Genomic DNA, 57671 nt, shown 5'->3' with positions numbered 1-57671 from the left:
CTTTTTCGTTGCATAGATGCAACAACATGTCTTTTAAATGCGTATTTATCCTGAATTTTGAAAAAACTAAGATGTATTTGTCTTCAAGAATGAATCAAAAATATAGGTGATCTGATGTTTAATCCAAATGTTGTGGTAAAAAGTGTGGTCGAACACGCAGGTGTGCAGGCTGTTGTGAGTTTATTTGCACGTGCTTTTTTAGCGTACTTATTCATTGTATCTGGCTGGGGCAAAATCGCAGGCTATGAGGCAACTGTGGGTTATATGCAGGAGATGGGTGTTTCAGGTTCATTATTGCCGTTCGTTATTTTGCTGGAATTGGGCGGTGGTTTGGCACTTTTATTGGGCTTTCAGGCACGAGTGGTCGGCTTGGGCTTAGGTGTTTTTAGTCTCGTGACTGCATTTTTGTTCCATGGCGCGCCAGAAGATGCCTTGAACTTAATGAAAAATATTGGTTTAGCAGGTGGTTTCTTCTACATCATGCTTTACGGTGCAGGCAAAATAAGTCTAGACCATCTTTTGGAAGCAAAAAAGTAAGTCATTGATTTCCACATCAGCTCAACAATTTAAGCAATCTTCAAGAAGGTTGCTTTTTTTATGCCATAGAAAATGCATAGTCTTTTAAAACTTAGAGTATGTGGTCACTGCAATATCACGAAGAAAAATAGCCATTTTTAGGATTGTCTGAATAGTGTGCGCAAGGCGTGGAAAAATGCTAGAATAGCGCGCTTAATTCGTTTGCCTTTCTATAGTTGTTTGTCATGACTACCAATACTCAAATTACTGAAGATCGTATCCTGATTCTGGATTTCGGTTCGCAATATAGCCAGCTGATCGCACGTCGTGTTCGTGAAGCGGGCGTATATTCTGAAATGTATGCCTACGATATGTCGGAAGAAGACATTCTTGCATTTAATCCAAACGGTATTATCTTATCGGGTGGACCTGAAAGTGTTCACCAAGCGGGTAGTCCACGCGCACCTGAAATTGTATTTAACTTAGGCGTACCTGTACTGGGTATCTGCTATGGTTTACAAACCATGTCAGAACAACTGGGCGGTAAAGTTGAAGCGGGTTCAGTACATGAATTCGGTTATGCCGAAGTCGATATTTTGGTACGTGACAAACTGATTGGTAACTTGCAAGACCGTGAAAACCAATTGCACGTTTGGATGAGCCATGGCGATAAAGTGGCACGCATTCCAGAAGGCTTCCAAATTACGGCTAGCACACCAAGCTGCCCTGTGGCGATGATTTCTGATGAAACACGCCGTTTCTATGGTATTCAATTCCACCCAGAAGTAACGCACACGGCTAAAGGTGCAGAATTACTGTCTAACTTCGTACATCAAATTTGTGGATGTCGTGGTTTGTGGACACCAGAACACATTATCGACTTGCGTGTAGAGCAATTACGTCAGCAAATTGGCGATGAAAAAGTATTGCTTGGTTTGTCGGGCGGTGTCGATTCATCTGTGGTTGCGGCATTGTTGCATAAAGCCATTGGCGATCAATTAACGTGTGTATTTGTAGACAATGGTTTGTTGCGCTTGAACGAAGGCGATCAAGTGATGCAAATGTTTGCAGAAAACATGGGGATTCGCGTGATTCGTGCCGATGCAGAACAACGCTTCTTGAGCGCGTTGGCAGGTGAAGTTGATCCTGAGAAAAAACGTAAAATCATTGGTCGTGAATTTATTGAAGTCTTTGCCGAAGAAGCGCGTAAATTAGATGGCGTGAAATTCTTGGCACAAGGTACGATTTACCCAGACGTGATTGAATCTGCAGCCAGCAAACAAGGCAAAGCGCATGTGATTAAATCACACCACAACGTGGGCGGTTTACCAGAAGATTTAGCTTTTGAATTGGTTGAACCATTACGTGACTTGTTTAAAGATGAAGTTCGTAAGCTTGGCACCACTTTAGGCTTGCCACACAGCATGATTTACCGCCATCCATTCCCAGGTCCAGGTTTGGGCGTGCGTATTTTGGGTGAAGTGAAAAAAGAATATGCAGACATTTTACGTCTAGCTGATGATATTTTCATGCAGGAATTACGTGCAAGTGGCTGGTATGACAAAACAGCTCAAGCATTTGCAGTATTCCAACCTGTAAAATCAGTTGGTGTCGTAGGTGATGGCCGTCGTTATGCATGGGTAATCGCACTACGTGCCGTAGAAACAGTGGACTTTATGACTGCACGTTTCGCACACTTGCCGTATGATTTGGTTGACCGTATTTCAACGCGCATCATGAATGAAATTGCAGAGGTTTCACGTGTGGTTTATGACGTATCATCTAAACCACCTGCAACCATTGAATGGGAGTAATTCAGGGATTTCACGAAGCACTGCTTCGTGCCTGAATTACGCCAAGCGCTATGCGCGCGGCAGCTAGGGGTTTCAAGCAGCACTGCTGCTTGCCAGTTTTACGACATGAGCCCATTTTAAAGCACGGCTTTTAAAATGGGTGCAAGATGCTTGCGGCAGCTAGGGTTTTTTAAACATACTCTAGCCCCAAAAACCCAAAAAATGAGCACGTAATGTGCTCATTTTTTATATCTTTAGATCATCCAAGATTTAACTTCTTTTTTTAAAATCGGTTCGGGTGGCTCAGACATTCCCACATCATAACTGATCACGCAGTTACGTCCGCTTTGTTTGGCTTGGTAAAGTGCGAGGTCGGCTTCTTTAATCAACAGCTGTAAGTCAGTTTGTTGCGGTTTTAAACTGGATACTCCAATGGAGACAGTGAAATTAAAACATTTTTTATCAATGCACATTTCATGCTGAGCAATTTTTTGTCTTAAGCGTTCTGAAATCATCAGTGCTTCATCTAAGCTGGTTTCACTAAGCAGAGCGATAAACTCTTCACCGCCAAAGCGTGCCAAAATATCCTTGCGGCGCATTTCTTTACGAGCAATGTCTGCAATATTTTGTAAGACCCGATCTCCAATATCGTGCCCATAGGTATCGTTAATTTGTTTAAAAAAGTCGACATCAAACATTAGTAAGCAGACCGATTCAGATTTAGGCCAGGCATGAATTTTGTGTTCTGCCATGTGTACAAACTGACGTCGGTTATTGAGTTGGGTCAGTTCATCGGTGTGTGCCAAGGCTTGCAAGGTATGAAAATTCCAGTCATCCAGCAAACTGCGTAAAAAGTGATGGCGGGCATTTAGAGTGTTGATCCAACTGATATACAAACTCAACAAACATACAGGGATATACACCACCATAAAAACTAAGGCATCCTGCAAATTGGTGAGGGAAATCACCCCCAAAAACATGAGTACGCTCATGACCAATGAATTGTAGACCGCAGGGCGGAAACGCACTTGAATACATAGGTTCGCCATGAGCACAAAAATGACCGAGGCATACACATAAGTGGAAATCCAAGGGCTTTGTGATTGCGACAGGATATAAAACCAAATACCGCAGCACAGTGTGGCGCTGACTGGTAAAATTAAATCCAGCAGGCGAATATCTTTGATCAATTTAAAGCAGAAATAATTGCCAATCAGCGCCAAGACAACAGCACTGAGACGGAGTGTCGCCGAGAGTGTAGTGACATCTGGAATGATGAAATAATCGATAAAGAAATACAGCAGGAACGTCATTTGCCCAATGTAATTGACTTGGCGTAAAGAACGACGCTGATGTAAATTCTGGTGTTGATAAAAATGTGTTTCAAATTGTGGTGGAAGTTGCGCAGCAGGGTGCTGCAATGCTTTTTCAATTGCTTGTCGGTTTTCAAGATCACACTCAGTTGTTTTTAAAAGTTTTTCTGAGGCTTCCTGATTGCTTAAAATCTTCGAACGGGTCTGTTCCCCCATTCGAGCTTTTACAGACATAGCGATATTTACTCAAATTGACAACTTATAGTGAGGATTATGCGCAAAATGCAGAAAAAATAACCTCCCTAAATTTGGGTATTTTCTCTATTTTTTTAAATTTTGGTCAAAATTATGCCATATATTTTAAGGTGTAGTTCAAGTTTGAACCATAAAAATCAGAACAACAAATTTCATCTTGCTCTTCGTTAGTGATTTACTATATTTAATAGTCAAGGAATTTACAGAAATATAAGAGGTATAGGATGAGCAACAGCAATTATACCGAGCTTTCCAATTCAGACGATTGTGATAAGTACGTCAAGCAATTTATACAGGAATTTCCACTGCTTAGTGCTGAAATTGGGCAGGGAACTTTAATTAAACGTGCTTTACCGAGTCGGCATAAACGCATGATTGGGGCATGGTGTTTTCTAGATCACGCAGGTCCTGTTAATTTTCCACAAGGTGAAGGCTTAGATGTCGGGCCGCATCCACATATTGGTTTGCAAACATTCACCTGGATGATTGAAGGCAGCATTATGCATACCGACAGTTTGGGTACTAAGCAATTGATTCGTCCCAAACAGGTTAATTTAATGACCGCGGGTTATGGTATTTCACATACCGAAGTTGCTCCCGACACCGAAACACACATGCATACAGCGCAACTGTGGATTGCTTTACCTGATGATCAGCGCAATATGGCGCCACGTTTTGATCATTACCCTGACTTGCCTGTGGTTTTGCTAGATGGAGTGGAATTTACCATCTTAGTTGGTGAATTTTTAAATACCACTTCACCAGTATTAGTACATAGTGAGTTGCTAGGGGTAGATATTTATAGTGAAACCAGCACGACAACCCGTTTGCCGCTGAATCCTAAATTTGAATATGGTTTGATGATGCTGGAAGGCACAGCCACTGTGCATGGGCATGAATTAAACGATGAAAATATGCTGGTGCTTGAACCAGGCTTAACCGAAATTCAGCTAGATTTACATGCGGGTGCGCGTCTGTTGCTATTGGGCGGTTTACCTTTTGAGTCGCCAATTTTGTTGTGGTGGAATCTCGTCGGTCGTACCCAAGAGGAACTCAGCATTGCACGTGAGCAATGGGTCAATCATGATCCTCGTTTTGGCACAATACCAGACTACGATGGACCACGTTTAGAAGCGCCGACTTTCCCCGCAAAAATGCGTGCATCAAAATAAATGATGGAATATCAATCTATAGGGAGCATCTTATGGCCAAGATTGGCACAGCACAGGTACGCAGTTTAGACACGGCATGGCAAGGTCAGATCCAAAGTGGTCAGCACCAATTGAAGGTAGATGAGCCTGAAAAGTTAGGTGGTCAAGATGCAGGTCCTGCACCTTATGATCTGTTATGTAGCAGTTTGGTCGCTTGCACCATGATTACCTTGCGTATGTATGCACAGCATAAGGGTTTGGATTTTGGCAAAATTCAGGTCGAGGCGGACTTCTTTACCAATCAGGAAGGGCAGGAGTGGATTGAACGCCGTGTGCAAACTGAAGCAGCGTTAGATGCAGAATTACAGCAAAAAGTACTGAATATCTGTCAAAAAACACCTGTGACGAAAACCTTGTTACGCAGTGTGGAAATTCGTACTGAATTGGGTTAAACCTAGAGTTGAATCCGTCTCTTATAAAAAGGCATGCAGGACATGCCTTTTTATAATGTTGCGTGAAACAGAAGATATAACAATCACTTAAAACAGATGTAATAAAAACAAAATAGGACGTTTATGATTACTTTACACCACCTTGATCAATCCCGCTCTTTCCGCATTTTGTGGGCGCTCGAAGAGCTGGGTTTGGACTATGAAATCAAGTTTTACCACCGTCAGCCCAATTTAAGTGCGCCCAATGAATTGAAGCTGATTCACCCATTGGGTAAAGCACCAATTTTGACGGATGCAGAGCAGACCATTGCAGAATCTGCAGTCATTTTGGAGTACTTGCAGCAGCATTATGATACGCAAAGGCAGTTTAAACCGCAGCAGGCTTCAGCACAGCAAGCATATCAATACTGGATGCATTATGCCGAAGGCTCGCTAATGCCATTGTTAGTGATGCAATTGGTGATGACCAATGTGCCGCAGCATGTGCCATGGTTAGTTCGACCAATGGCGCAAAAAATTACTGCAGGTGTTAAAGCAGGGTTTATTCAGCCTCGTTTAAAAGATCATATTGCTTATTTAGAAGATTATTTGGGCAAACATGATTATTTTGCAGGGGATTTTTCTTTTGCCGATATTCAAATGGGTTTCCCGCTCCAAGCATTGCAAAGCCGTACCGGGCATCATTATCCACAGATTGCGGCTTATTTGGCACGCGTGGAACAGCGTCCTGCATTTCAGCGTGCACGCGAACGTGAGCAGCAGTTAATGCAAATCTAGCGATGATTTTTGTGAGTACATCGTTCTATAGACCTAAAAAAAGATGCCGAGGCATCTTTTTTTAATTGATTTTGGTCGATTGATAACAATGAGGCTTAGCGTTTCACGACAATTGAATCAATTCCACTATGCTGCAAAGTTTGCTGAGCAATCACTGCAGCATCGGCTGAATCATAAGGGCCTGAAATCACCCGATACCAAGTTTCACCACCTTCTACACTTTTCACTACATCTGCCGATAAACCATTCAAAATAATTTCGGCACGACGTGCATCTGCAGCATCTGGGTCGGTATAGCTACGCACTTGTAGAATATAGCTGGCTTGTACCACAGGGGCAGGCATTTCTGTCAGACCAACATTGGCTTCGCTGGCCGCTGGCGCCTCTACAGCAGCAGGCGCTTCAACAATGACTACGGTATTCTGTTGCTGTGTTTCAGGCACCGCTTGCTCAGGAATTGGGGTAACCTGTTGCTGTGGCAGCAAATCATAAAAACGATAGTCTTTGTTGGTATCTTCCTGATAATGCTCAGAATTGATTTGCCCTTTAGGCTGTACAGGTGCCCACGGTTTCCATAGCATTAAGGCTACAGCAAAACACAACACGATTAAAATCACCACGAGTGTGCCTAACCACGTTGGAATTAGTGGTTTTTTGGGCTTATTCGGTCGTTCAGATACACCGCGTTGCGTTTTTCCAAACACGTGGACTTCCTCTTGTTATGCTTTTATTTGGCTTTTACATTGTTTCTGGTGCAGAGACACCTAATAATTCTAAACCATTACGCAAGACTTGTTGTACGTTTACTGAAAGCAATAAGCGTGCTTGAGTCAAGGCTGCATCATCATTCAGAACTTTATGCTCATTGTACCAACCGTGGAACAATGCTGCTAATTCTTTCAAATAGTTACCTACCTGATGCGGTTCGTGGCTGTTGGCAGCACGTACTAAAATTTCAGGATACGCAGCCAGTTTGGCTAAAATTTCAGTTTCAGCATCTAGCTCAAGTTTAGCGGCAAACTGACGTGCAGTTGTCGCATTAAAATTCAATTGCGTAGCAGCAGCTTTTTCGAGCATACGACAAATACGTGCATGAGCATATTGAATATAGTAGACCGCATTGTCTTTACTTTGTGAAACGGCCAAATCTAGGTCAAAGTCAATGTGCTGTTCAGATTTGCGCATGACGTAATAGAAACGTGCAGCATCGTTGCCGACTTCTTTACGCAAATCACGCAAGGTCACGTACTGACCTGAACGGGATGACATTTGTACCATTTCACCACCACGCCATAAGCTCACGAACTGCACTAACAGTACCGTTAATTTTTTCGAGTCGTAGCCTAGTGCATCAATGGCCGCTTTCACACGTGAAATATAACCGTGGTGATCTGAACCCCAAATATCAATTAGGTCTGTGTAGCCACGTTGTAATTTATTCAGGTGATAAGCAATGTCTGAAGCAAAGTAAGTGGTTTGACCATTGCGGCGTTTCACCACACGGTCTTTTTCATCGCCAAATGCGGTCGATTTAAACCAGATATTGCCGTCTTGTTCGTATAGATAACCACGTTGATCTAGTGTTTGCAGAGCTTCATCAATTTTTTCAGTCAATGACGCTTCGCTAAACCATTGGTTAAAGGTGACACCAAACTCGCCCAAGTCATCTTTAATGTCGGCCAAAATAGCATTCAGCGCAGCCTGATGGAACACGCGATAATCATCACCCAAGAGCGTTTGTGAATTGAAAATCAAACCATCAATGTGTTTTTCTTTGTCGCCCGACAAGACCACTTTGTTGCCATCGGCATCGAGTTCTGCCGCATATTGCACATCTTCAGGCACATTGTTATATACATCTGCAACAGGGCGTACATGGCGTTCACCATCCTGTTTTAAAATGCTTTGTGCGATGTCTTTAACGTAGTCACCCTGATACGCATTTTTGGGGAACACCAGCGTTTGACCTGCCAGTTCCAAATAACGCAAGTAAGTTGAAGTCGCCAAAATATCCATTTGACGGCCAGCATCATTGACATAGTATTCACGGTCAACTTTAGCACCTGTGGCTTCAAGTAAATTGGCAACTGTCATACCATAAGCAGCACCACGACCATGACCCACGTGTAGGCTTGAGGTTGGGTTAGCAGAAACGAACTCGACCTGAATGCGTTTTTCTGCATTGATTTGGCTGCGTCCAAATTGTTGTTTTTGTGCTTGAATTTGATCTAAAACACTAAAACGCTGGTCGGCATTTAAAAAGAAGTTAATAAAACCAGGGCCTGCAATCTCTGCTTTGCTGATGTCTGCAACTTCAGGCAGAGCAGCAAGAATTTTTTCGGCTAAATCGCGTGGCTTCATGCCTGCGGCTTTAGAGGCAATCATGGCAATATTTGATGCGAAATCACCGTGGCTGCGGTCTTTGGTACGGGTTAAATTACTCGTATTGTTCCAGTCAGATGGGAGTACACCTTCAGCTTGAAGGGATTGCACTGCATGATCGAGCGCTGCTTGTATTGCCGTATTCATATTTAGTCGAAAAATAGATGTGCAGAAAAACGCTAAATATAGCAAATTTCAGGGGCTTTAGGGGAGTGCAATTGTATGCTTTATCGAATTTCAGAGATTGTAGCTAAGCATGAACAAATTGCCTGAAAAATCATCCTTTAAGCAAGCAATTCATGGCATAGTATGCGGCATTCAGTGAGGCGAAAAGGCTGGAGCATGAAACAACGTGCAATGATTTTTGGCAATGTACCCAAATTACCCATGAAATGGGCCACGGTGGTAATGCCTTTCTTTTTATCATGTTTGATGAGTGGCATCATTTCGTTGATTAATATGATCCGAAATTTGGGCTGGATTGAGGGATTTTTTACCCTGTGGTTGCATAACTGGATGATTTCTTGGGCGTTTGCTTTTCCAGTCGTATTATGTGTGCTGCCTTTGGTGCGTAAGTTCACTGGCTTAATTGTAGATATGACGCCACTGCAACCACCCAAATAAATTAGGTTCGATGCCTATATAACATGGGCTATCAGAAATAAAAATCATTCAGATTTGGTTATCAAACTTCTAAATGCCCTATTTGCTGCAATTCGGGCTAAGCTAGTCAGATGTCAGATGGTGCATCTCAATCCATGCGCCATCAGCAACCGATTAGAATGAGATGAACAATGACAACCGCAAATTTGCAGCAGAAACGTCCTTTATATATTCCCTATGCGGGCAACGGCCTTTTAGAATTGCCTTTATTAAATAAAGGTTCTGCATTTTCAGAAGAAGAACGCACCCGTTTTAACTTGCATGGCTTAATTCCACATGCAATTGAAAATATTGAAGAACAAAGCCAGCGTTCGTATCAGCAATATTCTGCTTTTAGCGATGCCATCAACAAGCATATTTATTTGCGCAACATTCAGGACACCAATGAAACCCTGTTTTATCACCTGATTGAACAGCATTTGAGTGAAATGATGCCTATTATTTACACCCCAACTGTAGGCGAGGCATGTCAGCGTTTTTCCGATATTTACCGCCGTCATCGGGGTATTTTTATTTCCTATCCAGACCGTGCCCATATTGATGATATTGTACAAAACATCAATAAAAAGAATGTCAAAGTGATTGTGATTACCGATGGTGAGCGTATTTTAGGCTTGGGTGATCAGGGCATTGGCGGCATGGGTATTCCAATTGGAAAACTGTCTTTATATACAGCATGTGGCGGTATTAGTCCTGCCTATACCTTACCCATTACCTTAGATGTAGGCACCAATAACCCACAATTACTGAATGATCCGATCTATATGGGCTGGAATCAGCCACGTATTAGTGGTGAGGAATACTATCAATTTGTCGATCAGGTGATTGATGCGGTGAAACGCCGTTGGCCAAAGGCATTGATTCAGTTTGAAGATTTTGCTCAGAAAAATGCCATGCCGTTATTAAACAAATATCGTGATCAAATTTGTTGTTTTAATGATGATATTCAAGGCACGGCAGCCGTTTCTGTGGGCAGCTTAATTGCAGCATCACGGGCTGCAGGCAAACAACTGAAAGATCAAACCATTGCCTTCTTGGGCGCAGGTTCGGCAGGTTGTGGTATTGCCGAGCAAATTGTGGCGCAAATGGTGGTGGAAGGCTTAAGCGATGCTGAAGCACGTGCTCGTGTGTATATGGTGGATCGTTTTGGCTTGTTTACCGATAATCAGCCGAACTTGCTCGACTTCCAAAGCAAACTGGCACAAAGTCCTGACCGTGTTGCACATTGGGGCAATCCTGAAGGTGTGATTTCTCTGTTGGACGTCATTCAAAACGCCAAGCCAACGGTATTGATTGGGGTTTCGGGGCAACCGGGTTTATTTACTGAAGAGGTGATTAAAACCTTGGCTGCCAATTGCGAGCGTCCAATTGTGTTGCCATTGTCAAACCCAACCTCACAAGTTGAAGCATTTCCTGCCGATATTTTGGAGTGGACTGAAGGCAAGGCCTTAATTGCAACAGGTAGCCCATTTGAGCCAGTGAACTATCAGGGCAAACTTTATAATATTTCCCAATGCAATAACTCGTATATTTTCCCAGGTATTGGCTTAGGGGTAATCGCTGCAGGGGCAACACGTGTGACAGACAGTATGTTAATTGCATCCAGTAATGCGCTGGCGGACTGCTCACCATTGTTGCAGGATCCAAATGCAGATTTATTGCCTGATTTAAATGAAATTCAGCAGGTGTCTAAATTTATTGCATTTAGAGTCGCAAAAGCAGCAATGGATGCAGGGGTTGCACCTCTCATGAGTGATGAGGCATTACGAGAGGCAATTGAGGCTAATTTCTGGAAGCCTGAATATCGTGATTATAAACGTGTGACGTTTTAAGCAAAATTCATTCGTGTATTGTTAATGAAATAAGCCACAAGGCGTGCTATTGCACGCCTTGTTTTTGTTTGGAATAGGATGGGGTTTGTGATGTGATTACTTGGAATTTAAGTCTTCAACTCACACTAAGCAATATAGTTCTGTTTTGGATTTAAATCGGCACAATTCAAAGGATTTAAGGCACATTGCAATTCATCAATTTGCTGCTCACTGACATAGCCTTGTCCAATCAGGTATTTTGCAACGTGGTCATCTCTCAGGCTTATAAACGCAGCATCGTACACGCCTAAATCGACAAATAAGGCTGCCGTTTCAAGACTGTTAAAACGGTCTAAATACACGTCATTGCCATACAGTAGAAAAATATGTTCAGTGGGTGCATGCGCATCGACTTTTAAGCGTTCTGCCAGCTCAAAAGGTGAGGTTTTAATGAACAGCAAATCGGACAATTCATCAAATTGAGCTGTATCGAGTTGTGCCTCATCTGTTTTGACTTTGCCTAACCATGCTTTAAAGACCAGTACGGCACCACCGCGCAATAATATACTCCAAATATGTTGGCGGGTGCTTTGATCTAAGCCTTGCGCTTCTTGTTCCAAAACATCCAGTAATTGCTCCTCCTGTGCTGAAAGTTTGTTGAACAGACCTAAACCTTGTGGTTGATACGCCGCAGGGCGAAACACATCAAAATTGAGTTCTTCAAAGACTTGTAGGGCTAAGGGTACTGCGGTTTGATACAGGGTATTCAGCGCTTGTAGATGAGGAGCTTTGAGTTTGCTGTTTTGAAACAGACGATCCCAGTGAATTTCGGGCAATAGCGCATTTACGCCATATTGACGCTGTAGCTGCTGTGTTTGTTCTGCGAGCTGCTGTTCATGGTTCACGGTATTCATGAGATTCTTCCTAAAACGTGAAAACAGGTCGATCAACGCTTAATAGGGCAGGAAATTTGTTTGGATGTGGCTTGAAGATGAATGCGCTGATCATTTCTTGTACTTAGTTATGCGCGCAGATAGTCAATAGATGTATAAGACTAAAGTCTAATGTATTGCAATGTGCTCAGAAAAGCCTTTACAAACTCGGCAATTAAAGAAATTGTAAGCAAGTTTGGGTGTATTTGCTTACGATCTTGTCAGACTTTGCCATAGCCAGTGAGGCGATGGTATTTAATGTGAAGGGCAGGCACTCAAAACGCGACATTTTTGAAAACTTTGGTCAATCGGTGTTGTACATCAGGCCAATGGCTGTGACGCTTTACGGGCAATCTGTTGTTTTTTGAGTTGTCTAGAGTTGCAGTAAGTAAAGTAGCTTTAAGTTGCCACAAGATAGATATTGAGTTACTTGCCTGCCTTGCACTTTAAACATGGCTTGAATCAAGCACGGTTTAAAGCGGGGCAGACAAAATTTTATGGGTATCAGCTGCCTGAAATTTTCAGTCCAGATAACCAAGAACGCAGCGATGCTGGTTTTAATGGTTTTTTCAGCAACACAATATTCAGCTCTTTTAAGCGCTGCGGCAATTCTGGGTCGGAGTCTGCTGTAATTAATGCCACAGGGACATCTTCCTGACGATGTTCCAGAATAAAATCTAAACCAATTTTATCGTCATTTAAGTGTTGATCGACCAACCAAACCTGAATGTGTTCACGCTGAATCAGGTCAATGGCTTGTTCAGGTTCAGTGGCTTTAAAGACGTGATAGCCCCATTTGCTGAGCAGGGTCGCCATGCCTTCCAAAATGGTTTCATCATTGTCTAAACACAAAATTTTATAGGCTTTGGTTTTCAACGGCACCACTTGCACAGGTGCAGCCACTACTTTTGGAGCTTCGACAATCGGCACTTCAATCATAAAGCACGAGCCTTTGCCCAATTCCGAATAGACATGCACAGGGTAGTTCAGCAAACTGGTCATACGCTGCACAATCGCTAACCCAAGACCTAGACCTTGCTCACCCCAAGGCGACGTATGTCCGCAACGCTCAAATTCCTGAAACAGTTTAATACGTTGTTCTTCGGCAATACCCGGACCTGTATCCCACACCCCAATTCTAATATGTTGTGGATGTTCTGCAGAACGTAACACGCCCACGACCACACGCCCTTTGGCGGTATAGCGCAGCGCATTGCTGACAAAGTTTTGAATAATACGACGAATCCATTGTGGGTCGGTATCAATCCAGAACTGTACGTCATGCACACGGAATTCAATGCCACGTTGTGCCGCAATGGATTTAAATTGCAGGCTTAAATCGCTGAGTAAGTCATGCAGTGGATAAGCCTGACGTTTCGGCTGAATCGTACCGCCTTCCAAACGGGCAATATCCAACAAGGCCGAGAGCATACTTTCTGCACCATGCAGGGCACGATCCAGTTGTTGCAGGGTTTTACGGTCTTCATCGGACTGAATACTTTGCTCTAAAGCCGTACTGAATAAGCGCGCTGCATGCATTGGCTGTAATAAGTCATGACTGGCAGCGGCAATAAAGCGGCTTTTGGACATATTGGCTTTGTCGGCTTGTTCACGTGCCAATTGCTGTTCTGCCAAAGCATCGGCCAATTGTTGTGTGCGATCTTGTACCCGTGCTTCAAGTACGGCTTCGTTTTCACGGAAAGCGGTAATATCGGCAAAGGTGGTCACGAAACCACCGCCTTCAATTGGATTACCACGCATTTGAATTACACGACCATCTTTACGGATGCGTTCAAACTCGTGTGCACTGCCCATTTTCATCCAGTGAATACGTTTACGCACGTGTTCTTCAATTGAGCCCGGACCACATTCACCACGTTCTGCGTTATAGCGAATCAAATCGGCAATTGGGCACCCGACATAGACAATATCTTTAGGATAATCAAATAGTTTGAGATATTGATTATTCCACGCCACCAAACACATATTTTCATCTACCACACTCACGCCTTGGGTCATGTGGTCAATCATGGTCATGATCAGGTTTTGGTTAAAGCGTTGCCATTGTGAGGCTTGGTCAAGAATATTCGCAACTTGCCCTAAAGCGAGTCCGTTATTGACCATGGCAGTGGTGAGCAAAGTACGCGCAGATGCCGCACCAATGGTGCCTGCCAAATATTGTTCGGTAAAACGCCACCACATGCCGTTGGCATTGGCGTTTTCATTCAGCACCACATTATTTTGCTGACTAAACTGTTCAAAGGCTTGTCGTGTTGGAGATTCACCCGTAATGCGTTTTGCCAATGTGATTAAATCGCCTACTTTTAAACGCGCTACATCCTGATGTGAATAGCTGACCTCATTGCTCATGTTCTGAGTTGGCAAAGGCTTGGTTTCATAATAAAAGAAACTTTCGGCCTGAATCTGTTCTGCCACACTTGGACGGAAAATACGTGACACCCAAACATATAACAAAATATTTAAACCGAGCGCCCAAACCACCCCATGTGTGAGCGGGGCAAAAGATTCAAAGCCCAGCAAGGCTTCAGGGCGTAACCAGTTGATGCCTAAAGGTCCCAGCAATAAAAATTCACGGGTAAACTCGCTGAACTGACTTGGCAGGCTGCGTAAAATAGTCGGAAGTAGCAGGGTATAGGCCCACATCGCAAATCCAACAATTAAGCCTGCATAAACGCCCTGTTTACTGCCACCACGCCAATATAACCCCCCAATCAGGGCAGGGGAGAACTGTGCCACTGCACTAAAGGCCAACAAGCCAAACACAGAAAGTTGATCAATATCGTTAAAGAAGTTGAAGAACAGGAAGCCGAGCAGCATCACCGCTAAAATACAAATGCGTCGGGTGAATTTCAGTACCAAAGGCAAGCGCTTGTCATGGCGTGAGAAAATGCCCATGCGCCACAAGGCAGGCATGATCAGGTCATTACTCAGCATGATCGACAGTGCTACTGAAGATACCAATAGCATGCCTGTTGAGGCGGAGAATCCTCCCAAGAACGCCAACAGCGTCAACCAGTCTTGGTTATAACTGAGTGGCAAAGACAAAACCGCTACATCTGGGATGGCTAAATATTGCGGAGCTGCGTGCAAGGCCCAACTGGCAATTGGAACAATCGCGATGGTGGTTAAAATCAGATAAACGGCAAACCAGCGACGCGCACCCCGAATATGTTTTTCATCGCGCAGTTCGACCACAGCAACGTGAAACTGACGCGGCAAACAAATAATCGCTAATGCCGCCAATAAGGTTTGCACCCAAAAGGTTTCAGGCACACCAAACAGCTGTACTTCATGGAAGGTAATTGAAACATCATTGGCAATTTGATGAATATTGTCAGGCGCTTCAAATACAAAGAAGAAGGCCACAGCCAGCAAGGCAAATAGTTTGACAAAGGACTCAAAGGCAACCGCAAGCATTAAGCCGCCGTGTTGTTCGGTATTGGCAATTTGTCGAGTACCAAACAGCATCGCCAAAATAGCCAATAAACCTGTCAGGAATAACACCGCATTGGTGGTACTTTCAACATTGGTGCTTTGATCTAAAACCACTGCGGCACTGAGCGCAATTGCGCGTAATTGCAAAGCCAAATAGGGAATAATTGCAATCACCGCCAAAATTGTGACCAGTGATGCCAATGGCCCGCTTTTACCGTAACGTGCAGCAACAAAGTCAGCAATCGATGAAATGGCGTGGTGTTGTCGCACTCGACCTAAACGTCGCCAAATATCATAACCAACAGCGACAAACAGCAATGGCCCTAAATAAATGGGTAAAAAAATGATCCCTTCACGAACGGCTGCGCCCGTTGCACCATAAAAAGTCCATGATGAACAGTACACCCCTAAAGTTAAGCTGAACATGAGCATGCGCCCACGCGTGCTTAAACGACTGGCGTGTTTTTCCCCATAGAAAGCACAGATAAAAAGTAATGCGATATAGAGGGCTAAAACCCCCATAATGAGCCAGCTGTTCATGATGCCTTAAAAGTATCGACAATAGGGCTATGATAGCCTATTCCATTGCCTTTGCGCTGAGGTTGATCATTTTTTTAGCGACCAAAGTCTAAATTGCAAATCGGCTTCAACATTGTTAATTTTAAGTTCGAAATAATTCGAATTAAAAATTTGCGCCTAAGGCAGGGCGCTTTAAGGAGCAGGTTATGGATGAGGTACAAGTAGATCGTATTCTACAAAACCCAAAATTCAAAGAAATGGTTCGCAGAAAAAGTAACCTAAGCTGGACATTAACAGCAATCATGTTGTTTGTGTACGTAGGTTTTATGCTTTTAGTGGGCTATAACAAAGAATTCTTATTGAGTTCAATTTCAGGTGGTGTGACGACTTGGGGTATTCCACTGGGTCTGGGCATTATCGTTTTATCTTTCATTTTATGTGCAGTTTACTCATCAATTGCGAATGGCAAACTTGACCAGTTGAATGAAGAAGCGATGCGTGAAGTTGAAGCAATTACACATGAGAAAGGACCGCACTAAGATGAAATGGAATTCATTGAAAGCACTGGCTGCGTCTACTGTATTAATGTCAGGTATGGCATTTGCAGGACCAGATTTAGGTGCAGCAGAACAGCAGCCAACCAACTGGCCAGCAATTATTATGTTCTTGATTTTCGTTGGCGCAACTTTGTTCATTACTAAATGGGCAGCGAAGCAAACCACGAGTACTAAGGACTTCTATACCGCAGGCGGTGGTATTTCTGGTTTCCAAAATGGTCTAGCGATTGCAGGTGACTATATGTCAGCAGCATCGTTCCTCGGTATTTCCGCAATGGTGTTTATGTCAGGCTTTGATGGCTTGCTATATTCACTAGGCTTCATGGTGGGCTGGCCAATTGTATTGTTCTTGATTGCTGAGCGTTTACGTAACTTAGGTAAATATAACCTTTCTGACGTGGTATCGTTCCGTCTAGCTGAAAAGCCAGTACGTACCCTTGCAGCATTCAGTTCACTTGTTGTAGTTGCGTTCTATCTGATTGCACAGATGGTAGGTGCGGGCCAGTTAATCAAACTACTCTTTGGTTTGAACTACAACCTTGCTGTAGTAATCGTGGGTCTACTCATGATGGCTTACGTAATGTTCGGTGGTATGTTGGCAACAACTTGGGTACAGATCATCAAAGCGGTGATGTTACTTTCAGGTGCAACTTTCATGGCCTTCATGGTAATGAAAGGTGTGGGCTTCAGCTTCACTAACATGTTCGAGCAATCAATCCAAGTATTCTCTAAAGTACATGACTTGAGCTTGGCAGATGCTGCAAACATTATGGGTCCTGGTAAGTTAGCCTCTAACCCAATTGATGCAATCTCGCTTGGTCTTGCATTAATGTTCGGTACTGCAGGTTTACCACATATCTTGATGCGTTTCTTCACTGTAAAAGATGCAAAAGAAGCGCGTAAATCAGTTGTAGTTGCTACAGGTTTCATTGGTTACTTCTACCTATTAACGTTCATCATTGGTTTTGGTGCGATCCTTTATGTATCAAACAACCCACAATTCCTTGATGTTGCGAAAATGGCAGTGACTGGCAAGTTAGAACTTGTTGGTGGTAACAACATGGCTGCGGTGCACTTGTCTGACGCAGTTGGCGGTGACTTGTTCATGGGCTTCATTTCAGCGGTAGCATTCGCAACAATTCTTGCGGTTGTAGCTGGTTTGACATTGTCTGGTGCTTCAGCAATCTCTCACGACTTGTATGCTAACGTATTCAAGAAAGGTCAAACGACTCCTGAATCTGAACTTCGCATGTCTAAAATTGCAACTTTAGGCTTAGCAATCTTCGCAATGATCTTGGGTATTCTTTTCGAGAAACAAAACGTTGCGTTCATGGTAGGTTTAGCATTCTCTGTAGCAGCATGTGCAAACTTCCCAGTACTTGTATTGTCTATGTTCTGGAGAGGCTTAACGACTCGCGGTGCAGTGATTGGTGGTGTAGCAGGCTTAGCTTCAGCAGTAACCTTGATTGTATTGTCTAAAGCAGTTTGGGTAGATACGCTTCAAATTTCTGACACACCAATCAACCCATTTAACGGTCCTGCGATCTTTGCAATGCCACTTTCATTCTTCTGCTGCTGGTTGTTCTCTATCACTGACAACTCTGCGCAAGCACAAGCTGAACGTAAAGCATTCGATGCACAGTTCGTACGCTCACAAACTGGTATTGGTATCTCTGGTGCATCTGACCACTAAGGTCTGAAACACCTCAAAAAAGTCCCAGCAATGGGACTTTTTTTATGCCTGTATGTTGGCTTGAGCAAGCATGCTGGTGAGCATTTATGGATACGGTTATTGTGATATGCAATTTTGATACAGAGTGATTGCATTGCATGCGTAAATAAGCTGCTATGTTGGATGCAATATAAAAAGAATAGGCAGTAGATGTATGTACATATTAGACAATGTTTGGAAAAGATTTCGGGTCTTGCCTTCGGCATGGCTGTTGTTTTTGCAGTTTTTGATTTTGCTGCTCTCACTCTTTGCACATCACAACATGCCCTATAAAGTCATCACGTGGATGGTGGGGGTATTGGTGTTGCTGCTCATTGCTAAAGTGATTCGACAAACGCCAATGTTGAGTGTTTTGGGTCTAAGTTTTGTTTATGCGGCTTTGTTCTTTTCATTCTTTATTTTACTAGGTGTGCGGCATCCTCTTATTTTGGTGATGAGTCATGCCTGTGAAGCTGCAGCCTATTTTAGCGCAGCCTATGGCTTATTGCGCTATATGTTCCATGACCGTTATTTAACCAAAGATGAACTGTTTGCTGCTGCAGCGGTATTTACTTTACTCGCTTGGGGTTTTGCCTTTTTATATAGCATCTGTCAAATTTTGATTCCGCAAAGTTTTCAGAACCCAAATGCTGCAGGTTTACAAAGCTGGTTGGATTTACTGTTTTTAAGTTTTAGTTTGCAGTCCGCGACAGGTTTATCCGACCTTATACCGATCAGCCCGGAAGCACGGGTGATTGCCATGTTGCAAATGTTCTGTGGGGTGATGTATTTGGCATTGATCGTGTCACGTTTAATCGCATTGCAGTACATTCGCCACTTACCGCATCATCACCATGATGATTCGGCTGAGTGAAATAGCAGTTCAAATTTTTCATGACATATTTCAGGCATAAAAAAGACGCTCAGATGAGCGTCTTTTTTAACTTCAGTGTCTAATGTGAAATTAGAAACGGAATTTAGCGTTTACACCAACAGTTTGAGTGTCAACAGCTACACCTTCTGCATTCGCATTTACATAGCTAGCACCAACTGCAACTGCAGGAGTGATGAAGTAGTTTACGTTCGCGCCCCAAGCAGAATCGACAACAGAGTCAGCACTTGTTTCTACATAAGAAGCACCTACGCTAAGCGCTGGTGTTAAGTAAAGATCTGTTTTTAAGTTGTACATAGTATCTTCACCATATACAAGACCTGCTTCAAAACCAACAGCCATATTGGTGCCGTCAATTGCGCCTACGTATTTTGTACGTGCAGTGATTGCATCTTGATCTTGATTGATTGTGCCCGACTCAAGTGCTGCTTTAGCAACACCATTAGCAAGGATGTTGAAAGCATCATAAGAAGTTTGGTCTGCAACGCTTGTATAACCTACAGCAACTAAGAAGTTCGGCGCTACTACTGCACCAAGTTCTAAGGCATAACGGTCGCCTTGGTCATCAAACTCAAGGTTATTTTTGCTGTCATTAATTGTATGGCTATATGCTGCACTTGCATAAACTGGAACCAATTGAGTTGGTACATACGCTTCAGCTTTAGCGCCATATGTGTGAGAAACGATATCTAAACCATCTTCGTCATATTCACCATAGTTGTATGCTAAAGAGAAGTTAGACGCTTGGTTTAAGAATGCAGCTTCAGCCAATGGACCTTTAGTCGCATCAACATTTTTGAAGTAGTAAGTACCTTGAACAGCACCAGTGAAATTCTTATCGTTTACTGTATTGTCGATGTATTCAGATTGACCTTGAACTTCGAATTGGTACGCTTGAGCACCGGTCATGGCTAATAATAATGCAGTGGCTAAACCGAGTTTTTTCATGATAGTTACCAGTTTTGTTAAAAATGGATGAAACATTGATCATTTTAGTGTAACAAATTATTAAGTCAATGAACTAAAAGGACTTTATTTAAGAATTAAGTCCAATTGACTTTGGTGTTTAAAAAATATTCAAATAAAATTTTTGCTGTCAACCTAAAAACTGTATGGATAACAAGTCGATATGTTCGTTTTTGCAACAAAAGTAGAAATAATAAGCAAAGCATTAATTGGATTAATCGATAAATTTAATTGAAATTATCTGTAATAATAATTCTTGGAGAGTGAAGAATAACGGAAAAACTCACCTGTTTTAGGGTGAAATCATGATTTTTGGATAAAAAACAAACTAAAAATAAGGTCTGTTCAGAATAAATTTGAGTGGAATAGTCGGCATAATGTGAATTTAATCACATTAATTTTGACTATTTGTATAAAAATAAATCAGACTGGTTGACTAGGCTTTACATAAACTGTGATTTATTTCATAATTCCACCATGAAGTCCTACTACTTAAGTCGGGTTTGTAAATTATGTGACTTATCTCATAATTTAACCATCAAATCCTAAGCTTGGTTCATCCAGTAGTGCGATCTGATTCTCCATAATTGTTTGCTTTTTATCTGCCCAACTTTCCCCAAGGTTGGGTTTTTTTTTGCATGTGAAAACGCAAATGGTTTTGCGAAAATTGCACTGATATGGTGCAGTTTGAGGGTGTGATATGATCAAAACCCATAAAAAAATCCCAGTTTTCTTTCAAAAACTGGGATTTTTCGCCAAAATTTGCGGGTAAATTTAGTTTACTGCTGAGGAAAAACTAAACTCGCCCTAATGAGGTGCATTATGCACCCAAATGTTGCATCTGTAAAATATTTTCTGCATGCTGAAACATTATTTTTTGTATTTGTTGTTTTAGGTAAGTCGGCGCAGGGCATGCTTTTAGAAATTTTCTTGAATGAGATGACTTAGTTAGACGGCTTTAAAATATAAGTGAATTAATTATCTTTTTTGTAAGTAATTTAAAGATTGCTCATGTAATATAGTCGCCGATTAAGTGATCAAGTCCACGATTTTGCACAGTTATAATGACGTAGGTGAAACTTAGCATGATGATGAAATTGCGCACAGAGCATATCAGTCAGCGACTGTTGATCTCGATGATCATTATTATCGTGTCATTGCTTTTTATTTGCGTTCCTCTGATGGTGAATAGTTATCAGAGTTATCAAAAAACAAAACGTGCTTTAATTGAAATTTCTGTATTAGGCAAAGTGGCTGAACTGACCAATAGTATTTCGCGTGAACGAGCGCCTGCGAACAAAGTCATGTCGAGTTCAGCAGCTGAATTTCAGCAAAATTTACAAGAACTGAAAGCGTACCGTGCTGGCGTGGATCAGCAAGTAGAACAGACCATCAATATTTTAAGAAAAGAAAGTTTTATTATCCATGCGCATCATTTATCGCATCAATTAAAGACCGCTTTAGAACAAGGGCGTCAGGCGGTCGATGAATATGCAGCAACTCCGCAACATTTGCGTAGCTCTCAACAGATGGATCATGCGATTCAAAAAATGTTTGCGGCATGGGATAGTTCTCAGCATGTGCTGAAACACGTCATGCTCGATTCAGTGGCAAAAGACTCATCGGTATCGAGCTATTATAGTGTGATTTTTGTTCTTTCAGATTTGCGTGATCAAGCGGGCAGGGTGGCATCCAATATTATTGCCGCGGTAACGTTTGCTGAAAAAATTCCTGAAGCCAATTTGGCGAGTTCTTTGCAAACCCAACGCCAAGCCTATTATTTGTGGGATTTAATCCATACCATTTTGCCTGAAGCTCATAAAATTCCTGAATATAATATTTTGCATGATCAATTAAAAAAGGAGTTTCTGGATGAGGGAATTCCTATCGTCAATCAATTGATTCAGCAAAGTATTCATGGACAACCCTATTCATTGACAGGCACTGAACTCACCCAAAAATTGGTGGATAAATTCAACACTGTGGTCAGTTTGCAGTCATTTATATTAGCGCACAGTTTGCAGGTTGCGCACAAAGATTATCATCAAGCTCAGCGTATTTTCATTTTAACCCTAGTAGCGTCAATTATTTCGTTATTGGCTGCTATTTTCACCATGGTCTATGCGCGCTCAAAGGTCTTTATTCCTTTAATTCAGGCACGCAGCCAAATTTTACGCTTGGCAGCTTATGATGATGAAGCTCAAGGGACGCAAAATCCAGACAAGGTAACGCTCTTAGAGGCCATTCAAAAATTAAAACAACGCCTAGAGCAGCGTGATATTTTAGAATTTCAGCTGCGTAATATTGCCAATACCGATGCCTTAACTGGTGTTTCCAACCGTTTGGCGCTTGAGGAATACATCAAATATTTAGAACATCGACCTGAAAAATTGAGCAAAACTGGTCTGATTATTATGGATGTGGATAAATTCAAACACATTAACGATACCTTCGGGCATGTGGTAGGTGACCAAGCTTTAAAATGTATTGCCGATACACTCAAGGCGCATGTCCGTGCCTCAGACTTGGTGGTGCGTTATGGTGGCGATGAATTTTTGGTTTTGATTGAGCAAATAGAATTTACTGAGGCGCTGTATTTGGCAGATAAATTGCGCTGCCATATTGTGAATCAAGAAATTTTTATTCCAGAACTGAATGATTATATTCAAGTGTCGGTCAGTGCTGGCGTGGCGGTGGGTGCTGCGTCATGGAGCAGATTGTTGGAAAAAGCCGATAAACACTTATTTAGAGCCAAAGCACGTGGGCGCAATGCCGTTGCTGGTGACTAAGTCACAGTAATTGATCCACGAGCATTTCCGAAGTGATAAAAAGCCTAGAGTGAAAGATTCAGCACAAGTTTGTGCTGAATCTGTATTTAAACTTGAATGGGCTTAAAAACTGAAATAATCTATTTTAGCCTTTTAACATCGGTTTTAAGAATTTTGCGGTATGTGAAATTTTAGATTTTGCGACAGTTTCAGGTGTGCCTTCGGCAATGATTTGTCCACCGCCTGCACCACCTTCAGGGCCTAAATCGACAATCCAGTCTGCAGTTTTAATCACATCTAGGTTGTGTTCAATCACCACAATGGTATTACCCTTGTTGCGTAGCTCATGCAGGATGTCGAGCAATTTGGCAATGTCATGGAAGTGCAAACCAGTGGTCGGTTCATCCAGTACATACAGGGTTTTGCCTGTATCTCGTTTGGCCAGTTCACGCGCCAGTTTTACGCGCTGTGCTTCACCGCCAGATAAAGTTGTAGCTGATTGACCAAGGCGGATATAACCCAAGCCAACCTGATTTAACGTTTCCAACCGACGATGAATCACAGGAATGGCATCAAAGAAATGCATGGCATCTTCAACGGTCATTTCCAAAACATCAGAAATATTGCGACCTTTATAACTGACTTCCAAAGTTTCGCGGTTATAGCGTTTACCATGACAGGCATCGCAAGGCACGTACATATCTGGCAAGAAGTGCATGGCAACTTTAATCATGCCATCACCCTCACAAGCTTCGCAGCGTCCACCTTTAACGTTAAAGGAGAAGCGTCCTGCTGCATAGCCACGTGCTTTAGCTTCAGGGGTTTGCGCAAACAGCTCACGAATTGGAGTGAACAAGCCTGTATAGGTCGCGGGGTTCGAGCGTGGCGTTCGCCCAATCGGGCTTTGGTCAATATCCACCACTTTATCTAAATATTGCAAACCATCAATCGAGTCGAATTTTTCTGCGGTTAATGTAGTTGCGCCATTTAATTGTGTTGCAGCCAAAGGCAACAAAGTACGGTTAATTAGGGTGGATTTTCCTGAACCCGACACGCCTGTGACACAAGTCATTACCCCTAAAGGCAAAGTGAGATCCACTTTTTTCAGGTTATGTCCTGCTGCGCCCATTAGCTTAATTTGTTGTTCGGGATGTGGCGGTTGGGTGCGCGTTTTCGGCACTTCAATTTTTAATTTGCCCGATAAATACTGCCCTGTTAGGGAGTCTGCATGTTCGGCCAGTTCTGCATAGGTGCCTTCGGCAATAATATGTCCACCATGCACACCTGCACCTGGGCCAATATCAATAATATGGTCGGCAGCGCGAATCGCATCTTCATCGTGTTCTACCACCAACACCGTGTTACCCAAGTCACGTAAACGAATCAGGGTTTCCAACAGGCGATCATTGTCACGCTGGTGCAAGCCAATTGAAGGTTCATCTAGCACATACATCACGCCCATAAGCCCCGCACCAATTTGAGATGCCAAGCGGATACGTTGTGCTTCACCGCCTGAAAGAGTTTCGGCGGAGCGTGACAGACTTAAATAATTCAAACCCACCGACACTAAAAAGTGCAGACGTTCACGAATTTCTTTAAAGATTTTATCTGCGACTTCACCTTTGGCCCCTTCAAGATTTAAGCCTTGATAGTAGTCTTCGGCATCGCCAATCGACATTTGGGTAATTTGAGCAATGGTTTTGTCTTTCACGCGGACATTACGAGAGATTTCATTTAAACGTGAACCACCGCAGGCATCACAGGCAGCATTAGATAAATACTGCGCCAAATCATCACGTACATAATTACTTTCGGTTTCACGGTAACGACGTTCTAAATGCGGTAACACGCCTTCAAACGCAATCACACGTTTATGGTGGCGTCCACGTTCATCAGTATAGCTCAGGTCAATTTTGTCTTTACCTGTGCCATACAGGAATTTCTTTTGTGTCACGCTGTCCAGCTGATTCCATGCCGTATCGAGTGAGAGTTCATAATGTGCCGCGACTTTTTCCAGCATGCTGTAATAATACGGACGCTGTCTGTCCCAGCCGCGAATTGCGCCCTGACTAATCGACAGTTCAGGGTTTGGAATCAATTTTTCCGCACTGAAATGGCTACGTGTCCCCAAACCATCACAAGTTGGACAAGCGCCAAAAGGGTTGTTAAATGAGAACAGGCGCGGTTCAAGTTCTGCCACGGCACGGTCACATTGCGGGCAAGAGTGCTTGGCCGAAAAAATACGATCAGGTTGTTCCGCATTCATCCACGATAAAATGGCTAAATCGCCACCTAAACGCAGTGCAGTTTCAAAGCTTTCGGCAATACGGTTGCCCAAATCATCTCGGACTTTAAAACGGTCTACCACCACTTCAATGGTATGTTTTTTCTTTTTATCGAGTTCTGGTGGTGGGTCAATGTCCATGACTTCGCCATCCACTCGGGCGCGTACAAAACCCTGACTTTGTAGCTGTTCAAACAGATGCACATATTCGCCTTTACGCTCACGAATCACAGGCGCGAGTAGCATTAAGGCAGTGCCTTCTTCCAGTGCTTTTACAGCATCGACCATTTCTGAAACAGTTTGCGCCACCATTGGTAAATCATGTTCAGGACAGTAAGGTGTGCCGACACGTGCATACAGTAAACGTAAATAGTCGTAAATTTCGGTAATGGTACCCACGGTTGAACGCGGGTTATGGCTGGTCGATTTCTGTTCAATGGCAATTGCGGGACTTAGACCTTCAATCGAGTCGACTTCAGGTTTTTCCATTTGCGATAAAAACTGGCGTGCGTATGCAGAAAGCGATTCGACATAACGACGCTGTCCTTCGGCATAAAGGGTATCAAACGCCAGTGAAGATTTTCCTGAACCAGATAAACCCGTAATTACCACAAATTTATCGCGTGGAATATCAAGGTTCACGTTTTTTAGGTTATGGGTACGTGCACCTCGAATACGGATATGACTTTGGCTCATAAAAACTTCTCGATATTTTGCAAATGAAAAACCTATATATGATAGCGCATGAAAATTGTTCAAGTGTTATTTTTCATGCTTTATCGGTCATGGCTTGTCGCACTGTATGGAGTGATCCCCATACGGTGCGTGAGGGCGGCCGTTAAGCTTGATCTAAACCCGGCCACTGACGTTGATGATAGGCGCTATCCCAGAATAACCATTCCAGTTCTGCAGCTTTGGTGTAGGCGTGGTGCATTTTTTCAAGGGTATCGGCATCACAGCGCGCAGCAACACGGTCTATGGTTTGAATCACATTATTGACTGCGGTGTGGAACTCCTCGCCCGAATAGGTATCGACCCATGCCTGATACGGATTATTCGGTGCAGAATTATTGACGATATCTTTACCAACTTCGGCATAAATCCAGAAACATGGCAGTAGTGATGCCAATACCACAGGATAGCTTTCTGACCATGCGGTTGCGACTAAATAAGAAGTGTAGTGATGACAGGCAAGGGTCAGCGGAGTACTTTCAAATTCCTGTTTGGAAATATCAAACTCCTGCATAAAGCTGTCATGTAAGGTACGTTCCACCACAATTGCGATTTTGGCGGCATCTGCGAACTGAATAATATCATCTGCATCAAAAGCTTTAGCCGCACAGACTGCCAGTGCACGCCCGTAGGCAATTAAGTAATGTGAATCTTGAATCACATAATGTGCAAAAGCAGCTTTACTTAAGGTGCCTTGTGCCAACTCCTGATTAAATGGTAAAGCGAGCGTCTTGTGATAAAGGGCAAGGTTACGTTGCCAAGCGTCTTGAGAAAAGCGCATCCTAAATTCCTAATATGTCGTTGCATTTCACTATAGCAGTTTGGGAATGAAAAACACGGTTTTCACGGTATCTGATCGGGAAACCAAAAATCATACGAAGAATTTTGCCGAAGTTGAGGAAAAAGCGTCATAATTGCAGCATAAAATTTTACATTCTCAGTTTTTGTCCGATTTAAAATTCGGGCAATTCAATTTTCAGAATTTTTGTATCTGTTAAAGCTTAATCAAAACTGTACTTTGCGTTGATGGTACAGATTCGGCAGATGAAAAGTTCAGATCAAAATATAGTGATAGGTCGTTTCTCATGATGAAACATTTTGGTTTCTCAATCGTATTTTCGATTGTGTGTCTTGCGCTATCTGCATACTGGGGCTATACCCATGGCCCAGAAGCAGGTGTGCAAACCATGCTTACCGCACTAACCATTACCGCAATTTTGGCGATTATGGAAGTGTCGTTGTCGTTTGATAACGCGGTGGTGAATGCGTCAGTGCTGCGCGGTTGGGATCATTTCTGGAAAATGCTGTTTTTAACCGTGGGGATTATCATTGCAGTTTTTGGTATGCGTTTAATTTTCCCTGTGGTCATTGTGGCGGTCACTGCCGATATGGGCATGATGGAAGTGGTGCAACTGGCATTGAATGATCCGAAGCAATATTCGGCTAAACTGATGGCACATCACCCTGAAATTGCTGCTTTTGGTGGCGCATTCTTGTTGATGGTTTTCCTAAACTTTTTCTTGGATGATGAAAAAGACACGCACTGGTTTAGATGGTTTGAGCGTCGTTTGAGCAATCTGGCAAGCGTGCCTGCCATGTCGGTATTTTTGGCCTTAGTGACTTTGTTAATCATGGCGGCCAATGTGGTGGAAGATAAGCGCCTTGTGGTGACGATGGCGGGTATTTGGGGCATCGTGATTTATATTGGCGTACAAGTGCTGAGTCACATGTTGGGCGGTGAACCAGAGGTCGATGAACAGGGCAATGCTGTGCGTCATGACGAAAATGGCGTACCGACAGGCGTGGTGAAAGCGGGTATTGGGGGCTTTTTATATCTGGAAGTGCTAGATGCCTCGTTCAGTTTTGATGGTGTCATTGGTGCATTTGCAATCACCTCTGATGTGGTGATCATCATGTTAGGCTTGGCGATTGGTGCAATTTTCGTGCGTTCGATGACGATTTATTTAGTCGAAAAAGGCACGTTGGATGCCTATATTTACCTTGAACACGGTGCGCACTATGCGATTGGTGCGTTGGCCTTTATTATGATTGCCAGCGGTACAGGCTTGCATGTGCCAGAAGTGGTGACAGGTTTAATTGGTGTTGCCTTTATTGTTTGGGCGGTGATTGCATCTATTCAATTTAAAAAACGTCAGGCAAAAGCGGGTTAATGCTATGGTGATGCCCGTTGCTGTATTGCCGCGAAATCACAGAGCAATACGGTGATGAAGACTGTATAAAATATAAATTTGGGTGCACAACGTTGCGCCCTTTTTTATTGAAAAAGTAGGGTCTGTTGAATAAACATCGGGAAAAATCAGCATCCTTAAGCTGAATGTTGTAGGATATCTGCAAATTCAAAATTATTTAGTTTTAGTCGATTGATATGATGAATGCCTTAGAACGCCGCTCGACCTTTGCTTTAAGCAGTATTTTTGCATTGCGCATGTTGGGTCTGTTCATGATTATTCCTGTATTTTCAGTAGCAGGGCAGTCATATCAATACTCAACTCCTGCACTGATTGGTCTTGCCGTTGGTGTTTATGGACTCACCCAAGCCATTTTACAAATTCCGTTTAGCTTAATTGCAGACCGTTATAGCCGTAAGCCATTGGTGGTTTTTGGCTTATTACTGTTTGCTTTGGGTGGTGCAATTGCAGCCATGTCTGACACCATTTATGGCGTGATTATTGGTCGTGCCATTGCAGGTGGTGGCGCAGTATCTGCCGTGGTGATGGCATTACTGGCCGATGTGACCCGCGAAGAAAACCGCATGAAAGCCATGGCGGTGATGGGGATGAGTATCGGTATGTCCTTTGTGGTGGCCTTTAGTTTAGGGCCATGGCTTACGGGCTGGGTTGGTATTTCAGGGTTATTTTGGGTCACCACAGTGATGGGACTAGCAGCGATTCTCATGTTGTTATTGGTGCCTAAAGTCACGCGTCATCATCGTAATTTTCAGCAAGGCTACATCACGCAGTTAAAGCAGGTCCTGAAAATGGGCGATTTAAACCGCCTGCATGTATCGGTATTTACCCTACATTTATTACTTACTGCCATGTTTATTTATGTGCCTTCGCAATTAATCCAATTTGCCGATATTCCTTTGCAGCATCATGGTTGGGTGTATTTGCCATTGTTGTTGGTCAGTCTGTTCGTAGCATTTCCAAGCATTGTTTTGGCAGAAAAATATCGCAAAATGCGTGGCATTTTCCTGACTGCAATTGCAGGTATTATTTTAGGTCTGTTGGTGCTGATTTTTGGGTTTGAATCGAAGTACATCCTTTTATTGGGTTTGGGCTTATTCTTTATTGCTTTTAACGTTATGGAAGCGTTATTACCTTCGTGGTTGTCAAAGGCTGCACCAATTCAATCTAAAGCCACCGCGATGGGTGTGAATGCGAGCAGTCAGTTTTTGGGAGCATTTTTTGGTGGGATGATTGGTGGGCAATTGTTGATGCTCAACCACACCGCAATGGGTTGGAGTATTTTGACTGCGATTGCTATAATTTGGCTGCTTGTTAGTTTTGGATTGGCGCAGCCGCGCTATCTTTCGTCTTTGGTGTTGCGCTTGCCTGAGAATAGAGAAACAGATGAATGGACTTCTCAGTTATTGGCAATTCGTGGTATTGAAGAGGTCGTGGTGATGTCTGACCAACAAGTGGCGTATGTAAAGGTTGATAAACAGCATATTGATGATGCTGCGCGACAACAATTAACGCACTTGTTTGGGAAAGAGGTAGCCATTTAAGCATAACTCTTATAAAGTAAATAATAGAAACAAATAGGAAGAAAACATCTAATGCGTGGTGTAAATAAAGTCATTTTAGTGGGTACTTTAGGTCGTGATCCTGAAACAAAAACTTTCCCAAACGGGGGTTCTCTCACTCAATTTTCTATCGCAACCAGTGATGTCTGGACAGACAAAAACACAGGTGAGCGTAAAGAGCAAACAGAGTGGCATCGCATTGTTTTACATAACCGTTTAGGCGAGATTGCACAGCAATATTTACGCAAAGGTTCTAAAGTATATATTGAAGGTTCATTGCGTACGCGTCAGTGGACAGACCAAAATGGTCAAGAGCGTTACACCACTGAAATTCGTGGCGATCAAATGCAAATGCTCGACTCTGCTAACCGTGGACAATCTGACCAGCAAGATGGTGGCTTTGCTCAACCACGTTTTAACAATAACCAAGGCGGTTATGGCAATCAGAACCAAGCTCCAGCCACAGGTTATGCGAATCAAAATCAAGGCGGTTTTAACCAAAATCAGGGTGGTGGCTATGCCAACAATAACCCAAGTGGTTTTGCACCGAAGCCACAAGCTGCGCCTGCAACCGCACCTGCAGATTTAGATGATGATTTGCCGTTTTGACACATACTAGAGATAGCCATTTGATTCAAAATGGAAAATCATCATCCAAACCCTTTGTTTCGACAAAGGGTTTTTTATGCAGATATTTAGCAAATATCTATTTTCTCGATTAAATTTCAAACTATGATAGGACTTATAATTCATAAATCCGATTATTTTTATAAAAAAACACTGTTTTACCGATTATTTCGATTTTCGTATTCTAGCTACACAAGATAAGCAATCCCCGAAACGAATTGAGGAGTCATCCATGAGTTTAATCAATACCCAAGTCAAAGCATTTAACGCAACCGCTTACCACAATGGTCAATTTATTGACGTATCTGAGCAAGACTTTATTGGTAAATGGTCAGTGGTGTTTTTCTACCCTGCAGATTTCACCTTTGTTTGCCCAACTGAACTTGCCGATTTAGCCGATCAATATGCTGAATTCCAAAAAATGGGTGTGGAAATTTACTCAGTATCTACAGACACGCACTTTACCCATAAAGCATGGCATGACACCTCAGAAGAAATTAAAAAGATTCAGTATCCAATGATTGGCGACCCAACTTGGACATTGTCTAAAAACTTTGAAGTGCTGATTGAAGCAGAAGGTTTAGCAGATCGTGGTACTTTCGTGATTGACCCTGAAGGTAAAATCCAAATTGTAGAAATCAATGCAGGCGGTATTGGTCGTGACGCGCAAGAGTTATTGCGTAAAGTAAAAGCAGCGCAATATGTGCATGCACACCCTAGCGAAGTTTGCCCTGCCAAGTGGAAAGAAGGCGATGCAACCCTAGCACCATCTATTGATTTGGTGGGTAAAATCTAATCGAATCATCGCACTCAATTTTAAAAATCCAGAACCTCGCTTCTGGATTTTTTATGCTCATGATTTGTTTAACCATGTATAAGTTTCAGCAAGATTATTCCATTCTTGCAATGCTGTATGCCAAATTTGCACTAGGTTGTGGTGCGATGAGCGATGAAGATCAAAACATCTATTCTCCTAGCAATAGGTGTAACACATGAAAAAAATAATCGGTTTATATCGCAACCAAAACATGCATTGGGTGGGCGATGGTTTTCCAGTCAAAAATCTATTTTCTTATGACCGTTTAGGGCAGGCGATCAGTCCATTTTTACTCTTGGATTATGCAGCGCCGTATCATTTTGATGCGACTACCGCACAACATGGTGTTGGTTCGCATCCACATCGCGGTTTTGAAACGGTGACGCTTGCCTATCGGGGCGAAGTGACGCATAAAGATTCGGCAGGTGGTGGTGGCACCATCAAAACAGGCGATGTGCAGTGGATGACAGCAGGTGCGGGTGTGGTGCATGAGGAATTTCACTCCAAAGACTATGCAGCACAAGGCGGATTGTTTGAAATGGTGCAGCTTTGGGTGAATTTGCCTGCCGCAGACAAAATGACATCGCCACGTTATCAAGCCATTGAATCTCAAAATATTCCGAAAATTGAGTTTGAAAATCAGGCGGGGCATTTACGCATTATTGCAGGTCAGTACGCAGAGCAATCTGGGCCTGCCAGCACCTTTAGCCCTGTCAATGTTTGGGATGGACAATTGAAAGCTGCACAGACCCAAGCGCTGCATGTGCTGGTAGATCACAATACTTTATTGGTGGTGTTGGCAGGTGAAGTGCGGGTCAATGGCAGTCAACTTGTGCAAGATCACTCAGTGGTGTTATTTGCTCAAGATGGCGAAGCGTTAATTCAGCTTGAAGCACTGCAAGATACGCAATTTTTAGTGCTGACAGGCAAGCCATTAAATGAACCTATTCAAGGCTATGGTCCATTTGTCATGAATACCAAGCAGGAAATCATTCAAGCTTTTGAAGATTTTAATCAAGGCAAGTTTGGTGAAATTCCGATTCAACATCAAGCGGGTTAAGCTTTAAAAAATCTTAGCCAAGAAAAAAGCCTCATGTCGATGTCCCGACCGAGGCTTTTGTTGTTCTGGCGCTGTCAAATTTCTAGTTTTAGCGGATTGATCATATTCCTTATGATAATTATATGTGATGTAGTTATCATTTTTGTGCTTGGTATCATAGCGTTTAGAGATTTATTTGTAAAACGAAAATTATAAAATTGGTGAATTTATCTACATGGTTTAGAACACTATTTATAGTATTAAAGAAATAATATAAATAAATTCTAAGGCTTATTTAAGCACTTTCTGATTGTTAAAAAATGTAATCATATTGCCAATGTACTTTGTGTTGTTTCTCTGTGAAAAGTACACAATCTGGTAGTTTTTAATAGCTCATTTTCCTTAGGCATGGTTCATAATTTCATAAAGTATGTAAAAAGATGGATGATCGGTTTGGATATCGCAGTGATCGGTAGTGGTATGGCTGGACTGGCTACCGCAAGAATTCTTAAAGATGCAGGGCATAACATTACAATTTTTGAGGCGCTGCCTGGTCGTGGAATGGACAGTCATAGCATCGAATTTGAGGATGGTTTAATTGATGCGCCGTTACGGGTCATGAACCCACATTTGTGGAAAAACACCCTCAGCTTGGCCACACATTTAGGCATTAAAACTTATCCTGTGCGTACTTATATGGCGTGCAGTTGGTTATTTGAAGATCGTACCGAAACTTGGCTGACCACAAGCCGTACCCGTATTGGTAATTTCCCAATCATTAACAACCGTAAAGGCATACAACAATACGGCTGGCGTTTGGTAAAAGGCATGTTGCAGTTAAAAACAGCCATCGCTAAATTTTTCAAATCTAAAAACCAAGACATTACCCTTGCGGAATTTATCAACCGTAACGAAATTGAAGAAGTGTTTTGGCATGGTGCAGTGATGCCAGTGCTTTACACCATTTGTACTTGTGACCCTAAAACCATTGGTGAATGGCCAGCAAAACCATTGTTGGTATTTTTACGCCAATTGACTGATGGTGATGCATTATTGCGTTTACAAGGTGGCACGCCTGCATTGGTTGATAAGTTGATTGAAGGTATTAATATTCAAAGTGGTGCAGCGATTACTCGTGTTCATCAACAAGAAGATGGTGTAATTGTTGAAAATTCTGAGGGTCAGTCGCAAACATTTGACCGTGTGGTGATTGCAACGCCAACCACTAAAGTTCAAGACTTCTTAGATAATCAACAATTTTCTGAAGATATTGAATTGCTCAAACAATTCAAATTCGAGCAGGGTGATTTGGTGATTCACACCGATCAAACGGTGATGCCGCCAAAACGTAAAGACTGGTCAGTTTTAAGTTATATGATGGATCGTAAATTTACCCGTCAGCAATTTACGGTATGGCTTAACTCGATTGAACCAACGTTGGTCGGCAAATCTCCAGTGTTCCAAACATGGCGTCCAGTCACACCAATTGATCCGAAAAAGATCATTTCAACGGTGACTTTAACCCGCGCTGTAGTGGATTCAAAGACGGTGGCATTAAACAAAGAGTTGCAGCAGCGCCATCACCAAGACAATCGTAAAGTGTTCTTCTGCGGTTCATGGTCGTGCGATGGTTTACCAATTTTAGAATCTGCAGTGACTTCCGCTATGCATATTGCAGAAATTTTTGGTGCACCATTACCGTTTATTGATTTAAAACCACAAGTTGAGGTTGCGCCGCAATTAGGTTATTAAGTTTAGGGTCTGTTGATATTTCATAAATGGTTTGTGCTGTAGGCTAAAACTGAGCAGATCAGGCATGAAACGCAGGGAATAGCGAGACTATTGCCAAGTTTCATAACGCAATCTGAGAAAGTTTTAGCCACAGCCTTTCAGGACAAGCATATTTTTTGCTGCTATTGCGTTATGAGTCAGTCATTTAGAATGACTAAATTTCCTGCCTCATGCCTTATATCGGCTAAAAAACCTTGCGAGATATATCTCTCATGTCGCAAACATAGATGAATTATCAACAGCCCCTCTTTTTTGAATTAGACTGAGTCAGTATGAAATGGCAACAGGCGATACGACAGCATTTTCCAAAACATAAATATGCCATTCAAGCGGCATATTTGGGAGATACTTCCGCACTGCCGTGGAGCAATTTAGGTTATTGGTCAGATGCAGTGGGATCTGATTATCCCGCTGCATGTCAAAATTTAGCAGCGCATTTGGCCGCAGCAGTGCATTTAAATTCAAAAGATGTTGTACTGGATTTAGGCTGTGGGCAAGGTGCCAGTCTTAAATATTGGTTGGAGCACTATCAAATACAACGACTTGAAGCTGTTGAGCTACAAGATCATCATGTGCAGTCGATTCGACAACATTTAAATTCAAATATTAAAATTCACGCTGCTTCATTTTTAAATTTAAAAGCACTTTTTCCACAACCACGTTTTGATGTGGTGTTCTGTATTGATGCGGCATATCACAGTCATTTGAATTCATTTTTAAGTCAGGTCAATGCAGTTTTGAATTCAAACGGACGTTTGGGCTTTCATTATTTAATTTGGGCAGAACAAGCGCCACCACATGCATTCAAACAGCTGCAATATCGTGCCTTATTAAAATCTGCCGATGTCAATTTTAAAGATCTAATGTCCGAAAGTCAGCTTCGAGCGGTCTTGGCACAGTTTGAATTTAAACAGATTCAGGTGGAAGATTTGTCGGCACAGGTTTTGGCGGGTTTTGCTGATTATGTGTATCAGCATCTCAAGCATCAAATTCAAACGCGAGATGCAGACTGGTTTAAAATTGCCATGACCGCACGTTTATGTGCCAAGTTCTATGCAGATGGCTGGATTAAATATGTGCAGGTGAGTGCGGAAAAAGCTTAATCTATTGTAATGAGCTGTTAGATGATGGGATTTTTCGGTGTTTAGTTGTCCATGCTTAGCTTTAAATCCTACCCACCACATGAAACTGCTTCGGTAAAATTTTTGCGCCACACGTCAATTGATCTCCGACATAAGCCACGGCTTTATCATCAAAAAGAATATGATCGTGACTTTTTATAATCGTGGACCAACGTTGGCACTGAGGGCAGAAATGTCCATCACCCGCCACTAAAAATAAATTTCCCATTTGAGAAACACGCATTTGGTTGGCAAGGATGATTCCACCATGATTGGTCATGGAATGATGCGTTGCAAAGCTTTGAGCCATGAGGTCTTCCTTAAACTGGAAAATTTTAGAGAAGCATTGTTTTAATACTCAATTTTCTAAGACTTATAATTTTAAATTTTTATTTTAATTCACAAAAATATTTTTAAATGTCAGTTTATATGGATGAAACATCAACAAAATAGACCATCAATATAAAAATACGATCTGAAATATGTGTACAGCATTCTAAATCATAAAATACATTTAACAAGTGAAAAGTCACAATCTTGTATTGCAATTGAAGTTTTGCAGATACATCGAAGCCCTAAATAAATTGGAGATTCGAGCAGCATGAGGAAGATAAAAATATACGTTTATAGAAACAAAAAACCTCATAAATTAAAAACTTATGAGGTTTAATATGGTGCCGGCACACGGATTCGAACTGTGGACCTACTGATTACAAGTCAGTTGCTCTACCAACTGAGCTATGCCGGCGTTGTGTAGAGAATTTTACAGAATTTTTACGTGTGCGCAAGCCAAAAAGTAACCGTTTAATGCAGGGCATAGAGTTTTTGAAGATTTTGTACACAGTATTTTGGCGCGTTACAAACGAGGAAATCACATAGAAGGTTTTGTATGAAATGAGCCCAGCGGGTGGGCTCATTGAAGAAAATAACTTGAAATGAAGTGTGAAAAGCGATTATTTATTTCTTAAGATGCGATCTAAATCCTGTGCACATTCTTCTAAGGTAAAGGCCATATCAAGTTGCATTTGTGGTTTGAGTTCATTTGCGAGCGTTCTCCATTGTTCAATTAGGCGAATGGCTTTTTGAATCTTATGTTTGTTGATGTCTTTGGCGATGGTAGGCGTATATCCTCCACGTTTAGCATTTTTAATTTGTTTGACATAATTTTGGCTGTTATTCATGTTCGCTCCCGAATAGCAGTTATATATGTAAGGCATTTGCATGCTTTTATTATGCTAAAGCTTAATGATGACCCTTTTATGTAGAAAGCTGAGATGACGAAATAAAAATAAAAAAAGGTTTTGATAAAAAACAATAAATTTCTTCACCTCTCCTTTTTTGACGGCATAACTCAGTTGTAGCATAGCGATTGAAGATTGTCTTGACTGCAGAGTAACGCAATGTGTTATGTTTGTTGATTTTTCATCAATAGAGGGATTGAGGATTATCAAAATTGGCGATGGAGATGGTCTTAACTGCAAATTCCGTTTATCGCTTTATCCATTTTACGCTCTAGATAATTGCCAAGTTGCTGATTAGAATAGCGCCACTATAAAAATAGCAACGATAATAACAATGCAAAGTTCACTCTTTGCTGTATTAGAAAAATTTGGCTTAAGCCCTCAACACCGCACAATTCATATCCAGTTTTCTAATTCAGCCTTAAATCATCAGGTCTTTTTGCAGTGCGTTTATGGTCAGCATGCCATCAACCAAGGTTTGCAGATGGATGTCTTATGCCTCTCACCGCATGCAAATTTGCCGTTGAAACAATTTATTGGCAGTCGGGTGGCTGTAGATCAACTCACCGATCAAGGCGAATTATTTCGACATAGCGGCATTATTACTGCAGCAGCGCAAGGGCAAAGTGATGGCACGCTCAGTCTCTATAAATTGCAGATTCAGGATGCAACGGCTTTGTGGCATAAACGCCGCAACAGTCGGGTATTTATGAATAAAACTGTGGTGGAGGTGAGTGAAATTCTGTTTAAAGAATGGCAAGACCGCAGTGCATTATTTGCTGCAAGTTTAAGTTTAGATTTAAGTGGTCTCAGTCAGCGTTATGCAATTCGACCTCTCATCATACAATCCAACGAAAGCGATTATGAGTTTTTAACCCGTTTGTGGCGTAGCGAAGGCATCAATTGGTTGGTGGATGAAAAACAACCTTGGGTTGAGCATTTTTTAACGCCTATGGATACACAAAAATTAAGACTGATTGAGCAGAATAGTCATTATCAGCCCTTAAAACGTAGACGAGTGGCATTTCAGCGTACAAGTGCAATCGAGCAGCGGGATAGCATTTACACTTGGATGGCACAGCGTAACCTGCAACCCACTGAAGTACAGTTACAACGCTGGCAACCCGATCTTTTGGCACAGGACCAAAATTCAGTACAGTTCACATCGCCCTTACAAAGTAGCACACAAAATAGTGAAGCTTTAAGTTTAGAACAGGCGTGGTGCGTGAGTCCTGCGTGGATGCAAGACTTAACTGGGCAAGATCAGGTGACAGCTGCAAGTACCGAACAATTAGAACAATTGGGACAACAATTGGCTCAGTATTATGATTTGCAGGCAAAATATTTTTCCGCGCAAAGTAATTTACGTGATGCGCAAGTGGGGTATTGGTTTGAATTACACGGGCATGCTGAAATTGATCAACATCCCCAAACTGAACGAGAGTTTTTAATACTGTCCAAACAGTTTTATAACCAAAACAATTTAGCACCTGAATTACAACAGCATTTTTTGAGTCTGCTGCAACAAAGTCAGTGGACATTTCAGTTACCGTTGGAGGGTGATCCTCAACAATTTTGTCAATTGAATTTGATTCGACGACATATTGCGCTCGTTCCAGAGTTTAATCCATTAGTGCATCGTCCCGTGGCTTATCCACAGCGCGCTAAAGTGGTTGGACCTGAGGATGAAACCGTGCATGTAGATGCGTGGGGGCGTATTAAAGTTCGGTTTTTATTTACCCGAAGTGATGACCACTTGCATGATGGTGGTGCGGGTGCCAACGACAATGAGAGCGATTCGGCGTGGGTGGATGTACTCACACCGTGGGCAGGTGAGGGTTATGGTGCAAGATTTCACCCACGTATTGGTGAAATTGTGGTGGTGGATTTCTTTGATGGCAATATTGATCGTCCTTTTGTGGTTGGACGTTTACATGAGGCAGAACGACAACAGACACAATTCGATACAGTTGGAACTCTACCCGATACCAAATACTTGAGCGGGATTCGTTCACAAGAAATACGTGGTGCAGGGTTTAACCAACTTCGCTTCAATGACACCACCAAACAATTCAGTGCGCAATTGCAGAGTAGTCATGCTGCGAGTCAGTTGAATTTAGGATATTTGAGCCATCCAATGCGGCAGGAGGATTCAATTGGGCGCGGCGAAGGCTTTGAATTAAGAACTGATCGGTGGGGAGCTGTGCGTGCAGGTGCAGGCTTACTGCTTTCAACTCATCCACAAGCACAGGCACAAGCGTATCATTTAGATGCGAGTCCTGCCAAAAGGCAATTGGAGTCTAGTTTAGCGGCAAGCAAAGGCTTAAGTGAGTTGGCACAAAATCAGCAAACAGATCCTTTGGAAACACTGGAGCATCTCAAAGAATTTTTAAATCAAATTGAACTAGAAGATCAAACTAAAGCGGCAAGTTTTAAGCAGGCGGTTATGATTCTTTGTGCGCCCAACTCAATTGCAGTTTCAACTCAGCAAGATTTACACCTTTCTGCAGATCAACATATTCATCAAAGTGCCGCAGGCAGTATTAATGTTTCTACCCAAAAATCTGTGATTACACATGCACGCGATAAAATCAGTTTATTTGCAGCGGAGCAAGGTATACGTGCTTTTGCAGCCAAGGGTAAAGTCGAAATTCAGGCACAAGATGGTGCTATAGATGCAATTGCACGCCAGAAAATCAAGCTGATTTCTACGGAAGATCGGGTGGAAATTACCAGTCCAAAAGAAATTGTGCTAACGGCAGGTGGTTCACAAATCAAAATTAATTCAAAAGGTGTTTTTGTGAGTACTTCAGCTAAATTTGAGGCGAAAGCAGGACAGCATTGTTTTGAGGGTGGGGAGAAGATTATTGAAGAAAAAATAAGCTTGCCTAAGTCACCAACGTTATTCAGTAATAAAATTAATTATCAGTGGAATCAGCCCTCTACAGGAGAAAAAGAAATCTTTGTTTTAGATAAATTGAATGGAAAGCTCATTAAAACTAATAAATCTATATTAAATGAAAATAATCAATTGAGTACGTTACGCTTTTATACCTCTCAACCGACAGACTTTGTTGCTTTAGGCTTCGCGTCTTTATATACACAACTGATCCAAGAATCGAATCTTGACAATATAGATGAACTAATGGATGAGGTCACGGAGATTAACTCTGAGGACGATGTATATGCTGAAGAGGAGGTTAAGTAATGAGTAATTTAGTTACAGTAATCTCAAAAATTTATGATGCCTCTGGGAAATATGTTATCAATTTAAACGTTAAATCGCGTTATAAAGGTTCATCAAGAGAAAATTCAAAAAAAACAGATAAAGAGGGATTATTTATATTTCAAGGTTCGCCTAATCGAACTGTAGAAATTTTGGCAAAGCCTCCTAATGCTAAAGATTATATTGTGATTAAAACGCTTAACTCATCTCTTGTTTCTTCTAGAAACAATCCTCTAAAAGTATTTTTACCTAAAAGCATAGAAGAATATCGGAAAGAAAAAATTACACCTAGCTCAAAAGGAATTGTCACAACTTTATTTAAAGTCATAGATTGTAATGAAAAAGTTTTAATTAATTTCCCTGTGAAATCTCGTCCCAAAGGAAGACAAAGTTCATTTGAACGTACGACAGATGAGCAAGGAATTGTAGAAGTACTTTCTTCACCCAATCGGGACATAGAAATTCTAGTTTTGAATTTGGAAGATAAATTTGTACTGAAAAGTACTATTAACTCAGAAAATGGCTCTCAAACACCAATCATAATTAAACTAGATGAGCCTTATGAAAATTTTATAAGTAAGACATTCATAAGTCTTTTGGATCGTAATCATCAAGATTATGTGGTTGAAAATACCAAAGTGGAAATTGTTGCGTTAGGTACTCAAACTAAAAAAATTCTTTCTATATCCAATGGAAAAATTCCTGTTCAAAGCAGGGTTGGTGAGAAAATTCAGATTACTGTATTTAAGCCAGATGGCTCTCCTTTAAGCCCAGAAACTTATTTAGTAAAAAGCTTAAAACAAAATAATGTTAAATTGGTTTTGGATGTGGATGTCGTTAAAGGTAACACTAATCAGGATAAGCCAACCATAAATAAAAGAATAGATAACGCAGAGTGTGCTTGTAATAGAGATATCACTGTAGAAGAATTTAAGAAGATTACAAATACTTCGACTGCATTAAGTTTTTTAAATGATTTGAATCAACAATTTAAAAAATTAAGTATGAATAGGTGTTTAGAAAAAGCACATTTTATCGCACATACATTACATGAAACTGCGGGTTATAGACTTATGGAGGAAGGGCTAGGAGGAAAGTCGGAAAGTGAGGTTTATGATGGATATAAAGGTAGGGGCCTAATGCAAATTACCTATAAATCAAATTATGAGGGATATGGTAAAGCTATTAATGAGAACTTTCTAGGAGCCAATAAAGTACGTATTGCTACGGAGAAAAAACATGCGGTAGGTTCGGCGGTGTGGTATTGGCTTCATTCTAAATCAGGTGGCTTAACTCCTTATGCACTAAATAATGATTTGATAGCCACATGCTCTTTAATTAATGGGGGATATAATGGTTTCGATGATAGAGAGAACTACTTAAAAAGAGCTATTTCCGCTTTCAATATTAAAGAATGTGGATATCTTAATAAAAAAATAATAGCCACGTTGGACTCATATTTGAGTTTTGAGGAAAGTTCTATTGCGCAGAATAAAAGTGGTGAAAGCTTTGGTTGGGGACTATGGAATGATCCACTAGGTAAAAAAAAGGGAAAAATTAAAAATTTAAACGAAGCAAAAAAAGGATATATGCGTTTTCTTGAAATGACTAAAACGACAACCTTTCCATTTGGTACTAAAAAAGAAGGTGGGCAGATAGTGAGTCGAAAGCGTTATGGTTATACGGCGAATGCTGCGAAATTATTTGCTGAAAAAAGGTTAAAAGAATTATGAGAATTTTCTTTATTTTGTTATTTATTTTAGTTTCTTGTACACAGGTTTATTCTTCAGAAAAAGATTACTATTGTTTTAGTAGTGGTAGCAAATCTGTTCTATTGGTGCCTAGTGAATATCCTAATATAAATTCAATTATGTATTATCCATTCATGAAAAAAATTGAACTATCTACGACTTTAAGGATTGAAGAAGTGGATATGGGGGATAACGCCAAGCCTGAAATTTATAGGACAGTACAAGAGATTATTGACAATAAAGTGAATGGACAATACAGGTTTATGTCACAAGGCTATATCTTGTATGAAGCAGAATATTTAAATTTAAAAACTAAAAAGACAACAGTTTTTAATAAAATAAATTTAGATGCAAAGGGTATTAATTGCATTTAATAAAATCAAGAAGCCGACTCTCGTCGGCCTCTTTATCTTAACCTTCCAAAACTTCTTCTAGCAGCTCCTCACTTGGGGCAAAGTAATATGCGCCATCCATGGCAGTCACAAAGTGCAATAAACGGTCATGGATGCCATCACCTGAAGTACCAAACATACGTTCTAACATGGCATCAATAATGCTCAAATCTTTGGTATAAGCAATAAAGAATAAACCCTGATCGCCCTTGCCATCACCATAAGGTAAAGAGTGGCGCAAAATTTCCATTTCATCGCCTGCATCATCTTCAACGACTGTACGTGAAACGTGCGAATTTTCAGGTTGTACATCTTCGTCTAATTCAATCGATTCAAGTTTGGTGCGTCCAATCACGTGTTCTTGGGCATCGACTTTGAGCTTTTTCCATTTTTCTAAATCGTGACAATAGCGCTGTGCAAAAATAAAAGAACCATCGGCAAACACGCCTGCATCTTCCCCTAAAAGTGCAACTTCGGCACGATCATCTGGAAATTGTGGGTTTTCGGTACCATCAATAAATCCCGTCATGTCGCGTCCATCAAAATAACGGAAACAGACCCGTTCATCCAACACTTCAATTTTGTCTTGGATCCCCTCAAAAAAGGCCTGACTGAGCGAAAAGCAAATATCTGAACGGGCACTCGCGAGATGAATAATCACATCGGCAGGCACGACAGGCATTGGGTACGCCCCTTGAATCGGTTGTAATTGTTTAAAACCATCTGGAGATTGCTCATAGAGTTGTGCCCAAAGTTCAGGACTAAAAGCAACGCCAGTTTTAATTTGGGCATGTGGATGTTGGGTAATCAAACGATCCCGTGTGCTAAACAAGTCAGCCAATTTTTCTTTTAACTCAGTAATGCTTAAGTCTTTTAAACGAAGTACAAGAAAGCGAGCATGATCTGAAGGTAGTGGCAAAATTACAGATTGGGCAGTCATGTATAGCTCCTGAAAATTTGTTGTTTTCTATAAAGTTGACTTTATTGTGCCTGATTGCATGCAGGCTTAATAGCCTGAACCCGATTTTATTCAACGTTTTTAGCCATGAGATTAAGTGAAATATCATATAATGCACTGTCTTGTGAAAAGCAGCGATATATGTCTTATCAAGTTTGGATTGCGTTTATGTTGGCCTGTTGGGTGATTAGTGTTTCACCTGGCGCGGGTGCGATTGCTTCGATGTCGAGCGGTTTGAGTTATGGTTTTCGACATGGTTATTGGAATGCGATTGGTCTACAACTGGCTTTATTATTGCAAATTGCGATTGTAGCCGCAGGGGCAGGGGTATTATTTGCGACAACGCCTTGGGCATTTCTGATTGTGAAATGGTTTGGTGTGGCGTATTTGTTGTATCTGGCGTATTTGCAATGGGCAGCGCCTGCACAGTCGATTGAAATTCAGCATGAGTTGACGCGCAAATCTGCTGGAAAATTGGTGATGTACGGCTTTCTGGTTAATATGAGCAATCCCAAAGCAATTGTGTTTTTATTGGCAGTTTTACCGCAATTTTTAGATTTATCTAAACCACAATGGACGCAATATGCAATTATGGCGTTGACCATGATTAGTATTGATTTGATTGTGATGGCGGGCTATACGGGCTTGGCTGCTAAAGTTTTACGTTTGTTAAGATCACCGAAGCAGCAAAAAGTCATGAATCGTACTTTTGCTGCATTGTTTGCAGGCGCTGCTTTTTTGTTGAGTTTGGTGCATCAGTAATGCCTTCAATTAAACAAAAGTGTATGTTGTAATTATAAAAAAATAGATTGAGATATACGTTGAAAATAAAAGGTATTCCGCGAGCACGTTATTGGCAACATTGGTGGATTAGCATGTTGCTTTTGAGTTTTTCAACTTTAATTGCAATTGGATTAGCGATTCACTTTTCAGTAGATCGCGTGTTTTGGCCAATTGCTTTGATGGCACATTTGAGTATCAATTTGATTTTTTCTTTTGTATTTTCCGCTTTGCAAACTTATTTTAAACATACGGTGTGGCAAAGTGTGGTGTTGATTAATATCACAGCTGTGTTGTTGATTGCCATTCATGCAATGTTTTATCTACAAACAATAGATTGGAATGCTGTTTCAGAAGCTCAGCAGCAACTGAGTCTTTTACAGCAAGTGATTCACAGTGATATGGCACTGTGGATAGTGTACATGCTGCCACTTTTGGTCGTAATGCTCATTGCTGCAATACAAAAATATAGATACTCATGAACGAAAAACTAAGCCATCGTTCTGACTTTTTGTACGCTAAAAATCACCGCAAAAATGATCGCCATAGTCATCACAATACTTAAACCTGTCGAAATATTTAAGCCCGCACTTGACCATAAACCTACGCTGACTGCAATTTGCGCCACAATAAATGCCCAAATCACCATTTGTTTAGGCGAGTGAGCCAATAAACGTGCGGTTAAGGCGGGAATCACCAGCAATGCGCCCATCAATAAAGAGCCGACTGCACGTAAAGCCAATACCGTAAATAATGCCAACAACAACATAAAAATCAGGCGTTGCCATTGGGCATTCACGCCTTCACTAACCGCAATATCAGGGTCAATTGCGATTTGAATTTGTGCCTGCCAAAATTTATACAGCACCGCTAAAGCAACAATAATCACTAGGGCAAATACAGGTAAATCTGCCCATGAAATGGTGAGTAAATCACCAAATAAATAGCTCAGCAATTCAGGACGCAAACTTGGAATATGCTGAATAAAGAGCAAACCTGAACAGAGCAAGGTCGCAGAGCAGAGCGCCAATAATGCATCATTCGGCAACCGTGGATCATGTAAAATCCACAAAACACCCACCAATAATAATGCCAAGAATGTCACGCCCATCCACAGAGGTAAACTTAACGCGCCTGCAATTGCCACACCCAATAAAGTGCCATGCGCCATCGTATCGGCAAAAAAGGACATGCGTCGCCACAGCATTAAACAGCCAAGTGGGGCGGTCAAAAATACCAATAAACTGCCCATGATCCATGCAGGTAACAGCAATTGTAGCCAATCCATCATGGGTTAAGCTTCCGGTTCAGGGTGAATATGAGGACGTGAATCATGCTGACAAGGCTCGGCATGATCGCCATGGGCGCAGTGTTCATGGTGATGTTGATAAAACACTCGATTGGTTCCAAAAATAGCTTGGTATTCAGGATGTTGCTGTACATTTTCGGGCAAACCGCTACAGCAAATGTGTTTATTTAAACAGACCACACGATGCGTGCCTTGCATGACCCATTGCAAATCATGCGACACCATCAATACCGCACAGCCATATTTGCTGGGTAAGTTGCGCACATAGTCATACAGTTCAGCTTCGGACTGAATATCTAGTCCTTGCATCGGCTCATCCAGTACTAAAACATCAGGTTGACGTAATAAGGCGCGTGCCAATAGCACCCGTTGCCGCTCACCACCAGACAGTTGTTGTACTTTTGAATCTTGCAGTTTGGCAATGCCAGTATCGCGGATAATTTCTGCTTTAATTGCGTCTGGGCATTTTTCTAAAGCCAGTAAATCTTTCACTCTTAAAGGCAAGCTGTGTGAAGGATTAAACTTTTGCGGCACATAAGAAAAGGTCAATTTGCGAGCATTTACGAGCTTGCCTGCATTTGGTTTGACAATGCCAAGCAAGACTTTAATTAGAGTCGATTTTCCTGCGCCATTGGGGCCAATTAGCGTGACAATTTCACGTGCATGTAATTCAAAATCGACATTTTTTAAAATATCGCGCTCATCTATTCGCACCTGAATATTGTGCAAGGCGATGAGCGGTGCAGTGGTTATTTGCTGTTGCACTGCTGACATTTTCCAGAAATCTCAATAATGCTGTGATGCGGGCTAAAGCGGTCAGAGGCTGCCAACTGATCTAATTGCTCTAATAAACCTTGCGCTGAAGCTTCTTTAACGACTTTACATTCAGTACAGATCAAAAAAGCCGCTTGGTGTCCTTCACGTGGATGACAGCAAGGAATATATGCATTGATTGAAGTCAAACGGTGAATTAGTCCTTTTTCCAGTAAAAAATCCAAAGTACGGTACACCGTTGGCGGTGCTGCAGGACGATCAGACTCACTTTTAATTTTCGCCAATAAATCATAAGCACCCATTGGTGCAGATGCCTTGAGAATGAGTTCCAACACTTCTTTACGTAGCGGTGTTAAACGAGCACCTGTTGCCGCACATAAACTTTCAGCTTCGGCAAGACGTTGATCGACATTGTGATGGTCGTGAACGCCATGTAATGCATTGTGATGCTCGTGCGAACATAAGCTCATAGCCACCCCAGTTGAACTTTAAAAGAAAAACGACAGTAAATCTTAGCATGAAGCGTTATTAGTTTCGATTATACGTAGGTATTTTTATAAATTTGTTATATTATAACATTTGTCGATTTTTCGTGATATGCCGCAATGTTTCGTTTATTTAGTTTCTGTCTTTTAGCGTTATGCAGTACTGTCAGCATGGCGCAGGCTTTGGTGGTGTCTACCCATCCTATCTATTTGATTGCCCAAAAAGTCACGCAAAATATCGAAACACCCACGTTATTACTGGCAGATCAAACAGGGCATGATGTATCGCTCACGCCTGCACATCGAAAAATCATCCAAGATGCGGATTTAATTATTTGGCTAGGTAAGGCGCATGAAGCACCGCTAGAACGTGTATTACATCAAAATCCTAAAGCGATTGCTTTATTAGATACGGGCATTATTAAAACTTTGCCGCAGCGTTCAGAACGTGGTGCAGCATTAAAAAATACAGTAGACAGCCATGTCTGGCTAGACCCAAACAATGCGGTGCGTATCGGCTTCTTTATTGCCGCGTTACGTTCTCAGCAAATGCCTGAACATCGCGATGCTTATTGGAACAACGCACGTGCCTTCGCACAGAGTTTATTCAAAAGTGCAAGTCAGTTTCAGACTCAAACTGCAGTACAGCCATATTGGGCTTATCACGATGCCTATCAATATTTAGAACGTGCCTTAAATTTAGAATTTTCTGGGTCGATGACCAATGATCCGCATATTGCGCCAACAGTCGCACAAATTAAATATTTGAACGATCACCGACCAAATCCAAAAATGTGCCTACTTGCAGAAGGACATGCCAGTAAAAATCAGTATATGAAATTGAATCCAATTGTGTTTCAAAAGGTCGATGAAAGCATGCGCGGTGCAGATGATTTTGTGCAAGCGTGGCAGCAATTAGCCAAGCAAACCAAGGCTTGTGTATTAAATGCACGAAAATGATGCGTTTTTTAAGCAAATTTGAAATATGACAATTCCGAGACAAACATGCAAAAAAACACGACTAAGGTCGGGAAACGATTGCATGTTCAGGGGGCTAACTCTATAATGCCTGCGATAAAAAACGATCATCAGTTGAACTTGTCAAGCATTAATGCTGTGAGTGGATAAAAAAATGAGCCGAACTAGTCGCTTGATTGACCGACGATTAGCTAAAGCTTTGGTCTTCTTACAAGCATTCATGATTCCAGTTTCAGCCCTGATAGCGTGGGTCTTGAAAGACTCAACGGCTGCCTTAAGCGCTGCACTTGGTGCTAGTGTTTGTTGGTTGGCAAGTTGTTATTTTTCATGGCAGTCGTTTCGAGCAGCAGGTGCACGAGCGTCCAGACAGGTTCTTTCGAACATGTATAGAGGAATGCTCGGTAAGTTTGCAATCGTGATCGTAGGATTCATTTTAATTTTAAGCAATGTACAGCCGTTATCCCCGGTGGCATTGTTTTGTGGTTTTATGCTCGTTCAAAGCATGTCGTGGGTTGCGCCATTTTGGGTGTCACGATTACAAAAACGAGTCTAAACGCAGCAAAAATTGAAAAGTTTTTCAGGAATAGGCGAGATATCAAGCAGCACGCGATGTTCGTTTGTTCTATTAGTTTTTTTACATTGACCAGGTGTGATTTATGGCTGCTGAAGAACATGCCCTTACTTCGACCGAGTATATCAAGCATCACTTGACCAATATGACCTATGGCAAAATGCCAGACGGTTCATGGAAGTTGGCTGAGTCTGCTGAAGAAGCTCAACAGATGGGGTTCACTGCTATTCACTTGGATTCAATGGGTTGGTCTATCGGACTTGGTCTGATCTTCTGTTTATTGTTCTGGATTGTTGCGAAAGCTGCAAATTCAGGCGTGCCTGGTAAATTCCAGTCAGTAATTGAAGTGATTATCGAGTTTGTGGATTCAAGTGTACGTGATACCTTCCATGGGAAGTCTCGATTAATTGCACCCTTAGCATTAACCATTTTCGTGTGGATTTTCCTCATGAACTTGATGGATTTAATCCCTGTTGACTTTATTCCTTATGTAGCTCAACAGGCGATTGCATCTATGCTGGGTGTGGACCCTCATCAGGTTTACTTTAAAATTGTTCCGACTACAGATCCAAACATTACCTTAGGTATGTCTATTTCTGTATTCTTCTTAATTATTTTCTATAGTATTCGTGAGAAAGGTGTTGGCGGCTTCGTTGGTGAGTTGGCACTTAACCCATTCAACCCAAGTAATCCAGTTGCTAAAGTGCTTTTAATTCCATTCAACTTATTGTTGGAATTGACTACTTTCTTGGCGCGACCAGTTTCATTGGCTCTACGACTGTTCGGTAACATGTATGCGGGTGAGTTAATCTTCATTCTTATCGCGTTATTACCGTTCTGGATCCAGTGGGCATTGTCTGTGCCTTGGGCGATTTTCCACATTTTGATTATTACGCTACAAGCATTCATTTTCATGATGTTGACTATCGTGTACATGAGCATGGCAAGCGAAAAGCATTAATGGTATGGCCTAACTGTCATCGGGCGGTTGGGCACACAATTTTTTAACTTAATTTGGTATAAAACCTAACCTCTGAGGAATTATCATGGAACTCACTTTAGGTCTAGTTGCAATTGCATCTGCTATCTTGATCGCTTTCGGTGCTTTAGGTACTGCGATTGGTTTTGGTCTTTTAGGCGGTCGCTTCCTTGAAGCTGTTGCTCGTCAACCAGAATTGGCTCCACAACTTCAAACTCGTATGTTCTTAATCGCAGGTCTTCTTGATGCTGTGCCTATGATCGGTGTTGGTATTGGCTTGTTCTTCATCTTCGCTAATCCATTTGTAGGTTAATCAGCTTAATTCCGAAATTCACTATTTGAGGAATTTGCAATGAATATCAACCTCACATTGTTTGGCCAAGCGATTGCATTTGCGATTTTCGTCGCATTCTGCATGAAGTTTGTATGGCCACCACTAATCAATGCGATTAGTGAGCGTCAGCGTCGTATTGCTGACGGCTTAAATGCAGCTGAGAAAGCCAAAGCTGATCTTGCCGATGCGCAAGCTCAAGTGAAAGCTGAATTAGATGCAGCTAAAGCACAAGCGGCTCAATTGATCGAACAAGCGAATCGTCGTGCAGCACAATTGGTAGAAGAAGCGCGTACCCAAGCATCTGCTGAAGGTGAGCGTATTCGTCAACAAGCGAAAGAAGCTGTTGATACAGAAATCAATTCTGCTCGCGAAGAATTACGTCAACAAGTAGCTGCGCTTGCAGTAACTGGTGCAGAGAAAATTCTTAGCCAGCAAGTTGACGCAGAAGCTCACAATGCCATGCTGACTCAGCTGGCTGCTAAACTTTAAGAGAGAGGCAGATTATGGCTGAACTCTTGACGTTGGCACGCCCATACGCTAAAGCAGCATTTGCTTACGCTTCTGAGCAAGGTGCAACTGACAATTGGTCAACAGCACTTAACTTGCTCAGTGCTGCGGTGCAAGACGAAGCATTTTCAGCTTACTTAAATCGCCCTGAGCTTACGCCTGCTGAGCAGGTGAGTATTTTTGCCAAAGTTTTAGGTGAAGACCAAACTGCAGCAGTGTCAAACTTTTTGACATTGCTTGCTGAAAACAACCGTTTGGCTTTGCTTCCTGAAATTCAAGCAGAATACGAACAGCTCAAATCACAGAATAACAATACTGTGGATGTTGTGATTGAATCAGCATTCCCATTGACTTCTGTACAAGAACAAATTCTTGCTCAAGCGTTAGAAAAACGTTTCGCTGCGGCAGTAAATGTTTCTGTAGAAGTGAACCCAGCGTTAATTGCGGGTGTGGTTATTCGTGCAGGCGACCAAGTGATAGATGATTCTGCGCTTAACAAGCTTGAAAAAATGCGGACACGTCTTTTAGCTTAATTGCGAAGACTGAACTAATAAAAGATTGAGGTATAGCGCAATGCAACAACTGAATCCATCCGAGATCAGTGCGCTCATTAAACAGCGTATCGGCGATCTGGACACCAGCGCGACCGCTAAAAACGAAGGTACCATTGTTATGGTATCCGACGGTATTGTGCGCATTCACGGCCTTGCTGATGCAATGTACGGTGAAATGATCGAATTCGACGGCGGCTTATTTGGTATGGCACTGAACCTAGAACAGGATTCAGTGGGCGTCGTTGTTTTAGGTAACTACTTAAGCCTTCAAGAAGGTCAAAAAGCACGTTGCACAGGTCGTGTATTAGAAGTTCCGGTTGGTCCAGAACTTTTAGGCCGTGTGGTAGATGCTTTGGGTAACCCAATTGATGGTAAAGGCCCTATTGATGCAAAATTAACTGATGCTGTAGAAAAAGTAGCACCAGGCGTAATTTGGCGTCAATCAGTGGATCAACCTGTTCAAACTGGTTATAAATCAGTTGATACCATGATCCCTGTAGGCCGTGGTCAACGTGAGTTGATCATTGGTGACCGTCAAACTGGTAAAACAGCAATGGCGATCGATGCGATCATCGCTCAGAAAAACTCTGGCATTAAGTGTGTATACGTAGCAATTGGTCAAAAACAATCGACTATCGCAAACGTAGTACGCAAGCTAGAAGAAACTGGCGCTATGGCGTATACAACTGTTGTTGCAGCAGCAGCGGCAGATCCAGCAGCAATGTTGTATCTTGCTCCGTACTCTGGCTGTACAATGGGTGAATACTTCCGTGACCGTGGTGAAGACGCGCTTATCATTTATGATGACTTGTCTAAGCAAGCTGTTGCGTATCGTCAAATTTCATTGCTTTTACGTCGTCCACCAGGTCGTGAAGCGTATCCAGGTGACGTGTTCTATCTACACTCGCGTCTACTTGAGCGTGCTTCTCGTGTATCTGCTGACTATGTTGAGAAATTCACTAACGGTGAAGTTAAAGGTCAAACTGGTTCTTTAACTGCATTGCCGATTATTGAAACTCAAGCAGGTGACGTATCTGCATTCGTACCAACCAACGTAATTTCGATTACAGATGGTCAGATCTTCTTAGAAACATCATTATTCAACGCGGGTATTCGTCCTGCTGTGAACGCGGGTATTTCTGTATCGCGTGTTGGTGGTTCTGCTCAAACTAAGATCATCAAAAAATTGTCTGGTGGTATCCGTACCGCTTTGGCGCAATACCGTGAATTGGCAGCGTTTGCTCAGTTCGCTTCTGACCTTGACGAAGCAACTCGTAAGCAACTTGAACATGGTCAACGTGTAACTGAGTTAATGAAGCAGAAACAATATGCGCCATACTCAATTGCTGACCAAGCTGTTTCAGTTTATGCATCTAACGAAGGCTATATGGCTGACGTAGAAGTGAAGAAAATCGTAGACTTTGATGCTGCGTTAATTTCTTACTTCCGTTCAGAACATGCTGCGTTAATGCAACAAATCGATGAAACTGGTGATTTCAACAAAGACATCGAAGCTGCAATCAAAGCAGGTATTGAAAGCTTTAAAGCGACTCAAACTTACTAATTTAGCATTGGCTAGTTAGAGGTTTGGTTCACGGAATCAACCTTCGGAAGCCTGAAAGGGCTTTCGAATACTAGGTTAAGCGTATGGCAAATTTAAAAGAAATTCGCGCCAAAGTTGCTAGTATCAAGAGCACGCAAAAGATTACTCGCGCGATGCAAATGGTTGCTGCTTCTAAGATGCGTCGTGCGCAAGAGCGCATGGCTCAAGGCCGTCCGTATGCCGAAAATATGCACCGTGTAATTGCTCATTTGGTACAGGCGAACCCTGAATACAAACACCGTTATATGATTGAACGCCCTGTAAAACGCGTTGGTTATATCATCGTGTCTTCAGATCGTGGTTTGGCAGGTGGCTTGAACATTAACTTGTTCAAGAAAGTTGTAAAGCATGTACAGCAACAACAAGAGCAGTCAATTGAAGTTCAGTTTGCTTTAATTGGTCAAAAAGCGGTTTCGTTTTTTAAAAACTACGGCGGTAAAGTGCTTGGTGCAACTACAAACGTAGGTGACGCGCCAAGTCTTGAACAGTTATCTGGCTCTGTGCAAGTGATGTTAGATGCGTACGATAAAGGCGAGTTAGATCGCATTTACCTCGTGTCAAACGGCTTTGTCAATGCCATGACTCAAGATCAGAAAATCGAACAACTTGTTCCTTTAGCAGCTGCTGAAGAAAACAAGACTCTTAACCGTCAATACGGTTGGGATTATATCTATGAACCAGAAGCTGAAGAGCTGTTAAATGGTTTATTGGTTCGTTACATCGAGTCTATGGTTTATCAAGGTGTGATTGAAAACATCGCATGTGAACAGTCTGCGCGTATGGTTGCAATGAAAGCTGCAACAGATAACGCAGGTGAACTGATCAAGAGCCTACAACTTATTTATAACAAGCTGCGTCAAGCCGCGATTACTCAGGAAATTTCTGAAATCGTTGGTGGTGCCGCTGCCGTTTAACATTATTAGTTTGAATTGAGGAGACAGCAATGAGTGGCGGTCGTATCATTCAGATCATCGGCGCGGTTATCGACGTCGAGTTTGAACGCAACAGCGTTCCTAAGATCTATGACGCTCTCCAAGTTGACGGTACTGAAACTACATTAGAAGTTCAGCAACAACTTGGTGATGGCGTAGTTCGTACTATTGCAATGGGTTCTACTGAAGGCCTTAAGCGTGGTTTGAACGTAACTAACACTAACGCTCCAATCTCTGTACCAGTAGGTACAGCGACTCTTGGTCGTATCATGGACGTTCTTGGTCGCCCTATCGACGAAGCTGGTCCAGTTGCAACTGAAGAGCGTTTACCAATTCACCGTCAAGCGCCTTCTTATGCAGAACAAGCGGCTTCTACTGACCTTCTAGAAACTGGTATTAAAGTCATTGACTTACTTTGCCCGTTCGCGAAAGGTGGTAAAGTTGGTCTGTTCGGTGGTGCGGGTGTTGGTAAAACCGTAAATATGATGGAGTTGATCAACAACATCGCTAAAGCGCACTCAGGTTTATCTGTATTCGCTGGTGTTGGTGAGCGTACTCGTGAAGGTAACGACTTCTATCACGAAATGAAAGACTCTAACGTTCTTGACAAAGTAGCAATGGTCTACGGTCAGATGAACGAGCCGCCTGGTAACCGTTTACGCGTAGCGTTAACTGGTTTGACTATGGCTGAGTACTTCCGTGATCAAAAAGATGAGAACGGTAAAGGTCGTGACGTATTATTGTTCGTAGACAACATCTACCGTTATACACTAGCAGGTACTGAAGTATCAGCACTTCTAGGTCGTATGCCATCTGCAGTAGGTTATCAGCCTACACTTGCAGAAGAGATGGGTGTTCTTCAAGAACGTATTACTTCAACTAAGTCTGGTTCGATTACATCTATTCAAGCTGTATACGTACCTGCCGATGACTTGACTGACCCATCACCTGCTACAACGTTCGCGCACTTAGACGCAACTGTAGTATTGAGCCGTGATATTGCATCTCAAGGTATTTACCCTGCGATCGATCCACTAGACTCAACTTCACGTCAGTTAGATCCATTAGTTGTTGGTACTGAGCATTACGAAATTGCTCGTTCAGTTCAAAACGTTCTTCAACGTTATAAAGAATTGAAAGACATTATCGCAATTCTTGGTATGGACGAATTGTCAGAAGAAGACAAACTTACTGTATACCGTGCACGTAAGATCCAACGTTTCTTCTCTCAACCGTTCCACGTAGCTGAAGTATTTACTGGCGCGCCTGGTAAACTTGTACCGCTTAAAGATACAATTCGTGGCTTTAAAGGTCTTCTAGCTGGTGAATACGATCATATCCCAGAACAAGCGTTCTATATGGTTGGTGGTATTGACGAAGTGATTGCTAAAGCCGAGAAACTTTAATTAGCAGCTCTAATTTAGGAGATTCTCATGGCGACTATGCAATGTGATGTTGTAAGTGTAAAAGAGTCTTTGTACTCGGGCACTGTGACTATGCTAATTGCAAAAGGTGCTGGCGGTGAACTCGGTATTATGCCGGGTCACGCACCACTGGTAACTTTGCTTCAGCCGGGTGCAATCCGCGTTCTGCTGGAAAATGGTACAGAAGAATTAATCTATGTATCTGGTGGCGTTCTAGAAGTTCAACCGCATGTTGTTACGATTCTTGCAGATACTGCAGTTCGTGCAGAAAACTTAGATGAAGCGGCAATTATTGAAGCGCGTAAACACGCTGAACAATTGTTGGCCAATCAAAAGAGCGATTTGGACTCTGCTGCTGCTTTGGCTGCTTTGGCAGAAACTGCTGCACAGTTGGAAACCATCCGCAAAATCAAAAACCGCGCACTTTAATTGTCGGTTTAAGATTGAAAAAAGCCACTCGAAAGAGTGGCTTTTTTTATACTGTTTGGAATTGAAGTCTTATCTTTGCTTAGGATGCCATATTGGTGGTATCAGTAGGTTGATTCGATTCGCCCTGTAAAATCATCCCCGCCAGCTTTAGCATTTCAGCTTGAATACTCCCCATTTGCTGTTCCAGTTTCTTAAAGTCCACTTTGCTTAAATCGACTTGTCCATTTAAAAATGGTGAAGCCAAAACTTGCTGATTGGCAGCCAATAAGTTTTGACGGATGGTATCAATTTCCTGTGTTTTTAAGTCTAGGCTGCTTAGTGTTTGATTGAAGCCTTGTAACTGCTGTTGTAATTGAGTCGCTGCAATTTGTAATTGTTGTGGATCTTGCGCATCTACAGCGGTTTGCAATTCAGACTTGGTTTGATTCAGTTGTTCGACATATTGACCCGCTTTGAGCTGTAGATCAGCCACATCGCGCACAATATAGAACATATTGCCACTGCTTAATGGAGCGTTGGTTGGGTTTGTATTGCTGTTGGATGATGCGCTGGAATCATCTTGATTAGTTGTTTGCGTTTGCGGCGTGTTCATTTGATCACAGGCGCTGAGTAGCAAGGCAGAACTCAATAGTGCAAACGGAAGTAGTGTCTTCGAAGATACATTTTTCATATTCATGTGATTTTTGGTACTCATTGAGAATGAATATAAAACGAAAATATGAATAAAAAACAGATTGTTGCAAAGCAATAACAAATCTTAATTTTTTTGTCTAAATCAAAAAAAATAGGAGTTTTAAAGAAACTCCTATGAATTACACTTCTTTAATAAAAGAAAAATGATCATAAGTAATGCGTCGAATTGATATTGATAGTCCCTTCTCTTGCGCCATATATGGCTCAGGATGAGGAATATATTCCGCAAGAGGATGAGGGAGCTGAATTATTGATTTAAAGAGAATTTATGAAAGAACTCTTTAACTTGCTGAATAAAAAATTATTTAGCCAATTCAGCCTCAATCGCTTCTACAATGCGCGGGTCATCTGCGGTTAAATCTGGGGCAAAACGCGCCACCACTTCACCTTGTTTATTCACCAAAAACTTTTCAAAGTTCCACAATACTTCAGGTGGTTCATTTGGGGTTAAGCCGTAATCAACCAAATCTTTCCACCATGGGCCTTCACCAATACGTTCAGGAATTGCTTGCGTTAAAGCCGTGTAAAGAGGATGTTTTTCTGCACCCACGACTGGAATTTTAGCAAACAATGGAAAACTCACCTGATAATTCAGTGAGCAAAATTCCTGAATTTCTGTATCGCTGCCCGGTTCTTGTGCCAAGAAATCATTCGATGGAAAGGCTAAAATTTCTAAGCCTTGTGCCTGTTTTGCTGCGTAGAGTTGCTGTAAGCCTTCGTATTGCGGGGTTAAGCCACATTTTGATGCCACGTTCACGATCAACAACACTTTTCCTGCATATTGATTTAATGTGGTTTCCGTACCCTGATTGGTTTTTACTGCAATGTCATAAACTGAAGTGCGCATAGTTGCTTCCTAGAATCTGTATTTTACCGCTACTGTTGTAACTGTAATTTTTGGGTACAGCAAGTTTTATAGCAAAGAAATTTACGACACTGATGGAATCCCGCATAGCCGTGATATTGCGCAGAAAAATGTAATTCGTATCTGCATTTTATTTTATTGATGGATAAATCGAGCGAAAAGTGCCATAAATAGACACTGGGTTTTTAGCACTTTGCATCACAAGTCAGTTATAGAAAAGGGTTTCACAGCAGGTATGCTGTTTGGTACAACAAGGATGATGAATACATGATACGGTCAGATAAAGGCGTATTTTGGGCAATTTTATTGCCATTGATTGCGGTATTGATTTGGTCTTTAAATATTGCAGTAACGAGGTATGTGGCGGAGTATATTTCACCCGTCAGTATCAGTTTTTATCGCTGGTTGATTGCTTTTCTGATTTTAACCCCGTGGATATTGCCCAAAGTTTGGCAGCAGCGTGAGTTGATTCGTCCACATTTGAAACAGTTGGCAGTGCTTAGTGCTTTTGGTTTGGTGCTGTATCAAGGTCTAAGCTATACCGCAGCCAATTACACCACTGCAACCAATATGGGCATTATTAATGCGTTTATTCCCATGTTTACGGTTTTGGTTTCATTGCTGATCTTAAAAGACATTCCGACACGATTTGCGGTTTTGGGCTGCATTATTTCATTTTCGGGTTTGTTGTATGTGATTGCACAAGGAGATTTGCGTCAACTCAGTCAGCTGACAGGACATGCGGGCGATATGCTCATGGTTTTGGCGGTATTTTTTTACGCCTTTTATGGGGTGTTTTTAAAGAAATGGAATTTAAAATTGCCGCTCATGCTGAGTCTTTATGTGCAAATTATATTCGCCTTACTTTACCATCTGCCATTTATTTTGTGGTTCGGCTTGGATCATTTAAATAGCCAAAATGGTTTAAGTGTGCTGTATGCAGGTATATTTCCTTCAATTATTGCACCTTTGGTATGGATGTTGGCCGTTCAATATTTAGGGCCAAATCGCACCAGTATTTTTATGAATTTGATGCCTGTTTTCACGGCTATCATTGCATATTTTTGGTTGGCAGAAGTGTGGGGGAGTTATCACAGTATCGGTGGATTGATTATTTTAACGGGTATTGTGTTGGCACAAATGAAAGCACGCGTACACATTCAAGCAAAAAGTTGAGTTTAATTGGTGTTTTTTTGATCACATAAAGGTGTATTTAAAATGCCTTTTATTCAAAATTTATACAGTATTGAGTGTTATGAGTTATGACAGTTTTTTTAATTTTTCTAAAATAATTGTAAAAATAGTAAGATAATTTAAATTGTTAAGAAAAAAAGATGAATCTTTCATTGAATATTTGTCTTGGATTAATAGGAAAAATCTATTTGTATAGTCGACTAAATTACTCCATAATTCACGTACTGAAAATGATCCACAGTATTCAATAATCAGTGAAATATCATTTGCAGCAAGATTTTCAAACCCTCTGGATGTGCTTTTATACACATCCTTTTTATGCTCAACCATCCCTATATGGTTGAGCTTTTTTTTATCCACTGGAGCGTAAAACCTCGTGGTTCAGCACGAGGATATAAGCGACTGGAGTAAATCATATGAACGACACGAAATGTCTTTTTAAATACTTGTACTATAGTCACTATTAAGAAAAATACTGTTAAAATAATTGGATGAAGACACTCAAATTACGCATAAAAGACAAACATTGCAGACACTCAAATTACGCATAAAAGACAAACATTGCAAGGTGCTAAATCAGTTAGCATCCGAAGTAAAT

50 protein-coding genes, 1 tRNA gene and 1 pseudogene are annotated in these 57671 nt (G+C 41.8%); 34 read left to right on the top strand and 18 right to left on the bottom strand.

Features of this window, described 5'->3' with window-relative positions; all coding sequences use genetic code 11:
• Nucleotides 1-114 precede the first annotated feature (114 nt).
• The gene (locus HX743_RS08915; RefSeq protein ID WP_178319031.1) at nucleotides 115-537 is read left to right on the top strand and encodes a DoxX family protein; all 423 of its coding nucleotides are present in this window, start codon (nucleotides 115-117) and stop codon (nucleotides 535-537) included.
• Between the two features lie 224 nt (nucleotides 538-761).
• Entirely contained in the window at nucleotides 762-2330 is a 1569-nt protein-coding gene (guaA, locus tag HX743_RS08910) for a glutamine-hydrolyzing GMP synthase (protein WP_178319030.1), read from the top strand.
• Nucleotides 2331-2563: 233 nt separating this feature from the next.
• On the opposite strand, the gene HX743_RS08905 is transcribed toward guaA, so the two are convergent.
• A complete protein-coding gene (locus HX743_RS08905; RefSeq protein ID WP_178319029.1) occupies nucleotides 2564-3856 on the bottom strand; it encodes a GGDEF domain-containing protein in 1293 nt (430 codons plus the stop codon).
• Nucleotides 3857-4101: 245 nt separating this feature from the next.
• On the opposite strand from HX743_RS08905, the gene HX743_RS08900 reads away from it, so the two are divergent.
• From HX743_RS08900 to HX743_RS08890, 3 genes are all read left to right on the top strand, one after another.
• Nucleotides 4102-5049 carry a pirin family protein gene (locus HX743_RS08900; protein ID WP_178319028.1) on the top strand — a complete coding sequence of 316 codons (948 nt, stop codon included), beginning with the start codon at nucleotides 4102-4104 and terminating at the stop codon, nucleotides 5047-5049.
• A 32-nt stretch (nucleotides 5050-5081) separates the two neighbouring features.
• A complete protein-coding gene (locus HX743_RS08895) occupies nucleotides 5082-5480 on the top strand; it encodes an OsmC family protein (protein WP_178319027.1) in 399 nt (132 codons plus the stop codon).
• Nucleotides 5481-5603: 123 nt separating this feature from the next.
• Nucleotides 5604-6257: a glutathione S-transferase family protein gene (locus HX743_RS08890; protein ID WP_004970224.1), complete on the top strand. Its 654-nt coding sequence runs from the start codon at nucleotides 5604-5606 to the stop codon at nucleotides 6255-6257.
• A gap of 95 nt (nucleotides 6258-6352) precedes the next feature.
• On the opposite strand, the gene HX743_RS08885 is transcribed toward HX743_RS08890, so the two are convergent.
• Together HX743_RS08885 and argS are read right to left on the bottom strand one after the other, a co-directional pair.
• The gene (locus tag HX743_RS08885; protein WP_004970222.1) at nucleotides 6353-6961 is read right to left on the bottom strand and encodes an SPOR domain-containing protein; all 609 of its coding nucleotides are present in this window, start codon (nucleotides 6959-6961) and stop codon (nucleotides 6353-6355) included.
• A gap of 34 nt (nucleotides 6962-6995) precedes the next feature.
• Complete coding sequence (argS, locus tag HX743_RS08880) at nucleotides 6996-8786, bottom strand: arginine--tRNA ligase (protein WP_104852866.1); 1791 nt, start codon at nucleotides 8784-8786, stop codon at nucleotides 6996-6998.
• A 195-nt stretch (nucleotides 8787-8981) separates the two neighbouring features.
• Between argS and HX743_RS08875 the strand changes: the two genes are divergently transcribed.
• A complete protein-coding gene (locus HX743_RS08875; RefSeq protein WP_004970219.1) occupies nucleotides 8982-9263 on the top strand; it encodes a DUF2798 domain-containing protein in 282 nt (93 codons plus the stop codon).
• A gap of 170 nt (nucleotides 9264-9433) precedes the next feature.
• Nucleotides 9434-11134 carry an NAD-dependent malic enzyme gene (locus tag HX743_RS08870; RefSeq protein WP_178319026.1) on the top strand — a complete coding sequence of 567 codons (1701 nt, stop codon included), beginning with the start codon at nucleotides 9434-9436 and terminating at the stop codon, nucleotides 11132-11134.
• Between the two features lie 125 nt (nucleotides 11135-11259).
• Here HX743_RS08870 and HX743_RS08865 read toward each other — a convergent pair whose 3' ends face one another.
• Entirely contained in the window at nucleotides 11260-12027 is a 768-nt protein-coding gene (locus HX743_RS08865) for a hypothetical protein (RefSeq protein WP_178319025.1), read from the bottom strand.
• 522 nt (nucleotides 12028-12549) lie between these two features.
• Nucleotides 12550-16041: a PAS domain-containing hybrid sensor histidine kinase/response regulator gene (locus tag HX743_RS08860; protein WP_178319024.1), complete on the bottom strand. Its 3492-nt coding sequence runs from the start codon at nucleotides 16039-16041 to the stop codon at nucleotides 12550-12552.
• A gap of 185 nt (nucleotides 16042-16226) precedes the next feature.
• On the opposite strand from HX743_RS08860, the gene HX743_RS08855 reads away from it, so the two are divergent.
• The 3 genes from HX743_RS08855 to HX743_RS08845 all read left to right on the top strand — a co-directional run bounded on the left by HX743_RS08855 (nucleotide 16227) and on the right by HX743_RS08845 (nucleotide 19162).
• A complete protein-coding gene (locus HX743_RS08855; protein WP_096902224.1) occupies nucleotides 16227-16559 on the top strand; it encodes a DUF485 domain-containing protein in 333 nt (110 codons plus the stop codon).
• A gap of 1 nt (nucleotide 16560) precedes the next feature.
• Entirely contained in the window at nucleotides 16561-18270 is a 1710-nt protein-coding gene (locus HX743_RS08850) for a cation acetate symporter (protein ID WP_168418953.1), read from the top strand.
• A 193-nt stretch (nucleotides 18271-18463) separates the two neighbouring features.
• Nucleotides 18464-19162 (top strand): ion channel, encoded by a 699-nt coding sequence (locus HX743_RS08845; protein ID WP_178319023.1) that lies wholly within the window; start codon nucleotides 18464-18466, stop codon nucleotides 19160-19162.
• A gap of 90 nt (nucleotides 19163-19252) precedes the next feature.
• Here the strand turns inward: HX743_RS08845 and omp33-36 are convergent, their stop codons facing one another.
• Nucleotides 19253-20164, bottom strand: coding sequence for a porin Omp33-36 (gene omp33-36 / locus HX743_RS08840; RefSeq protein WP_256732310.1), 912 nt, complete (start codon nucleotides 20162-20164; stop codon nucleotides 19253-19255).
• A gap of 1070 nt (nucleotides 20165-21234) precedes the next feature.
• On the opposite strand from omp33-36, the gene HX743_RS08835 reads away from it, so the two are divergent.
• On the top strand, nucleotides 21235-22935 hold the full coding sequence (locus HX743_RS08835; protein ID WP_178319041.1) for a GGDEF domain-containing protein: 1701 nt from the start codon (nucleotides 21235-21237) through the stop codon (nucleotides 22933-22935).
• Between the two features lie 124 nt (nucleotides 22936-23059).
• On the opposite strand, the gene uvrA is transcribed toward HX743_RS08835, so the two are convergent.
• The gene (gene uvrA / locus HX743_RS08830) at nucleotides 23060-25894 is read right to left on the bottom strand and encodes an excinuclease ABC subunit UvrA (RefSeq protein WP_004970200.1); all 2835 of its coding nucleotides are present in this window, start codon (nucleotides 25892-25894) and stop codon (nucleotides 23060-23062) included.
• Between the two features lie 142 nt (nucleotides 25895-26036).
• Nucleotides 26037-26711, bottom strand: a complete 675-nt coding sequence (gene tenA, locus HX743_RS08825) for a thiaminase II (protein WP_004970198.1) — start codon at nucleotides 26709-26711, stop codon at nucleotides 26037-26039.
• Between the two features lie 304 nt (nucleotides 26712-27015).
• Between tenA and HX743_RS08820 the strand changes: the two genes are divergently transcribed.
• The 7 genes from HX743_RS08820 (at nucleotide 27016) to HX743_RS08790 (ending at nucleotide 35076) form a co-directional block, all read left to right on the top strand.
• On the top strand, nucleotides 27016-28101 hold the full coding sequence (locus HX743_RS08820) for a DUF475 domain-containing protein (protein ID WP_004970195.1): 1086 nt from the start codon (nucleotides 27016-27018) through the stop codon (nucleotides 28099-28101).
• A gap of 215 nt (nucleotides 28102-28316) precedes the next feature.
• Nucleotides 28317-29681 carry an MFS transporter gene (locus HX743_RS08815; RefSeq protein WP_004970193.1) on the top strand — a complete coding sequence of 455 codons (1365 nt, stop codon included), beginning with the start codon at nucleotides 28317-28319 and terminating at the stop codon, nucleotides 29679-29681.
• Between the two features lie 51 nt (nucleotides 29682-29732).
• A complete protein-coding gene (gene ssb / locus HX743_RS08810; protein ID WP_096902231.1) occupies nucleotides 29733-30308 on the top strand; it encodes a single-stranded DNA-binding protein in 576 nt (191 codons plus the stop codon).
• Nucleotides 30309-30558: 250 nt separating this feature from the next.
• Nucleotides 30559-31122 carry an alkyl hydroperoxide reductase subunit C gene (gene ahpC, locus HX743_RS08805; RefSeq protein ID WP_004970191.1) on the top strand — a complete coding sequence of 188 codons (564 nt, stop codon included), beginning with the start codon at nucleotides 30559-30561 and terminating at the stop codon, nucleotides 31120-31122.
• 196 nt (nucleotides 31123-31318) lie between these two features.
• Nucleotides 31319-32203, top strand: coding sequence for a pirin family protein (locus HX743_RS08800; RefSeq protein ID WP_178319021.1), 885 nt, complete (start codon nucleotides 31319-31321; stop codon nucleotides 32201-32203).
• A 423-nt stretch (nucleotides 32204-32626) separates the two neighbouring features.
• On the top strand, nucleotides 32627-33934 hold the full coding sequence (locus tag HX743_RS08795) for an FAD-dependent oxidoreductase (RefSeq protein ID WP_178319020.1): 1308 nt from the start codon (nucleotides 32627-32629) through the stop codon (nucleotides 33932-33934).
• Between the two features lie 311 nt (nucleotides 33935-34245).
• Nucleotides 34246-35076 (top strand): cyclopropane-fatty-acyl-phospholipid synthase family protein, encoded by an 831-nt coding sequence (locus tag HX743_RS08790; RefSeq protein WP_178319019.1) that lies wholly within the window; start codon nucleotides 34246-34248, stop codon nucleotides 35074-35076.
• Between the two features lie 70 nt (nucleotides 35077-35146).
• Here HX743_RS08790 and HX743_RS08785 read toward each other — a convergent pair.
• The 3 genes and pseudogenes from HX743_RS08785 to HX743_RS08775 form a co-directional block, all read right to left on the bottom strand.
• Nucleotides 35147-35404: pseudogene (locus tag HX743_RS08785) on the bottom strand (PAAR domain-containing protein); the annotation flags it as partial.
• A gap of 362 nt (nucleotides 35405-35766) precedes the next feature.
• Nucleotides 35767-35842, bottom strand: a tRNA-Thr gene (locus tag HX743_RS08780).
• A gap of 205 nt (nucleotides 35843-36047) precedes the next feature.
• The gene (locus HX743_RS08775) at nucleotides 36048-36275 is read right to left on the bottom strand and encodes a hypothetical protein (protein WP_004970172.1); all 228 of its coding nucleotides are present in this window, start codon (nucleotides 36273-36275) and stop codon (nucleotides 36048-36050) included.
• A gap of 394 nt (nucleotides 36276-36669) precedes the next feature.
• Here HX743_RS08775 and HX743_RS08770 point away from each other — a divergent pair, with 394 nt between their 5' ends.
• The 3 genes from HX743_RS08770 (at nucleotide 36670) to HX743_RS16365 (ending at nucleotide 41686) form a co-directional block, all read left to right on the top strand.
• Nucleotides 36670-39543, top strand: coding sequence for a type VI secretion system Vgr family protein (locus HX743_RS08770; protein WP_178319018.1), 2874 nt, complete (start codon nucleotides 36670-36672; stop codon nucleotides 39541-39543).
• Complete coding sequence (locus tag HX743_RS08765) at nucleotides 39543-41294, top strand: glycoside hydrolase family 19 protein (protein WP_178319017.1); 1752 nt, start codon at nucleotides 39543-39545, stop codon at nucleotides 41292-41294. The genes HX743_RS08770 and HX743_RS08765 overlap by 1 nt, the downstream gene beginning before the upstream one ends.
• A gap of 152 nt (nucleotides 41295-41446) precedes the next feature.
• A complete protein-coding gene (locus HX743_RS16365) occupies nucleotides 41447-41686 on the top strand; it encodes a hypothetical protein (protein WP_180168693.1) in 240 nt (79 codons plus the stop codon).
• A gap of 37 nt (nucleotides 41687-41723) precedes the next feature.
• Here the strand turns inward: HX743_RS16365 and HX743_RS08755 are convergent, their stop codons facing one another.
• The gene (locus HX743_RS08755; protein WP_178319015.1) at nucleotides 41724-42644 is read right to left on the bottom strand and encodes a Dyp-type peroxidase; all 921 of its coding nucleotides are present in this window, start codon (nucleotides 42642-42644) and stop codon (nucleotides 41724-41726) included.
• Nucleotides 42645-42803: 159 nt separating this feature from the next.
• On the opposite strand from HX743_RS08755, the gene HX743_RS08750 reads away from it, so the two are divergent.
• Both HX743_RS08750 and HX743_RS08745 read left to right on the top strand, forming a co-directional pair.
• Complete coding sequence (locus HX743_RS08750; protein WP_178319014.1) at nucleotides 42804-43424, top strand: LysE family transporter; 621 nt, start codon at nucleotides 42804-42806, stop codon at nucleotides 43422-43424.
• Between the two features lie 59 nt (nucleotides 43425-43483).
• Nucleotides 43484-43924, top strand: a complete 441-nt coding sequence (locus tag HX743_RS08745; RefSeq protein ID WP_178319013.1) for a hypothetical protein — start codon at nucleotides 43484-43486, stop codon at nucleotides 43922-43924.
• A gap of 8 nt (nucleotides 43925-43932) precedes the next feature.
• Here HX743_RS08745 and znuB read toward each other — a convergent pair whose 3' ends face one another.
• Genes znuB through HX743_RS08730 form a run of 3 tightly spaced genes read right to left on the bottom strand, consistent with a single transcriptional unit; the run spans nucleotide 43933 to nucleotide 45995 of the window.
• Nucleotides 43933-44733 carry a zinc ABC transporter permease subunit ZnuB gene (znuB, locus tag HX743_RS08740; protein WP_167845687.1) on the bottom strand — a complete coding sequence of 267 codons (801 nt, stop codon included), beginning with the start codon at nucleotides 44731-44733 and terminating at the stop codon, nucleotides 43933-43935.
• A gap of 3 nt (nucleotides 44734-44736) precedes the next feature.
• Nucleotides 44737-45525, bottom strand: a complete 789-nt coding sequence (znuC, locus tag HX743_RS08735; RefSeq protein WP_131261255.1) for a zinc ABC transporter ATP-binding protein ZnuC — start codon at nucleotides 45523-45525, stop codon at nucleotides 44737-44739.
• Nucleotides 45501-45995 carry a transcriptional repressor gene (locus HX743_RS08730; protein ID WP_004970151.1) on the bottom strand — a complete coding sequence of 165 codons (495 nt, stop codon included), beginning with the start codon at nucleotides 45993-45995 and terminating at the stop codon, nucleotides 45501-45503. Before HX743_RS08730 ends, znuC begins: the two co-directional genes overlap by 25 nt.
• A gap of 135 nt (nucleotides 45996-46130) precedes the next feature.
• On the opposite strand from HX743_RS08730, the gene HX743_RS08725 reads away from it, so the two are divergent.
• From HX743_RS08725 to HX743_RS08680, 10 genes are all read left to right on the top strand, one after another.
• Nucleotides 46131-46970 (top strand): metal ABC transporter solute-binding protein, Zn/Mn family, encoded by an 840-nt coding sequence (locus HX743_RS08725; protein ID WP_178319012.1) that lies wholly within the window; start codon nucleotides 46131-46133, stop codon nucleotides 46968-46970.
• Between the two features lie 172 nt (nucleotides 46971-47142).
• The gene (locus tag HX743_RS08720) at nucleotides 47143-47541 is read left to right on the top strand and encodes an ATP synthase subunit I (protein ID WP_004970147.1); all 399 of its coding nucleotides are present in this window, start codon (nucleotides 47143-47145) and stop codon (nucleotides 47539-47541) included.
• A gap of 103 nt (nucleotides 47542-47644) precedes the next feature.
• Nucleotides 47645-48520 carry a F0F1 ATP synthase subunit A gene (gene atpB / locus HX743_RS08715; protein WP_004970145.1) on the top strand — a complete coding sequence of 292 codons (876 nt, stop codon included), beginning with the start codon at nucleotides 47645-47647 and terminating at the stop codon, nucleotides 48518-48520.
• A gap of 85 nt (nucleotides 48521-48605) precedes the next feature.
• Complete coding sequence (gene atpE / locus HX743_RS08710) at nucleotides 48606-48851, top strand: F0F1 ATP synthase subunit C (protein ID WP_000424060.1); 246 nt, start codon at nucleotides 48606-48608, stop codon at nucleotides 48849-48851.
• Nucleotides 48852-48890: 39 nt separating this feature from the next.
• A complete protein-coding gene (locus HX743_RS08705; RefSeq protein WP_004970142.1) occupies nucleotides 48891-49361 on the top strand; it encodes a F0F1 ATP synthase subunit B in 471 nt (156 codons plus the stop codon).
• Between the two features lie 14 nt (nucleotides 49362-49375).
• A complete protein-coding gene (locus tag HX743_RS08700) occupies nucleotides 49376-49912 on the top strand; it encodes a F0F1 ATP synthase subunit delta (RefSeq protein ID WP_004970141.1) in 537 nt (178 codons plus the stop codon).
• A 40-nt stretch (nucleotides 49913-49952) separates the two neighbouring features.
• Entirely contained in the window at nucleotides 49953-51497 is a 1545-nt protein-coding gene (gene atpA, locus HX743_RS08695) for a F0F1 ATP synthase subunit alpha (protein ID WP_019837172.1), read from the top strand.
• 83 nt (nucleotides 51498-51580) lie between these two features.
• Entirely contained in the window at nucleotides 51581-52450 is an 870-nt protein-coding gene (gene atpG, locus HX743_RS08690; RefSeq protein WP_096902733.1) for a F0F1 ATP synthase subunit gamma, read from the top strand.
• A 29-nt stretch (nucleotides 52451-52479) separates the two neighbouring features.
• Nucleotides 52480-53874, top strand: coding sequence for a F0F1 ATP synthase subunit beta (atpD, locus tag HX743_RS08685; protein WP_004970134.1), 1395 nt, complete (start codon nucleotides 52480-52482; stop codon nucleotides 53872-53874).
• Nucleotides 53875-53901: 27 nt separating this feature from the next.
• Nucleotides 53902-54321, top strand: coding sequence for a F0F1 ATP synthase subunit epsilon (locus tag HX743_RS08680; RefSeq protein ID WP_004970132.1), 420 nt, complete (start codon nucleotides 53902-53904; stop codon nucleotides 54319-54321).
• A gap of 79 nt (nucleotides 54322-54400) precedes the next feature.
• Here HX743_RS08680 and HX743_RS08675 read toward each other — a convergent pair whose 3' ends face one another.
• The gene (locus HX743_RS08675; RefSeq protein ID WP_178319011.1) at nucleotides 54401-54991 is read right to left on the bottom strand and encodes a hypothetical protein; all 591 of its coding nucleotides are present in this window, start codon (nucleotides 54989-54991) and stop codon (nucleotides 54401-54403) included.
• A gap of 324 nt (nucleotides 54992-55315) precedes the next feature.
• Complete coding sequence (locus tag HX743_RS08670; RefSeq protein WP_004970127.1) at nucleotides 55316-55861, bottom strand: glutathione peroxidase; 546 nt, start codon at nucleotides 55859-55861, stop codon at nucleotides 55316-55318.
• 285 nt (nucleotides 55862-56146) lie between these two features.
• Here HX743_RS08670 and HX743_RS08665 point away from each other — a divergent pair, with 285 nt between their 5' ends.
• Nucleotides 56147-57055 carry a DMT family transporter gene (locus HX743_RS08665; protein WP_096902732.1) on the top strand — a complete coding sequence of 303 codons (909 nt, stop codon included), beginning with the start codon at nucleotides 56147-56149 and terminating at the stop codon, nucleotides 57053-57055.
• Nucleotides 57056-57139: 84 nt separating this feature from the next.
• Here HX743_RS08665 and HX743_RS08660 read toward each other — a convergent pair whose 3' ends face one another.
• Nucleotides 57140-57433: a hypothetical protein gene (locus HX743_RS08660; RefSeq protein ID WP_228258776.1), complete on the bottom strand. Its 294-nt coding sequence runs from the start codon at nucleotides 57431-57433 to the stop codon at nucleotides 57140-57142.
• Nucleotides 57434-57671 lie beyond the last annotated feature (238 nt).

It is taken from the genome of Acinetobacter sp. Swhac1 (assembly GCF_013390985.1).
GTDB lineage: Bacteria > Pseudomonadota > Gammaproteobacteria > Pseudomonadales > Moraxellaceae > Acinetobacter > Acinetobacter towneri.
This window is presented reverse-complemented; position numbering and strand designations above follow the sequence as displayed.

Excerpts from the sequence above, each read along its gene's own strand:
- HX743_RS08915 (WP_178319031.1), top strand. The coding sequence starts at position 115 with ATGTTTAATCCAAATGTTGTGGTAAAAAGTGTGGTCGAACACGCAGGT.
- guaA (WP_178319030.1), top strand. The coding sequence starts at position 762 with ATGACTACCAATACTCAAATTACTGAAGATCGTATCCTGATTCTGGAT.
- HX743_RS08905 (WP_178319029.1), bottom strand. The coding sequence starts at position 3,856 with ATGTCTGTAAAAGCTCGAATGGGGGAACAGACCCGTTCGAAGATTTTA.
- HX743_RS08900 (WP_178319028.1), top strand. The coding sequence starts at position 4,102 with ATGAGCAACAGCAATTATACCGAGCTTTCCAATTCAGACGATTGTGAT.
- HX743_RS08895 (WP_178319027.1), top strand. The coding sequence starts at position 5,082 with ATGGCCAAGATTGGCACAGCACAGGTACGCAGTTTAGACACGGCATGG.
- HX743_RS08890 (WP_004970224.1), top strand. The coding sequence starts at position 5,604 with ATGATTACTTTACACCACCTTGATCAATCCCGCTCTTTCCGCATTTTG.
- argS (WP_104852866.1), bottom strand. The coding sequence starts at position 8,786 with ATGAATACGGCAATACAAGCAGCGCTCGATCATGCAGTGCAATCCCTT.
- HX743_RS08875 (WP_004970219.1), top strand. The coding sequence starts at position 8,982 with ATGAAACAACGTGCAATGATTTTTGGCAATGTACCCAAATTACCCATG.
- HX743_RS08870 (WP_178319026.1), top strand. The coding sequence starts at position 9,434 with ATGACAACCGCAAATTTGCAGCAGAAACGTCCTTTATATATTCCCTAT.
- HX743_RS08865 (WP_178319025.1), bottom strand. The coding sequence starts at position 12,027 with ATGAATACCGTGAACCATGAACAGCAGCTCGCAGAACAAACACAGCAG.
- HX743_RS08860 (WP_178319024.1), bottom strand. The coding sequence starts at position 16,041 with ATGAACAGCTGGCTCATTATGGGGGTTTTAGCCCTCTATATCGCATTA.
- HX743_RS08855 (WP_096902224.1), top strand. The coding sequence starts at position 16,227 with ATGGATGAGGTACAAGTAGATCGTATTCTACAAAACCCAAAATTCAAA.
- HX743_RS08850 (WP_168418953.1), top strand. The coding sequence starts at position 16,561 with ATGAAATGGAATTCATTGAAAGCACTGGCTGCGTCTACTGTATTAATG.
- HX743_RS08845 (WP_178319023.1), top strand. The coding sequence starts at position 18,464 with ATGTACATATTAGACAATGTTTGGAAAAGATTTCGGGTCTTGCCTTCG.
- omp33-36 (WP_256732310.1), bottom strand. The coding sequence starts at position 20,164 with ATGTTTCATCCATTTTTAACAAAACTGGTAACTATCATGAAAAAACTC.
- HX743_RS08835 (WP_178319041.1), top strand. The coding sequence starts at position 21,235 with ATGATGAAATTGCGCACAGAGCATATCAGTCAGCGACTGTTGATCTCG.
- uvrA (WP_004970200.1), bottom strand. The coding sequence starts at position 25,894 with ATGAGCCAAAGTCATATCCGTATTCGAGGTGCACGTACCCATAACCTA.
- tenA (WP_004970198.1), bottom strand. The coding sequence starts at position 26,711 with ATGCGCTTTTCTCAAGACGCTTGGCAACGTAACCTTGCCCTTTATCAC.
- HX743_RS08820 (WP_004970195.1), top strand. The coding sequence starts at position 27,016 with ATGATGAAACATTTTGGTTTCTCAATCGTATTTTCGATTGTGTGTCTT.
- HX743_RS08815 (WP_004970193.1), top strand. The coding sequence starts at position 28,317 with ATGATGAATGCCTTAGAACGCCGCTCGACCTTTGCTTTAAGCAGTATT.
- ssb (WP_096902231.1), top strand. The coding sequence starts at position 29,733 with ATGCGTGGTGTAAATAAAGTCATTTTAGTGGGTACTTTAGGTCGTGAT.
- ahpC (WP_004970191.1), top strand. The coding sequence starts at position 30,559 with ATGAGTTTAATCAATACCCAAGTCAAAGCATTTAACGCAACCGCTTAC.
- HX743_RS08800 (WP_178319021.1), top strand. The coding sequence starts at position 31,319 with ATGAAAAAAATAATCGGTTTATATCGCAACCAAAACATGCATTGGGTG.
- HX743_RS08795 (WP_178319020.1), top strand. The coding sequence starts at position 32,627 with ATGATCGGTTTGGATATCGCAGTGATCGGTAGTGGTATGGCTGGACTG.
- HX743_RS08790 (WP_178319019.1), top strand. The coding sequence starts at position 34,246 with ATGAAATGGCAACAGGCGATACGACAGCATTTTCCAAAACATAAATAT.
- HX743_RS08775 (WP_004970172.1), bottom strand. The coding sequence starts at position 36,275 with ATGAATAACAGCCAAAATTATGTCAAACAAATTAAAAATGCTAAACGT.
- HX743_RS08770 (WP_178319018.1), top strand. The coding sequence starts at position 36,670 with ATGCAAAGTTCACTCTTTGCTGTATTAGAAAAATTTGGCTTAAGCCCT.
- HX743_RS08765 (WP_178319017.1), top strand. The coding sequence starts at position 39,543 with ATGAGTAATTTAGTTACAGTAATCTCAAAAATTTATGATGCCTCTGGG.
- HX743_RS16365 (WP_180168693.1), top strand. The coding sequence starts at position 41,447 with ATGAAAAAAATTGAACTATCTACGACTTTAAGGATTGAAGAAGTGGAT.
- HX743_RS08755 (WP_178319015.1), bottom strand. The coding sequence starts at position 42,644 with ATGACTGCCCAATCTGTAATTTTGCCACTACCTTCAGATCATGCTCGC.
- HX743_RS08750 (WP_178319014.1), top strand. The coding sequence starts at position 42,804 with ATGTCTTATCAAGTTTGGATTGCGTTTATGTTGGCCTGTTGGGTGATT.
- znuB (WP_167845687.1), bottom strand. The coding sequence starts at position 44,733 with ATGATGGATTGGCTACAATTGCTGTTACCTGCATGGATCATGGGCAGT.
- znuC (WP_131261255.1), bottom strand. The coding sequence starts at position 45,525 with ATGTCAGCAGTGCAACAGCAAATAACCACTGCACCGCTCATCGCCTTG.
- HX743_RS08730 (WP_004970151.1), bottom strand. The coding sequence starts at position 45,995 with ATGAGCTTATGTTCGCACGAGCATCACAATGCATTACATGGCGTTCAC.
- HX743_RS08725 (WP_178319012.1), top strand. The coding sequence starts at position 46,131 with ATGTTTCGTTTATTTAGTTTCTGTCTTTTAGCGTTATGCAGTACTGTC.
- HX743_RS08720 (WP_004970147.1), top strand. The coding sequence starts at position 47,143 with ATGAGCCGAACTAGTCGCTTGATTGACCGACGATTAGCTAAAGCTTTG.
- atpB (WP_004970145.1), top strand. The coding sequence starts at position 47,645 with ATGGCTGCTGAAGAACATGCCCTTACTTCGACCGAGTATATCAAGCAT.
- atpE (WP_000424060.1), top strand. The coding sequence starts at position 48,606 with ATGGAACTCACTTTAGGTCTAGTTGCAATTGCATCTGCTATCTTGATC.
- HX743_RS08705 (WP_004970142.1), top strand. The coding sequence starts at position 48,891 with ATGAATATCAACCTCACATTGTTTGGCCAAGCGATTGCATTTGCGATT.
- HX743_RS08700 (WP_004970141.1), top strand. The coding sequence starts at position 49,376 with ATGGCTGAACTCTTGACGTTGGCACGCCCATACGCTAAAGCAGCATTT.
- atpA (WP_019837172.1), top strand. The coding sequence starts at position 49,953 with ATGCAACAACTGAATCCATCCGAGATCAGTGCGCTCATTAAACAGCGT.
- atpG (WP_096902733.1), top strand. The coding sequence starts at position 51,581 with ATGGCAAATTTAAAAGAAATTCGCGCCAAAGTTGCTAGTATCAAGAGC.
- atpD (WP_004970134.1), top strand. The coding sequence starts at position 52,480 with ATGAGTGGCGGTCGTATCATTCAGATCATCGGCGCGGTTATCGACGTC.
- HX743_RS08680 (WP_004970132.1), top strand. The coding sequence starts at position 53,902 with ATGGCGACTATGCAATGTGATGTTGTAAGTGTAAAAGAGTCTTTGTAC.
- HX743_RS08675 (WP_178319011.1), bottom strand. The coding sequence starts at position 54,991 with ATGAAAAATGTATCTTCGAAGACACTACTTCCGTTTGCACTATTGAGT.
- HX743_RS08670 (WP_004970127.1), bottom strand. The coding sequence starts at position 55,861 with ATGCGCACTTCAGTTTATGACATTGCAGTAAAAACCAATCAGGGTACG.
- HX743_RS08665 (WP_096902732.1), top strand. The coding sequence starts at position 56,147 with ATGATACGGTCAGATAAAGGCGTATTTTGGGCAATTTTATTGCCATTG.